This window comes from Streptomyces sp. NPDC019937 (assembly GCF_040631655.1).
GTDB lineage: Bacteria > Actinomycetota > Actinomycetes > Streptomycetales > Streptomycetaceae > Streptomyces.
The window spans coordinates 1-55971 of sequence record NZ_JBEYAL010000005.1 but is presented as its reverse complement, the minus strand read 5'-3'; the positions used below and the strand labels follow the sequence as shown (position 1 = coordinate 55971).

The 55971-nt window shown below is 71.7% G+C and carries 53 protein-coding genes, 1 tRNA gene and 3 pseudogenes (1 of these 57 only partly in view); 32 read left to right on the top strand and 25 right to left on the bottom strand.

The features are described from left to right. Positions 1-1144 carry the 3' portion of an alkaline phosphatase D family protein gene (locus tag ABZ562_RS06025; protein ID WP_361474684.1) on the top strand. 536 nt of this gene lie to the left of the window's left edge, so the window shows 1144 of its 1680 coding nt (coding positions 537-1680); the start codon falls outside the window, past its left edge; its stop codon occupies positions 1142-1144. Here ABZ562_RS06025 and ABZ562_RS06020 read toward each other — a convergent pair. Both ABZ562_RS06020 and ABZ562_RS06015 read right to left on the bottom strand, forming a co-directional pair. Beyond that, on the bottom strand, positions 1137-1571 hold the full coding sequence (locus ABZ562_RS06020) for a septal ring lytic transglycosylase RlpA family protein (protein ID WP_361474682.1): 435 nt from the start codon (positions 1569-1571) through the stop codon (positions 1137-1139). The genes ABZ562_RS06025 and ABZ562_RS06020 overlap by 8 nt on opposite strands. 57 nt (positions 1572-1628) lie before the next feature. After that, on the bottom strand, positions 1629-2435 hold the full coding sequence (locus ABZ562_RS06015) for a thaumatin family protein (RefSeq protein ID WP_361474680.1): 807 nt from the start codon (positions 2433-2435) through the stop codon (positions 1629-1631). A 287-nt stretch (positions 2436-2722) separates the two neighbouring features. Here ABZ562_RS06015 and ABZ562_RS06010 point away from each other — a divergent pair, with 287 nt between their 5' ends. The 4 genes from ABZ562_RS06010 (at position 2723) to ABZ562_RS05995 (ending at position 7158) form a co-directional block, all read left to right on the top strand. After that, positions 2723-4705: an FAD/NAD(P)-binding protein gene (locus ABZ562_RS06010; RefSeq protein WP_361474966.1), complete on the top strand. Its 1983-nt coding sequence runs from the start codon at positions 2723-2725 to the stop codon at positions 4703-4705. A gap of 142 nt (positions 4706-4847) precedes the next feature. Continuing rightward, entirely contained in the window at positions 4848-5327 is a 480-nt protein-coding gene (locus ABZ562_RS06005; protein WP_361474678.1) for a DoxX family protein, read from the top strand. 242 nt (positions 5328-5569) lie between these two features. Then, on the top strand, positions 5570-6247 hold the full coding sequence (locus tag ABZ562_RS06000; protein WP_055550642.1) for a VTT domain-containing protein: 678 nt from the start codon (positions 5570-5572) through the stop codon (positions 6245-6247). Positions 6248-6429: 182 nt separating this feature from the next. Then, positions 6430-7158 carry a lytic transglycosylase domain-containing protein gene (locus tag ABZ562_RS05995; protein ID WP_361474675.1) on the top strand — a complete coding sequence of 243 codons (729 nt, stop codon included), beginning with the start codon at positions 6430-6432 and terminating at the stop codon, positions 7156-7158. Here ABZ562_RS05995 and ABZ562_RS05990 read toward each other — a convergent pair. Beyond that, positions 7089-7871 carry an alpha/beta hydrolase gene (locus tag ABZ562_RS05990; protein ID WP_361474673.1) on the bottom strand — a complete coding sequence of 261 codons (783 nt, stop codon included), beginning with the start codon at positions 7869-7871 and terminating at the stop codon, positions 7089-7091. The two genes, ABZ562_RS05995 and ABZ562_RS05990, sit on opposite strands and share 70 nt — an antisense overlap. 231 nt (positions 7872-8102) lie before the next feature. Between ABZ562_RS05990 and ABZ562_RS05985 the strand changes: the two genes are divergently transcribed. The 3 genes and pseudogenes from ABZ562_RS05985 (at position 8103) to ABZ562_RS05975 (ending at position 11139) form a co-directional block, all read left to right on the top strand. Then, the gene (locus ABZ562_RS05985; protein WP_361474671.1) at positions 8103-9125 is read left to right on the top strand and encodes an MASE1 domain-containing protein; all 1023 of its coding nucleotides are present in this window, start codon (positions 8103-8105) and stop codon (positions 9123-9125) included. Positions 9126-9199: 74 nt separating this feature from the next. After that, positions 9200-9811, top strand: a complete 612-nt coding sequence (locus ABZ562_RS05980) for a histidine phosphatase family protein (RefSeq protein WP_361474668.1) — start codon at positions 9200-9202, stop codon at positions 9809-9811. Positions 9812-10149: 338 nt separating this feature from the next. Then, positions 10150-11139: pseudogene (locus ABZ562_RS05975) on the top strand (methyltransferase domain-containing protein). Here the strand turns inward: ABZ562_RS05975 and ABZ562_RS05970 are convergent. Further along, the gene (locus tag ABZ562_RS05970) at positions 11125-12048 is read right to left on the bottom strand and encodes a phosphotransferase (protein WP_361474666.1); all 924 of its coding nucleotides are present in this window, start codon (positions 12046-12048) and stop codon (positions 11125-11127) included. The pseudogene ABZ562_RS05975 and the gene ABZ562_RS05970 overlap by 15 nt on opposite strands. A gap of 108 nt (positions 12049-12156) precedes the next feature. On the opposite strand from ABZ562_RS05970, the gene ABZ562_RS05965 reads away from it, so the two are divergent. The 4 genes from ABZ562_RS05965 to ABZ562_RS05950 all read left to right on the top strand — a co-directional run bounded on the left by ABZ562_RS05965 (position 12157) and on the right by ABZ562_RS05950 (position 15245). Next, positions 12157-12819 carry a restriction endonuclease gene (locus ABZ562_RS05965; protein WP_361474663.1) on the top strand — a complete coding sequence of 221 codons (663 nt, stop codon included), beginning with the start codon at positions 12157-12159 and terminating at the stop codon, positions 12817-12819. 74 nt (positions 12820-12893) lie between these two features. After that, positions 12894-13727, top strand: a complete 834-nt coding sequence (locus tag ABZ562_RS05960) for a hypothetical protein (protein WP_361474660.1) — start codon at positions 12894-12896, stop codon at positions 13725-13727. Between the two features lie 129 nt (positions 13728-13856). Then, complete coding sequence (locus tag ABZ562_RS05955) at positions 13857-14663, top strand: nucleotidyltransferase domain-containing protein (protein ID WP_361474657.1); 807 nt, start codon at positions 13857-13859, stop codon at positions 14661-14663. A gap of 108 nt (positions 14664-14771) precedes the next feature. Continuing rightward, complete coding sequence (locus ABZ562_RS05950) at positions 14772-15245, top strand: hypothetical protein (protein ID WP_361474654.1); 474 nt, start codon at positions 14772-14774, stop codon at positions 15243-15245. A gap of 5 nt (positions 15246-15250) precedes the next feature. On the opposite strand, the gene ABZ562_RS05945 is transcribed toward ABZ562_RS05950, so the two are convergent. From ABZ562_RS05945 to ABZ562_RS05935, 3 genes are all read right to left on the bottom strand, one after another. Then, on the bottom strand, positions 15251-15616 hold the full coding sequence (locus ABZ562_RS05945; protein ID WP_361474651.1) for an MmcQ/YjbR family DNA-binding protein: 366 nt from the start codon (positions 15614-15616) through the stop codon (positions 15251-15253). Between the two features lie 112 nt (positions 15617-15728). Next, positions 15729-16274, bottom strand: a complete 546-nt coding sequence (locus ABZ562_RS05940) for a hypothetical protein (protein WP_361474648.1) — start codon at positions 16272-16274, stop codon at positions 15729-15731. After that, complete coding sequence (locus tag ABZ562_RS05935; RefSeq protein WP_361474645.1) at positions 16271-17368, bottom strand: XRE family transcriptional regulator; 1098 nt, start codon at positions 17366-17368, stop codon at positions 16271-16273. Before ABZ562_RS05935 ends, ABZ562_RS05940 begins: the two co-directional genes overlap by 4 nt. Positions 17369-17733: 365 nt before the next feature. Between ABZ562_RS05935 and ABZ562_RS05930 the strand changes: the two are divergent. Continuing rightward, positions 17734-17965 (top strand): annotated as a pseudogene (locus ABZ562_RS05930) (MBL fold metallo-hydrolase); the annotation flags it as partial. A gap of 1 nt (position 17966) precedes the next feature. Here the strand turns inward: ABZ562_RS05930 and ABZ562_RS05925 are convergent. Continuing rightward, positions 17967-18041, bottom strand: a tRNA-Val gene (locus ABZ562_RS05925). A gap of 168 nt (positions 18042-18209) precedes the next feature. On the opposite strand from ABZ562_RS05925, the gene ABZ562_RS05920 reads away from it, so the two are divergent. From ABZ562_RS05920 to ABZ562_RS05910, 3 genes and pseudogenes are all read left to right on the top strand, one after another. After that, a complete protein-coding gene (locus tag ABZ562_RS05920) occupies positions 18210-19460 on the top strand; it encodes a hypothetical protein (RefSeq protein ID WP_361474643.1) in 1251 nt (416 codons plus the stop codon). 67 nt (positions 19461-19527) lie between these two features. Then, entirely contained in the window at positions 19528-19749 is a 222-nt protein-coding gene (locus ABZ562_RS05915) for a zinc ribbon domain-containing protein (protein WP_079038385.1), read from the top strand. A gap of 87 nt (positions 19750-19836) precedes the next feature. After that, positions 19837-20400 (top strand): annotated as a pseudogene (locus tag ABZ562_RS05910) (DUF4383 domain-containing protein); the annotation flags it as partial. A 331-nt stretch (positions 20401-20731) separates the two neighbouring features. Here the strand turns inward: ABZ562_RS05910 and ABZ562_RS05905 are convergent. From ABZ562_RS05905 to ABZ562_RS05895, 3 genes are read right to left on the bottom strand one after another with little or no spacing between them, the layout of a single operon-like run. Beyond that, on the bottom strand, positions 20732-21391 hold the full coding sequence (locus ABZ562_RS05905; protein WP_361474640.1) for an O-methyltransferase: 660 nt from the start codon (positions 21389-21391) through the stop codon (positions 20732-20734). Between the two features lie 42 nt (positions 21392-21433). Then, the gene (locus ABZ562_RS05900; RefSeq protein WP_361474637.1) at positions 21434-22093 is read right to left on the bottom strand and encodes a response regulator transcription factor; all 660 of its coding nucleotides are present in this window, start codon (positions 22091-22093) and stop codon (positions 21434-21436) included. Then, positions 22072-23238: a histidine kinase gene (locus ABZ562_RS05895; RefSeq protein WP_361474634.1), complete on the bottom strand. Its 1167-nt coding sequence runs from the start codon at positions 23236-23238 to the stop codon at positions 22072-22074. The genes ABZ562_RS05900 and ABZ562_RS05895 overlap by 22 nt, the downstream gene beginning before the upstream one ends. A gap of 135 nt (positions 23239-23373) precedes the next feature. On the opposite strand from ABZ562_RS05895, the gene ABZ562_RS05890 reads away from it, so the two are divergent. Then, the gene (locus tag ABZ562_RS05890) at positions 23374-24006 is read left to right on the top strand and encodes a DedA family protein (RefSeq protein WP_361474632.1); all 633 of its coding nucleotides are present in this window, start codon (positions 23374-23376) and stop codon (positions 24004-24006) included. On the opposite strand, the gene ABZ562_RS05885 is transcribed toward ABZ562_RS05890, so the two are convergent. Genes ABZ562_RS05885 through ABZ562_RS05875 form a run of 3 tightly spaced genes read right to left on the bottom strand, consistent with a single transcriptional unit; the run spans position 23975 to position 28702 of the window. Beyond that, positions 23975-24835, bottom strand: coding sequence for an HAD family hydrolase (locus ABZ562_RS05885; protein WP_361474629.1), 861 nt, complete (start codon positions 24833-24835; stop codon positions 23975-23977). The two genes, ABZ562_RS05890 and ABZ562_RS05885, sit on opposite strands and share 32 nt — an antisense overlap. A gap of 31 nt (positions 24836-24866) precedes the next feature. Further along, on the bottom strand, positions 24867-27500 hold the full coding sequence (locus ABZ562_RS05880) for a phosphoribosyltransferase domain-containing protein (protein WP_361474626.1): 2634 nt from the start codon (positions 27498-27500) through the stop codon (positions 24867-24869). Positions 27501-27505: 5 nt separating this feature from the next. Then, complete coding sequence (locus tag ABZ562_RS05875; protein ID WP_361474623.1) at positions 27506-28702, bottom strand: HpcH/HpaI aldolase/citrate lyase family protein; 1197 nt, start codon at positions 28700-28702, stop codon at positions 27506-27508. 222 nt (positions 28703-28924) lie between these two features. Here ABZ562_RS05875 and ABZ562_RS05870 point away from each other — a divergent pair, with 222 nt between their 5' ends. Next, on the top strand, positions 28925-29986 hold the full coding sequence (locus ABZ562_RS05870; RefSeq protein ID WP_361474620.1) for a TerD family protein: 1062 nt from the start codon (positions 28925-28927) through the stop codon (positions 29984-29986). Between the two features lie 21 nt (positions 29987-30007). On the opposite strand, the gene ABZ562_RS05865 is transcribed toward ABZ562_RS05870, so the two are convergent. The 6 genes from ABZ562_RS05865 to ABZ562_RS05840 all read right to left on the bottom strand — a co-directional run bounded on the left by ABZ562_RS05865 (position 30008) and on the right by ABZ562_RS05840 (position 34571). Continuing rightward, positions 30008-30733: a TerD family protein gene (locus tag ABZ562_RS05865; RefSeq protein WP_361474617.1), complete on the bottom strand. Its 726-nt coding sequence runs from the start codon at positions 30731-30733 to the stop codon at positions 30008-30010. Between the two features lie 134 nt (positions 30734-30867). Continuing rightward, positions 30868-32052 carry a DUF475 domain-containing protein gene (locus tag ABZ562_RS05860; protein ID WP_361474614.1) on the bottom strand — a complete coding sequence of 395 codons (1185 nt, stop codon included), beginning with the start codon at positions 32050-32052 and terminating at the stop codon, positions 30868-30870. Between the two features lie 52 nt (positions 32053-32104). Then, positions 32105-32680 (bottom strand): TerD family protein, encoded by a 576-nt coding sequence (locus ABZ562_RS05855; RefSeq protein WP_055550598.1) that lies wholly within the window; start codon positions 32678-32680, stop codon positions 32105-32107. Between the two features lie 161 nt (positions 32681-32841). Next, positions 32842-33417 (bottom strand): TerD family protein, encoded by a 576-nt coding sequence (locus ABZ562_RS05850; protein ID WP_055550596.1) that lies wholly within the window; start codon positions 33415-33417, stop codon positions 32842-32844. Between the two features lie 145 nt (positions 33418-33562). Beyond that, positions 33563-34021 carry a peroxiredoxin gene (locus ABZ562_RS05845; protein WP_055550594.1) on the bottom strand — a complete coding sequence of 153 codons (459 nt, stop codon included), beginning with the start codon at positions 34019-34021 and terminating at the stop codon, positions 33563-33565. Positions 34022-34130: 109 nt separating this feature from the next. Beyond that, positions 34131-34571, bottom strand: coding sequence for a DUF3052 domain-containing protein (locus ABZ562_RS05840; protein WP_009718270.1), 441 nt, complete (start codon positions 34569-34571; stop codon positions 34131-34133). 492 nt (positions 34572-35063) lie between these two features. Here ABZ562_RS05840 and aceE point away from each other — a divergent pair, with 492 nt between their 5' ends. Further along, on the top strand, positions 35064-37793 hold the full coding sequence (aceE, locus tag ABZ562_RS05835) for a pyruvate dehydrogenase (acetyl-transferring), homodimeric type (RefSeq protein WP_361474609.1): 2730 nt from the start codon (positions 35064-35066) through the stop codon (positions 37791-37793). A gap of 284 nt (positions 37794-38077) precedes the next feature. On the opposite strand, the gene ABZ562_RS05830 is transcribed toward aceE, so the two are convergent. Both ABZ562_RS05830 and ABZ562_RS05825 read right to left on the bottom strand, forming a co-directional pair. Beyond that, the gene (locus tag ABZ562_RS05830) at positions 38078-38455 is read right to left on the bottom strand and encodes a peptidase inhibitor family I36 protein (RefSeq protein WP_361474607.1); all 378 of its coding nucleotides are present in this window, start codon (positions 38453-38455) and stop codon (positions 38078-38080) included. A 119-nt stretch (positions 38456-38574) separates the two neighbouring features. Continuing rightward, the gene (locus tag ABZ562_RS05825; protein ID WP_361474604.1) at positions 38575-40176 is read right to left on the bottom strand and encodes an MFS transporter; all 1602 of its coding nucleotides are present in this window, start codon (positions 40174-40176) and stop codon (positions 38575-38577) included. Positions 40177-40293: 117 nt separating this feature from the next. Here ABZ562_RS05825 and ABZ562_RS05820 point away from each other — a divergent pair, with 117 nt between their 5' ends. The 7 genes from ABZ562_RS05820 (at position 40294) to ABZ562_RS05790 (ending at position 47664) form a co-directional block, all read left to right on the top strand. Next, positions 40294-40953, top strand: coding sequence for a TetR family transcriptional regulator (locus ABZ562_RS05820; protein WP_361474601.1), 660 nt, complete (start codon positions 40294-40296; stop codon positions 40951-40953). Between the two features lie 124 nt (positions 40954-41077). Further along, on the top strand, positions 41078-42283 hold the full coding sequence (locus tag ABZ562_RS05815; protein ID WP_361474598.1) for an alpha/beta hydrolase: 1206 nt from the start codon (positions 41078-41080) through the stop codon (positions 42281-42283). 129 nt (positions 42284-42412) lie between these two features. Then, on the top strand, positions 42413-43429 hold the full coding sequence (locus tag ABZ562_RS05810; RefSeq protein ID WP_361474595.1) for a DUF4429 domain-containing protein: 1017 nt from the start codon (positions 42413-42415) through the stop codon (positions 43427-43429). Between the two features lie 130 nt (positions 43430-43559). Next, complete coding sequence (locus tag ABZ562_RS05805; RefSeq protein ID WP_361474592.1) at positions 43560-44936, top strand: sensor histidine kinase; 1377 nt, start codon at positions 43560-43562, stop codon at positions 44934-44936. Continuing rightward, positions 44933-45613 carry a response regulator transcription factor gene (locus ABZ562_RS05800; protein WP_361474589.1) on the top strand — a complete coding sequence of 227 codons (681 nt, stop codon included), beginning with the start codon at positions 44933-44935 and terminating at the stop codon, positions 45611-45613. Before ABZ562_RS05805 ends, ABZ562_RS05800 begins: the two co-directional genes overlap by 4 nt. A gap of 40 nt (positions 45614-45653) precedes the next feature. Then, entirely contained in the window at positions 45654-46313 is a 660-nt protein-coding gene (locus ABZ562_RS05795) for a hypothetical protein (RefSeq protein ID WP_361474586.1), read from the top strand. Positions 46314-46461: 148 nt separating this feature from the next. Then, the gene (locus ABZ562_RS05790) at positions 46462-47664 is read left to right on the top strand and encodes an alpha/beta hydrolase (protein ID WP_361474583.1); all 1203 of its coding nucleotides are present in this window, start codon (positions 46462-46464) and stop codon (positions 47662-47664) included. An 18-nt stretch (positions 47665-47682) separates the two neighbouring features. Here the strand turns inward: ABZ562_RS05790 and ABZ562_RS05785 are convergent, their stop codons facing one another. Then, positions 47683-48171 carry a MerR family transcriptional regulator gene (locus ABZ562_RS05785; RefSeq protein ID WP_361474580.1) on the bottom strand — a complete coding sequence of 163 codons (489 nt, stop codon included), beginning with the start codon at positions 48169-48171 and terminating at the stop codon, positions 47683-47685. A gap of 127 nt (positions 48172-48298) precedes the next feature. Here ABZ562_RS05785 and ABZ562_RS05780 point away from each other — a divergent pair, with 127 nt between their 5' ends. Then, a complete protein-coding gene (locus tag ABZ562_RS05780; protein ID WP_361474578.1) occupies positions 48299-49111 on the top strand; it encodes a serine hydrolase domain-containing protein in 813 nt (270 codons plus the stop codon). Positions 49112-49147: 36 nt separating this feature from the next. Here ABZ562_RS05780 and ABZ562_RS05775 read toward each other — a convergent pair whose 3' ends face one another. Continuing rightward, a complete protein-coding gene (locus tag ABZ562_RS05775; RefSeq protein WP_361474964.1) occupies positions 49148-49813 on the bottom strand; it encodes a pirin family protein in 666 nt (221 codons plus the stop codon). Between the two features lie 111 nt (positions 49814-49924). On the opposite strand from ABZ562_RS05775, the gene ABZ562_RS05770 reads away from it, so the two are divergent. The 5 genes from ABZ562_RS05770 to fabF all read left to right on the top strand — a co-directional run bounded on the left by ABZ562_RS05770 (position 49925) and on the right by fabF (position 54858). Then, positions 49925-51109 carry a helix-turn-helix domain-containing protein gene (locus ABZ562_RS05770; protein ID WP_361474575.1) on the top strand — a complete coding sequence of 395 codons (1185 nt, stop codon included), beginning with the start codon at positions 49925-49927 and terminating at the stop codon, positions 51107-51109. An 89-nt stretch (positions 51110-51198) separates the two neighbouring features. Beyond that, positions 51199-52167 (top strand): ACP S-malonyltransferase, encoded by a 969-nt coding sequence (locus ABZ562_RS05765; RefSeq protein ID WP_361474573.1) that lies wholly within the window; start codon positions 51199-51201, stop codon positions 52165-52167. A 13-nt stretch (positions 52168-52180) separates the two neighbouring features. Next, positions 52181-53191, top strand: coding sequence for a ketoacyl-ACP synthase III (locus tag ABZ562_RS05760; RefSeq protein WP_361474570.1), 1011 nt, complete (start codon positions 52181-52183; stop codon positions 53189-53191). An 82-nt stretch (positions 53192-53273) separates the two neighbouring features. Next, positions 53274-53522 (top strand): acyl carrier protein, encoded by a 249-nt coding sequence (locus ABZ562_RS05755; RefSeq protein WP_009718247.1) that lies wholly within the window; start codon positions 53274-53276, stop codon positions 53520-53522. 70 nt (positions 53523-53592) lie between these two features. Then, on the top strand, positions 53593-54858 hold the full coding sequence (gene fabF, locus ABZ562_RS05750; protein ID WP_361474567.1) for a beta-ketoacyl-ACP synthase II: 1266 nt from the start codon (positions 53593-53595) through the stop codon (positions 54856-54858). Positions 54859-54918: 60 nt separating this feature from the next. Here fabF and ABZ562_RS05745 read toward each other — a convergent pair whose 3' ends face one another. Beyond that, positions 54919-55851, bottom strand: a complete 933-nt coding sequence (locus ABZ562_RS05745) for an NAD(P)-dependent oxidoreductase (RefSeq protein WP_361474564.1) — start codon at positions 55849-55851, stop codon at positions 54919-54921. Between the last annotated feature and the right edge of the window lie 120 nt (positions 55852-55971).

The window sequence follows — 55971 nt, the reverse complement described above, 5'->3', positions numbered from 1 at the left end:
GTCGGAGCCGCCGGGCGACCAGGTCGCGGACTACGAGGAATACACGCGGCTGTACTACGAGTCCTGGCTCGACCCCGAGGTGCGGTGGCTGCTGTCCACCGTGCCCAGCTGCATGATCTTCGACGATCACGACGTGATAGACGACTGGAACACCAGCGAGGCGTGGCTGAACCGGATGCGCGCCACCCCGTGGTGGCGCGAGCGCATCCTGAGCGGCCTGATGTCGTACTGGGTGCACCAGCACCTGGGCAACCTCTCCCCCGCCGAACTCGCCGCCGACGGCCTGTACGCGGCGGTGCGGGACACCGAGGACGGTACGGAGGCGCTGCGGGCCTTCGCCGCCCGGGCCGACGCCGACCCCGCGTACACCCGGTGGAGCTACCGCCGCGACTTCGGCCCGGTGCGGCTGCTGATGGTCGACACGCGCGGCGCGCGGGTGCTGGGCGAGGGCACCCGGGCCATGGTGGAGGACAAGGAGCTGGCCTGGGTGCGGCAGCAGGCCCTGGACGGGGCCGGGACGTACGACCACCTCCTGATCGGCACCTCCCTGCCCTGGCTGCTGCCGCACTTCGTGCACGACGTGGAGGCGTGGAACGCCTCGGTGTGCGGCGGCCGGCGCGGGGCGCGCTGGGCGCGGATCGGCGAGGACCTGCGGCAGCGCGGCGACCTGGAGCACTGGGCCGCCTTCCCCGAGTCCTTCGACGCGCTGACCGATCTGATCGCCGAGGTCGGGGAGGGGCCCGAAGCGCCCGCCACGATCAGCGTCCTGTCGGGCGATGTCCACCACGCGTACATCGCCGAACCGGACTGGTCCCGCTGGCCGCGCCGCCCGGTCAGCGAGGTCCGCCAGCTGACCTGCTCCCCGGTGCACAACAGCATCCACGCCTCGATCCGCCTCGGCTTCCGCTTCGGCTGGAGCCGGGCGGGCCGCGCCCTGGGCCGCGTCTTCACCCACCACGGCCGCGTCCCGGTGCCCCGGCTGAGCTGGCGCAAGACCGGCGGCCCCTGGTTCGGCAACCAGCTGATGACCCTGACGCTCCAGGGCCGCACCGCGCGGCTGCGCCTGGATCAGGCGGCCTCGGACCCCGAGCCCCACCTGACGACCCCCCTGCGGGCCTCCTGGCCGGACGAGAACCTCACCTGACGATCTCCTCCTTGACGACGATGTGACCCGAGTCGGGGTTGAGGACGCCACCGAGCCGCCCGTACGCGCCGTCGGTCAGGTCCAGACACTTGGGCACGGACGGCGTCCAGCCGAAGGTGCCGCGGTCGTTGACGCGCACGACCAGCGATCTGCCGTTCGCGACATTGGTGACCTTCACCTTGGTCCCGAACGGGAGCTGCGGGCTGCGGCTCAGCGAGGTGGCCGCGGTGTCCTTGTTGTTGTCGAAGATCTCACCGCTGGCGGTGTAGGAACCCGGGGGGATGTACCCGTAGTGGGTGGCCCAGCAGTTCTGGCCCGCCGGCGGGGTGTCGCTCGTCGCCGCGGTGGACGACGTGGCCATACCCAGCACGGCGGAGAGCGCGACGGCTCCGGCCGTCCCTCGGGCGATCAGCGTTCCCTTGCGCATGGCACTGCCCCTTTCGCTTGCGGTGGTGGCTCGTGTGGTTCCGTCTCCAGCGCGCGATCAGGAGACCGCGTGGAAGGTGACGGTGAATCCGCTGCACTTCCCGCAGTTCTGCATCACCTGGTTACCGGGCTCCTGGTCCTGCCTGGACCAGGCGTACGCCCGGGGGCAGCGCGAGGAGATCGCGTCGCTGTACGGGGTCCTGGCGTCCCGGTTGGGGTTGGTGCACAGCATCGGCTTGCCGTCGGCCCAGCGCGTGAGGTTGGCGGCGGGGCAGTACGGCAGCAGGTTCTGCGTGCACCCCTGGGTGGCGCACCCTCCGCCCCCGGCGGCGTCGTTGGGGGCGATGGTGACCGGCTGGGAGAACGCGTTGACGTAGCTCACGTTGTACCAGGGCGCCAGCGTGTCCTTGGTGTCGAAATTGAACTCCGCGAGGCTGGTGGGCTGCTCGCCCAGTTCACACCGCTGGGCGTACTTTCCGCAGTCGCCCACCTGGCAGTGGAAGGTGCTGCCCGCGTTTCCGGTGCACCCCATGCGGGCGAAGAACTTTCCGCGCCAGTGCCCGGCGGCCGAGTTCTCCGGAATCGTCACGGTCGCCGACTGCCCGGATTCCAGAATGGGCAGATCGCTCAATTGCTGGGAGCCATCGGCATTGACGGCGCTGCCGATCCACACCTTCCTTCCCGTGCGGTTGACGAAGGTGACCGTGTGATTCGCCGTTTTCGCGGTAGCGGCCTTCGCTGCCGCGACCGGTCCGGTACGGACCGTCTTCGCCGCGGTCGCGACCGCGCCCGATCCCGCGTTCGGTAGCAGCGCGGCGAGTACCACCAGTGCCGCGGCGGCCAGCCCGATCAGAAATCTTCGCATGATTCCTCCGTCGGAATGCGCTCAGCAGGTCAGGTTGGCACCGGGGCGACGCCGAGGATGCCGGTGCCCTCTCAGAGGCTGACGGGCACTCATCACAGCGGCCCCGACAGGTACCTGTCAATGGTCTGGACCAAGGAGTGGCGGAAGCCGGCGGTGGGGCCGTACACCGACGCCACTCCCACCCCACAGGACCCATCCGCACGCGCCCGCGGCCACCGCGTGATACGGAACACATCGGAGGCGGACGTTCTGCCCAGCGGGTGGAAACCCCCGGAGCGAACGGCATGATGGGCGCGATCCTGCGCCACATCTGCCCCGGGAGTAATACCTTGGCCGGAGAGCCCCACGCCATAGCCATCGTCGGGGCCGGTCCCCGCGGTACCAGCGTGCTGGAGCGCCTCTGCGCCTCCGCGCCGGAGCTGACACCGGGGGCCCGGCTGACCGTGCACATCGTGGACCCCTCCCCGCCCGGCGCCGGGCGGGTGTGGCGGACCGCCCAGCCGGGCGAGCTGCTGATGAACACCGTCGCCTCGCAGGTGACCCTGTTCACCGACGAGAGCGTCGAGTGCGACGGGCCGATACGCACCGGGCCGAGCCTGTACGAATGGGCCACCGGCCACGGCCACGCCGCCGCGCCCACACCGGCCCCCTCCCCCGCCCCCTCCCTCGACCCCGACGACTATCCGAGCCGCGCCCTCTACGGCCGCTACCTGGAGTGGGTGTTCGCCGAGGTCGTCCGCACCGCCCCGGACACCGTCACCGTCCGCCCGCACCCGGCCCGCGCCATCGCCCTGGAGGAGGCGCCGGACGGCACCCAGACCCTGACCCTCGACGACGGCACGCGCCTCGGCGGCCTGCGCGCCGTCGTCCTGGCCCAGGGCCATCTGCCCCGCACCCCCGACGAGACGGAGCGGCGGCTCGGCGCCCACGCGGCCCGGTACGGGCTGCGCTACTACCCGCCCGCCAATCCCGCCGATGTCGACTTGTCGCCCATCGCGCCCGGGGAGCCCGTCCTGCTCCGCGGCCTCGGGCTGAACTTCTTCGACCACATGGCACTGCTCACCGAGGGCCGCGGCGGTTCGTACACCACCGGGGCCGACGGTCTGGTCTACCACCCCTCGGGCCGCGAGCCACGGCTGTACGCGGGCTCCCGCCGCGGCATTCCGTACCACGCCCGCGGCGACAACGCGAAGGGGGCGCACGGCCGTCACACCCCGTTGCTGCTGACCCCGGACGTCCTCGAAGGCTTCCGCAGGCGGGCGGACTCCGGCGATCCGCCGGACTTCCTCACGGAGGTGTGGCCGCTGGTGGCCAAGGAGGCCGAAACCGTCTACTACGAGGCCCTGCTGTCCCGCCAAGGCGCGGGCGTCCCGGCACACTTCCGACGTCACTTTCTGGCCACTTCGCCCGGGTCCCCCGAAGAGGCCGCCGTCCTCTTGGAATTCGGCATTCCGGCAACCGGGCGCTGGTGCTGGGAGACGATCTCCCAGCCCCACCGTGAACAAAACTTCACCACGCGTGACGCCTTCCGGCGCTGGCTGCTGACGTACGCGCGCGCGGACGCGGCCCACGCCCGGCTCGGCAATGTGACCGGTCCGGTCAAGGCCGCGCTCGACGTCCTGCGCGACCTCCGGAACGAGGTGCGGCTGATCGTCGACCACGCCGGGCTCTCCGGGGTCTCGCGCCGGGCTCACCTCGACCGCTGGTACACCCCGCTGAACGCGTTCCTGTCGATCGGCCCGCCGCGCCGCCGGATCGAGGAGATGGCCGCGCTGATCGAGGCGGGGGTGCTGGAGATCCTGGGTCCAGGTCTGGACGTCACGGCCAAAGCACCTGATGGGCCGTCAGCTCGCCCCGGCTTCGCCGCCCGCTCGACCCACGTCCCCGGCCCCTCGGTCATCGCCCGGACGCTGATCGAGGCGCGGCTGCCGGAACCGGATCTGCGCCGCACCGCCGACGCGCTGCTGAGCGGACTGCTGCGCTCCGGGCAGTGCCGACCGCACCGGGTGGAGGGCTACGAGACGGGCGGGCTGGACGTCACCCCGGCCCCCTTCCGGATCGTGGACGCGCAGGGGCGGCCGCATCCGCGCCGGTTCGCGGTCGGAGTGCCCACGGAAGGCGTCCACTGGGTGACCGCGGCGGGGGCGCGCCCCGGCGTGAATTCGGTCACCCTGTGCGACACGGACGCGGTGGCGCGCGCCGTACTGCGCCTCGCGGCGACACCCGAGCCGCGCCGGAACATCGCCCCGATGTGCGCTGTGGGGCTCTGAGGAGCGGTCCCGACACGGCCCCGAAGGCCCGTACCGGGCCCCCACATTGGCAGGAACTTGAACTTGCAACAAAAGATGAGGGCAACCTAACCTGGCGCTCCGTTGTTTCTCCGTCCCCAGGAACAAAAGGAGCAATTCCCTCATGTCTCCCGACACCAATCCCCGCTCACTCGACGGCCTGCTGGACACCGGCAGGCCGTACGCCCTCTCCCTCTTCCGGATCGTCGTCGGCCTGCTCTTCTTCTGCCACGGCGCCTCGTCGCTGCTCGGCTGGATGGGCGGCGCGATGGGCACCGGCAAGACCATCGAGGCGGGCACCTGGCCCGGCTGGTACGCCGCGGTGATCCAGCTCGTCGGCGGCGCCCTGGTGATGCTCGGCCTCGGCACCCGCGTCGCCGCGTTCATCTCCTCCGGCTCGATGGCCTACGCGTACTTCCACGAGCACCAGCCGCAGAAGCTGTGGCCCCTCCAGAACGGCGGCGAGCTGGCGGCCATGTTCTGCTGGGCGTTCCTGCTCATCGTCTTCACCGGCCCGGGTCCCTGGGCGCTGGACCGGATCTTCGGCTCGTCCCGCGCGTCCTCCGCGGCGGCCGAACCACAGCGTCAGCCGAGCGCGGTCTGACCGACGGGCACCGCGTCACGATCCGCTCCGTGACGCGCCCGGACAGCACGAACGGTGAACGTGCCGTGAATCGCACCATGCGGGGCCACGTGCCCCGCATGGCGTGATTCGAACAGCATCGTCACCCCTTACCGGTATCCTCGATCGTCACAGGCGTACGCTGTATGGCTGTACAGGTCGCTCCCGCCCGCCCCGCGCGGACATGGACGCGGCGGCGGGGGAACGGGATCGGGAGAAGAACGTTGTTGGAACATTTGGGGTCGCTGACCAACACCCCATGGATCTACGCAGTCATCGCGGTCTCGGTCCTGCTCGACGTCTTCCTGCCCGTCCTGCCGAGCGGTTTCCTCGTCATCACGGCCGCCACCGCCGCCGCGGGCACCACCGTCGACCCGGTCGGCGTGGTGCGCCAGGCCGACGCGGCCGACTTCCCCGAGATGTTCGCGCTGCTGCTGTGCGCCGCGACCGCCTCGGTCCTCGGCGACATGGTCGCCTACCGGCTGGCCTGGCGCGGCAGCGACCGGCTCGACCGGGCCATCGCCCGCTCCCGCCGGCTGACCTCCGCCCAGGAGAAGTTGGGCACCGCGGTGGTGCGCGGCGGCGGAGCACTCGTCGTCATAGCCCGCTTCGCCCCCGCCGGGCGGTCGGTCGTCAGCCTGAGCGCGGGCGCGGCACACCGTCGGGTGACGGAATTCCTGCCCTGGTCGATGGTGGCCGGTCTGGCCTGGGCCGCGTACAGCGTGGCGCTCGGCTACGTCGGCGGTCAGTGGCTCGGCGCCGGCTGGCTGGGCACGGCGGTCTCGGTGCTCGCGCTGTTCGCCGCGGGCGCGGGCGCGGCGTATGTGATGCGGCGTCCGGCCGAGGACGAGGCCGGGCAGCTCGCGGTCGCCGCGGCGGGCCCGGTGCCCCCGGTCCCGTAGGCTCCGCGAAGGCTCCGTAGCGCCGCGCCCCGGGCCGCCGGGCATCGCTGAGTGCCGCCGGGCGTCGTTGTGGCGTCGATTACGGATCACCCGGGGATTGCCGTTACGGTCCTCCCCATGCGACCCACGCGTCCCATGCGTCCCATGCGTCTCATGCGTCACTTCGCCCTCCCGGGCCCGGCATGCTGAGCCGTGCCGCCGGGATGTTCGCGGCATTCGTCGCCGGTCTCGCGCTGGTCGTCGCCGCCATCCTCGTCGTACGGCAGATCATGACGCCCTCCGAGCCCAAGCTGCCCGTCATCCCGGACGCCCGGCGCCCGATCGTGGAGCAGGCGGCGAAGGTGTGCTCCCCGCTGAGCGTGCCGCTGCTGGCCGCGCAGATCGACGCGGAGAGCGGCTGGCGGCCGGACGCGGACTCCGGGCACGCCCAGGGCATCTCGCAGTTCGCGCCGGACACCTGGAAGGAGTGGGGGCGGGACGGCAACGGCGACGGCAAGGCCGACGTCTGGGAGCCCCGGGACGCCATCCCCTCCCAGGCGCACTACATGTGCCATCTGTACGGCGTGGTCGAGCGGATCCCCGGCGACCGGACGCGGCTCGCCCTGGCCGCGTACAACGCGGGGCCGGGCGCGGTGCTCCGGGCGCGCGGCATCCCGACCATCCACGAGACCCGCGGCTATGTGGACCGGATCATGGACACGCTGCTGCCCCAGTACCGGAAGAGCGAGGCGCGCTACCAGCGGAGCGAGGCGAAGCGCGACCGCGCCCGCACCGCCTCGCCGTCCGCCTCCGCCCCGCCCTCCTCCGAGGCTCCCTCGCCGCTGTCCCGGGTCCGCACGGGCTACCCGGCAGCGGCTATGAAGTCCTCCACGGCCCGCACGAGTTCCAGCGGCGTCTCGTCGGCGGGGTAGTGCCCCGCGGACGCCAGCTCGACCAGGTCGGCGTTGGTGTACCAGCGCAGCCAGGTCCGGCGCATCACCTCCGCGGTGAGCGCCGGGTCATGGGCGCCGACCACCACCCGCACCGGCAGCGGGGAACCGTCCACCTCCTCGTGGAAGTCCTCCAGCGCCCAGGAGTCCAGCCACGCCCGGAACGCCTTGGCGTCGCTCTGCTCCAGCGAATGGCGCACCATCAGGTCGAGCCAGGCGTCCGGATGGCGGCCGCCGGTGGTGAGGTCGATGATCGCCCGTCGGCATTCGGGCCGGTCGGCCGCCGACGTGAACAGCTCCCACTGCTCACCCTCCATCGGCACCCCGCTCGCCGGTACGGGAGCCACCCCGACCAGCCGCCGGACGCGGTGCGGGGCCGCCGCCAGCACGCGCTGGACGACGGCGGCGCCCATCGAGTGCCCGAGCAGCGAGAACCGCTCCCACTCCAGATGGTCGGCGAGCGCGAGCAGATCCCGGCCCGCCTCGCTGGTGGTGTACGCGCCGGGGACGTCACGCGCCTCCCCGTAGCCGCGCAGATCGGGCAGGACGTAGGTGAACGCGCGCCGGTCGATGTGCGGCAGCATCGCGGCATAGGCGGCACGGTCCGAGAACCAGCCGTGCACCGCCATGACATGGTGCGGCCCTTCGCCGACGGTCTCATACGGTGGAACGAGGGGTGGAACAAGCGGTCCCATGGCACCTCCGGTCCCAGTCGAATGCGGACACGCGGCGCGCGCCCGCTGGTGGACAACGGTGGCGTCTCGCGCGGAAGTGGGCAAGCCCGGTGCGCATATGCGCTGGGCGTCATCCGGACGGGTCACCCATACGGCCCACCCTGACGGCTCACCCCGGTGGCTCACCCGTACGGCGGGCCGCCCGCGCCGGTCCGCGTGTCCGGTCGTGGCCGCCGGGCCGTCCGTAGTGTCATGGCCGCTGTGGTGGGCGACGAGCGCGGGTCCGACGACGAGGGCGGCAGCGGGACCACGCCTCCGCGCGCCACGCCCCCGCGCACCACGCCCCTGCGCACCGCCGCCGTCATCCTCGCCGTGGCCGCCTTCTACTACGCGGGCGCCAGGCTCGGTCTGCTGCAGGAGCTGGTACGCGGTCAGGTCACCCCGCTGTGGCCGCCGACCGGGATCGCGCTGACCTGCCTGCTCCTGCTGGGCCCGCGCGGCTGGCCCGGGATCACCCTCGGCGCCCTCGCGGTCAACGCCCCCATCGGCCCCGCGCCCCTCGCCGTCCTCGCGATCGTCGCGGGCAACACCCTGGCCCCGCTGTGCGCGTATCTGCTGCTGCGGCGAGCGGGCTTCCGTACGGAACTGAACCGGCTGCGGGACGCGCTGGCCCTGGTCTTCCTCGGCGCCCTGACCGGAATGCTGATCAGCTCCACGCTGGGCACCGCCGCCCTCGTCCTCGCCGGCGGCCTCCCCGCGAGCGCCTTCTGGCCCACCTGGTCGGTGTGGTGGACCGGGGACGCGATGGGCGTCCTGGTGGTCACGCCCCTGCTGCTGGCCGCACGCCGGGCCCGGCTTCCGCGCGGCGTCACCCCGTACCGCTGGCTGGAGGCGGCCGCGCTGCCGCTGGGCACGGCGGCCGTCATGCTGGTGGCCACCCGTACGGCCGCCAGCCTGCTCTTCCTCGTCTTCCCCTTCCTCATCTGGGCGGCCCTGCGCTTCCAGCTCCCCGGCGCCGCGCCCTGCTCGCTCATCGTCACCGTCCTCGCGATCCAGGCCACGGCCGAGGGCGTCGGCCCCTTCGCGGGCCACTCGCTGCTGACCCGGATGGTCACCCTCCAGGCCTTCAACGGCTCCACGACCCTGACCGCGCTCCTCCTCGCGGCGATCATCGCCGAGCGCGACCACACGCGGCGGCAGATCGAGCAGGTGTGCGTCCAACTCGCCGAAACGGTGGTGCGGCTGGGCCCGGGCGAGCGGGAACCGGGCCGGTAGGAGCGGCATCTACGCATCCGTACGCCCGCGTACGACTGCTACCGGTGCCGCGCACCCGGACCGCGAGGGGACCCATGACCACGAAGGCAACCCGCCACCTCTACCTCACCCGGCACGGCGAGGCGACCGAGGACGAGCGCGCGCTGACGGACGACGGCCGCCGCCAGGCCGTCCTGCTCGGCAAGCGGCTCCGGAACATCCCCCTGACCACCATCCACCACGGCCCGCTCCCCCGCGCCGCCCGGACGGCCCACCTGATCGCCGCCCAGCTCGACGGCGTCCCCACGCACGCGTGCGAGCCCGCCGGGGACTACGTCCCGCACACGCCGGAGCGCGACGAACTCCCGCCCGACTCCGCCGACCCGCTCCTCGGCTTCGTCCACCGCATACCGGAGGACGAGCGCGCCGAAGGCCCACGGCTGGCCCACGAGGCCATGGAACGCTTCACGGGCCCCGTGCCCGGCACCGAGGACCGCCACGAACTGGTCGTCACCCACACCTTCCTCATCGGCTGGCTCGTCCGCGCCGCGCTCGACGCACCGCCCTGGCGCTGGATGGGCCTCAACCACGACAACGCGGCCCTGACCGTCCTCCGCTACCGCCCGGGCTTCCCCGTCTCCCTGCACTGCTTCAACGACACCTCCCACCTGCCGGCGTCTCAACCGGACCGTACGGACCGGAGATGAGCCGGACGAAGGCCGGACCCGTGCTGTAGGGCCCGGCCTTCCGCATCCGAGTCACGTGCAGCCCAGCAACGTGAATAAGGACGGGAATCACGGTACGGCCACCCACCGACAGCCGCCGGAGCCTGTGGATAACCACCCCGACGGGTGCCGGTCGCCCTCCCGCTCCAGCACGGCTCCACCGCCGCAGGGCACACTCTTCACGCCGGACGGCGATCAGCCGTCGAAACAGAGGTGAGGATCCGTTGACCGATCGGTGGCAGGAACGCCACACCGCACTCCTCGACACCCTCGCCGCGTCGGGGGCGTTGTCACCGGACTGGCGCGGCGCGTTCGAGGTCGTGCCGCGCCACCGCTTCATCCCCGCGGACATCTGGGAGCAGAAGGCCACCTGCGTACCGGTCACGACGGACGATGCCTGGTGGGACCTGGTCTACCGCGACGTACCGATCGTCACCCAGGTGGACGACGGACGCGGCGACGGCCCCGGGCTGGCGACCTCGTCCAACTCCATGCCCACCATGGTGGCCCGGATGCTCGGTGCGCTCGATGTCGCCGCCGGGCACCGCGTACTGGAGATCGGCACCGGCCGCGGCTGGAACGCGGCGCTGCTCGCCGAGCGACTGGGCAACGAGAACGTCACCACCGTCGAGGTCGACGAGGCGCTGGCGAAGAGGGCCGCCAAGGTCATCGAGGCGGCGGGTTACCGCCCCGACGTCGTATGGGGCGACGGTGTGCGCTGATGGGAATCCGCGGCGCCGTACGACCGGATCATCGCCACCTGCGCGGTGCGCCGCATCCCCCACGCCTGGGTGCGGCAGACCACCGTGGGCGGGATCATCGTCGCGCCGCTGGCCGGGGATTTCTGGTCCGGAGCCCTGGTACGGCTCGAGACGGCCGCGGACGGCACGGCTCGCGGCCGGTTCATCGGAGGCGCCAGGTTCATGCCGATGCGCTCCGAACGCCCCCGCCCGGACGCCCCCGTGGACAGCGACACCGGCCGACGCGGCAGCCCCGGCCCACAGCCGCTCGGTGCGCTGGCCGACCTGGGCTTCGCCCTCTACGCGGGCGCGCGGCTGCCGGGCGTGGTCATGGCCGACGGGACACAGGACGATACGTACCAGGTGTGGCTCCACGATCGGGAGGGATCGGCTGCCGTCGTCAACGCCCAGGAGGCATGGCAGTACGGTCCCCGCGACCTGTGGCGGGAAGTCACGGCCGTGTACGACGACTTCGTGACCGCCGGAAGCCCCGGCGCCGACGCCTTCGAGCTGACGGTGACCTCCGAGGGCCGGCAGATGTGGTCGTACCCTGGCTCACACGGCCGCTGACAGCTCCTCGCGCAGCCCCTCCAGAGCGGTGCGATCGTCTTCCGTGCCGGTGTGCGGGGCGGCGAACCAGCGTGCGTACTCGTCGATCTCGGACAGCCGCCAGTCGAGCGCGAACAGCTCGACCATCGCGGGATCGGCGTGCAGGCGGTCGCCCGCGCCCGCGGCGAGGAGGTCGGCGTAGTCGCGCTCGCGCGGCGCGAGGGCCAGCGACTCCCAGTCGACCAGCCGCAGCCCGTGGGCGCTCATGACCTGGTTGTCGTTGTGCGGCTCGCCGTGGGTCGGCACCCACGCGTCCCGGCGCTCCAGGGCGAGGTCCGCCAGTGCGTGGTACCGGCCCGTCCAGCGCGTGATCGCGTCAGCGTGGCCGACGAGCACGGTCCGGGCCTCCTCCGCCAGCGGGCCGGACCCCCAGGGCCGGGCGGTGCGGGCCCGCAGCTCGTCGGCGAACCCGGGGCCGACGCGCGGAGCCCACCGCCGCAGACCGTCCGGTGGCGCGCTGCCGTGCAGTGCGGCCAGCGCGGCGAGGACCGACCGGACGTGGCCGGGCTCGCGCGCCTCCGCCTCCGTAGGCGTACGCCCCTCCAGCCACGGGGTCACGCTGAGCACCCCGGCCCCGGCGTCGACGGTGAACCGCCCGGACCGGGCGGGCAACGGCGCGCACACCGCCTCCACCCCAGCGGCACCCAGCGCCGCGGCCCCCGCGTAGGCCGCCTCCAGTGACGCCGCGGTATGCCGGGGCGCCAACTGGTCCAACGTGACGAACAGCGCCGTCCCACCACCGGCCACCCGCCAGTGGTGCGCGCCGAAGCCCCAGGGCAGGTGGGCCACCTCGTCGGCCTCGGGCAGCCACTGGGCGGCTACCGCACGTAGGACCGCGTCGTCACTGATGAAAGAGGGACGGGAGAGCACAAGGCCCACCCTAGAAACCGCGCGGCCCACGGTCACCGGAATTTCCACGCGGTCTTGCGAGGCGTCGCACCGCTCTCGAAACTGCTCACACCGGCAGGGGGAGGCGCGATGGCGGCACGACGAGAACAGACGCGGTTACGCCGCAGGGCCTGGCCCGTCATCGCCGCACTCCTGCTCATCCTGGCCCTGACCTGGGACACGGTGTGGCCGTACGTCGTCGTCGTAACCCTCGTAGCCCTGCTCGGCGCCGCCGCCTGGTGGCTCCGTACGACGCACCGCGAGACGGTCGCCGGACATCGCGCCTGGCAGGCCGAGGAGGAGAACAAGGCCCGCGAGCGCTCCATGGCCGAGGTCGACGCCATGACGTGGCAGCGGTTCGAGCGGTACGTCGCGGAGCTGTGCCGCCGCGACGGCTGCACCCAGGTCGTCGTCTCCGGAAAGTCGGGTGACCTGGGCGCCGACGTCATCGGCCGGATGCCGGACGGCCGGCGGCTGGTGATCCAGTGCAAGCACTACGCGGCACACCGCACGGTATCGAGCGGGGACATGCAGAAGTTCCTGGGCACGGCGAAAGCCGAACACGGCGCGGACGTCGCGGTCTTCGTCACCACGGCCCACTTCACCCGGGCGGCCCAGGCCCTCGCCATCAAGCACGACATCGTCGCCCTGCACCGCAACCTGCTCGGCGCCTGGGTCAGGGGGGCCACCCTTGGGTCCCTGCTCCCCCTCAACGGAACGGGCACCGGCCCGCCGCGCGGACGCCGGGCGTAACCGCTCAAATCCGACTGGGAAGGCGCGTAAGTCCACGCCCGTCGGGGCATGCACGATGAGGGGGACGGGGGACGATGAGCAATAACGCACCGACGGGTCACGGTCTGCTGCGCAGATTCCGCGCAGCGCTCGCACTGTGCATCCTCCTCGGCGGGCTGAGCCTCGCCCTGGTGTCCAACGGCCGTGACGGCTTCGGCTGGGCCGTGCTCAATGAGCTGGCCATCTTCGCCGCCGCCGGTGTCGCCGTCCCCTTCTACTACGAACTGTTCCTGCGGGATGCCGAACGGCAGCGATTTCTGGAGGAGATGGGGCAGCAGCTCGATGAGCGGTTGTGCGCTCGGGAAAGCAGCCACGGTCTGACCGTTCATGCCCAAGGCCGCCCCGCCCCGACCGAGAAAGCCGAATTCCTCCACGGGGCGCGTTCCCAGGTCGTCGAAGTCGGCATCGCCCTGCGCAGTCTGGCAAGCCTCTTCGTCTCGCGTCCCGAGCGGGACCTGGTCGAGCCCGTACGTCGGCTCCTGAGCCAAGGCGTGAACCTCACCTACGTCGTGGCGGACCCCGCATCGGCACTCGTCGCCGAGTACGCCCGCAGCATCGGCGAACCCGACCTGCCGCAGCGAGCAGCCGACTCCGCCCGCCAGCTCGTGGAGGTCGCCAGGCGCTTCGACGCCGAAGGCCATCCCGGACGCATCGCCGTGCACATCACCCAGCAACTCCCCACCTGCTACCTGAGCATCGTCGACCCCGACTCCGAGACGGGCCGCTGCCGCACCTCCCCCTATCTGCCGGGGGTCCGGAGAGCCGACTCACCGGTCTTCGACATCGCCCGGAGGACCCAGCGCGAGCTGTTCGAGCGCTACGTGGCCTATACGCGCAGAATCCTGGACGACAGCAGGCCACTCGCCTGAGTCCTTGTCAGCCCTGCCAGCGCGCCCCTAGGTTGGCGATCACACGATGCCGACGGGACGAGGGGCAATGACGGAGAGCTTGTGCAACCCCGCACACCGCGTCGCCCCACCACTTCTCCGGCCCCGGCCATGAACGGACGAGGGCTGAATCGCGACGGAACGATCGCACGTGAAGGCGCGCTGGACCGAGTACCGGCAGCGTTCGCCCCCGTCATCGACGCCGCCCGCGCCCATATCGCCGATACGTTCGGTCCAACGCGCCTGCACAGCGCCTACCTCTACGGCAGCATCCCCCGGGGCACCGCCACGCCCGGCGTCTCGGACCTCGACCTCCAGCTCGCCCTCCACAACGAGCCCACCAAAGCCGACCGCACCGACGCCCGAACGATAGAGGCCACGCTCGACCACGCATTCCCCCAGATCGATGGCGTCGGGATCCTGCTGACGAGCACCCGGGTTCTGCTCAGCGACCTGGAGCGTCACGACGCCGGGTTCTTCATCTCCTGCCTCTGCACCCCGCTGCTCGGGGCCGACCTCGCGGAACACCTACCCCGTTACCGCCCCACAGCCCTCCTCGCGCGCGAAACCAACGGCGACCTCGCCCGCGTGCTCCCTCGCTGGCACGCCGAAGCCGCCGAAGCCACCACGGACGCCGATCGCCGGAGCCTCAGCCGTCTCGTCGGCCGTCGCATCGTCCGCACAGGGTTCACCCTGATCATGCCCCGATGGGGCGGCTGGACCAGCGACCTCGACCGGTCCGCCGAGCTCTTCGGCCGCTACTACCCCGAGCGCGTCGAACAGATGCGCATCGCCGCGTCCACCGGCCGCGCGCCCTCCCCCGAGGCGGCGGTGCTCGGGATGCTCATCAACGACCTGGGGCCCTGGCTCGCAGCCGAATACACAGCCGTGCACGGCGAGAAAGCCCCACGTCCCTGACGACCCACACCGCGATCGGCTGAGTCCTTGTCAGCCCTGTCAGGGGCCCCTAGGTTGGCGATCACACGATGCCGACGGGACGAGGGGCAAAGGGGGAGTCCGCTTCACATGGCTCGCACGCGATGGCATCCGCCGGAGAGCTTCTTCAACGCCGCGAACCGCGCGGTCCGGCCCCTCCTCCGGTCCCGGCTCCACCCACTCGTGAGCAAGCGGCTCATGCTGCTCACGTACGAGGGCGCCAAGTCCGGGCGCACCTACGCGATCCCGGTGGCCTACTACCGATGGCGCCCGGACGAGGTGTGGGCATTCGGCGCGCGGACCGGCTGGATGAGCAACTTCCGCGACCCCCGCACCGTACGCCTGCTGCTGCGCGGCCGGGAGGTACGCGCCGAGGCCACCGCCGTCGAGGACCGGGAGCAGGTGGCGCGCCTGCTGGAGGAACTGGTCCAGCGCAAGGGACCCGGCGCGGTCCGGGACCCGTTCGCCGGACTGCCGCGCGACCGGTACCCCACCCATGAAGAGGCGCTGGCCTCGGCGGACAGGGTGCGCATCGCGCGCTTCCGCCTGTCGGCCAAGCCCTGACAATCTCAGGCCCGGTCGAGGCGGAGGCGCTCGGCCCTCGGCAGCCCCGCGACCACCAGGTCGTACGAGTCCTCGATCAGCTCCCGGACCAGCTGGTCCGGCAGGTCGCCATCCACCGTCACCGTGTTCCAGTGGCGCTTGTTCATATGCCACCCCGGCACGATCAGCCCCGGGTGGTCACCGCGCAGCCGAACCGCGACCTCCGGCTCACACTTCAGATTCACCGTGAGGGGCCGCGTGCCCAGGGTCGACAGCGCGAAGATCTTGCCGCGCACCTTGAAGGTCGAGACCTCCGGGGCACTCGGGAAGGGGAACTCCTCCACGGCCGCGTTGAAGGAGACGCAAAAGGACCGCAGCTGGTCAGGGGTCACTCCGGGTACTCCTTGCGTTCGGCTGGGAGTGCATGATCCCTACACTATCCACGGTCGGCTACATGTGTTTTTCAACGTTATCCGACTCCACGGCGCCGTCCACGGTCGCGATTCAGAGGATTCCTTCTCTGTCGCACCACTCGGCGAAGCCGCCTTGCTTGAAAGGGAGTCGGTACTGGCCGGTGAGAAGGTCATCAGCCAAGGCAGACACCAAAGGTACCGTGAGGAGCCCTGCGCGTATCGCATCGCAAAGCAGACCCAGAGTACGACGCAGTATCACGGGGCGGCCTCGGGAAGCTGCCACGGCTACTCGGTCGTCGACGACCGCCACGGCACCCGGTAACGTTTCGGCGAGTGCCAGCACTCCGCACTCACCGATGTTGCGCCCGTTCGGACCGACCAGTTGTCGCTCGTAGTAAACAAACGCCGATAACTGAGCGGGACTTTCGAGGGGTACGGTCTCGATCCAAGCTGCGTCGAGCACTGACTGCAAGTGAGGGTGCTGGTCGACTCCATGGCGCAATTCTTGTGCGACCACATCAGGAATCAGCACGTGGTGGTCCTTCAGAATGCTCTTGAGAACCCCAAGCCATTGAGCCTGCGCGAAATGACTCAGCGGACCGGTGTCCAGGACGTAGGAGGTCTCAGCCTCGGTCACGAGGTCACTTCCCAGATTTCCGCCTCCGACGCGGGCGGCAGGGTCGGCAGCGAGTCCGGCCCGAAAGTGCCACGGAGCAGCCCCAGAGCCCGGTCCGCCGTGATGGCCTCACGGCGAAAGAGCTTCAATACCGCCTGCTCATACGGTCGCGGCAGCGCCACCGGAGCCATCTCATCCCGGACGACAAGGTTCTTCTCCACGATGTCGGCCTGCTTGGTGTGGACCCGACGGATGTCGTTCGCGCGACTCCCGTCCACCAGGCCGAGTTCCTGAAGCCTGCGTGCCAGGGTCGCCATGTCCACTCCGTAGTGACTGGCTGCACGGACCGCGGCGTCACGCCATGTCTCATCCGGGGCGGCCAGCCACTCGGCCCAGCGTCCCCGCAGGTCCTCGCCGGGGAGAAGCAGGGCGCGCGCGAAGCGGTCCAGCCTGGCTTCAATCCCCTCCGCCTCCGCCGCCGCGACCCGCCAGTCCAAGGAAAATTCATCGGCGACGAGGTAATGGCCCAATTCATGGGCGGCGGCAAGCCGGCGGCGACCCACCCGCCAGTGCCCGTTGACAAGCGCTACGCCGCCGCGCCTCAGCAGGACCGTCCCCGCATCCGCGCCTTCGCCGAGATCCACGGCAAATACCAACAGTCCTACGTTGGCGGCCAGTCTGGAGACTTCCTGTGCCGGTTGCTCCGGGCGCAGGCCGAGGAGGCGTCGCGCACGGACCGCCAGATCCTCCGCGTCTTTCATCGTGACCGGGTGCGGCAGCGGCTCCGGCTGCCCCGCGACCAGTTCAGGACAGCCAGAAGCGACGAACTCGGCGTCGCGGACCAGGGAGTCGAGCTCAGTGTCGATGACTTGCACCGCCACCCCTGGTTGGGCCCTGCGGTAGGAGACGAGGGCAGGTGGAACTTCGTCCACAAACCACTCCACACGGCGCCCCAGCTCGCGCGCGATCATCACAAGCTCCATGGCGGTTACACGGCGGCTCCCAGACTCGATTTTCGCCAGTGCCGTGCGATCCATGCCGATGGTGGCGGCCAGCTGAGCCTGGGTAGCTCCGCGTTCCGTCCTGGCCTCAGCGATCCGTGCCCCGATCTCCATGTGTGCGAATTTAGCACATCCAGCCCCGCGGCATCACCCTGTGGATTCGCGCAACCACGGACCGCTACCACGCGAGCTGAGCTGCGCGTGGGGGACTGGGCCCAGAGGGGTTCCGACCTGCGCTGCCCGGAATGTGACGGTACATGCCTACGCTGGTCTGCCCGCGGTCCCCCGGTACGGGACCGGGTACCGCGCATCCGTATGGCCACGCGGCCACACGGAGCAGGCCCGACCCAGCCGGGCGGGGGACGTCATGACCGGGCAGCCGCACGTGGACGCCGCGGACGGGCACTGACAGGCCCGCACGGGCGAGGCCATCGAAACCCCATGGGGCTGTGCCGCGGAAAGGCGAAGGAGTACTGAACGGCGCCTTGCGACGGGTCGAGCTGACGCACTGACATGAGGACCGCACCGGCTCGGCAGCCGAACTGGCCAACCGGCGCGAAGCGGAGGTGGTCGGTGGACCGAGAGGCCGAGGACGACGATGTGCTGGCGTTCGGCGGCGGGGCGATGGTCGTCGCGGTGCCCGGACACACGGGCAGGTCGATCGCGCCCCACCCGCCCGGGCCGAGGGTGCTGTTCACCGGCGACGCGGTGCTGGTGGGCGCAGACGGATTCGAACCGCCGACATCTGCCTTGTAAGGGCAGCGCTCTACCGCTGAGCTATGCGCCCTGGGGGAGCTGTCAGCCTACCTTGTTCGCGGGGCAGCGCCGCAATCCGCCTGCGGCGCCGGTCGTGGCGGGAAGAAGGCCGGCGACGCGAACCGTACCGACCTCTGTGTTCGTCCCTGGTGGGTGGGAGAATGACATCCGGGCCCGGGCGATCCATTGGGAGAGGGAAGTGGCGGCGACACCTGCGCGGCGGTGGTTCGGGGGACGCGGGGAGAGCCAGCGGGCGGAGGCGCAGGCCGCGAAGGATGCCGCGGCGGCCGCGTTCTACGAGCTGGACACCGCGCAGCGGGATCTGCGGATCTCGATAGAGACGATCACGGCGGTGGACGACTCCCCCGCCGCCCGCCGGGCCGCCGCCGACTTCGCGGCGCTCGGGCAGCGGATCGACCAGGTCAGCCATGACTACATCAGCGCGGTGGACGCGCACGACCTGGACCATGACGGTCTGGACGCGGCGGCCGCCGGGCGGGCGCGGGCGGAGCTGACCCGGGCCCGGGACGAGCTGCGGCGGACCAAGGCGGATCTGGACCGGTTCGGGCAGGGGCTGGGGCCGCTGCTGCAGCAGGCCGAGACGCAGCTCGCGCGGCTGGCGCCGGCGGTGGAGCGGGCGCGGCAGGCACTGCTGGCGGCCACGAACGCGCTGGACGAGGTGCGCGGCTCCGGGCTGCGGGCGGACGATCTGGCGGCGCGGCTGGCGGCGCTGGCGCCCGAGCTGACCAAGCTCAACCAGGGCGCCGGGCGGCACGGCGTGCAGGAGACCATCCGGCGCGCGGACGATGTGCTGCGCCGGGCGGAGGCCGTTCGCGGGGAGGCGGAGCGGCTGCCGGAGCGGGCGGCCGAGATAGACCGGCGGCTGGTGTCGCTGCGGACCCGCGCCCAGGCGATCACCACCCGGGCCGCCGGGGTGGAGCCGGTCCTCAGTGAGCTGCGCCGCCGCTACAGCGCGGCCTGCTGGCAGGACCTGCAGTCGGTGCCCGGGCAGGCGGCGCGGGACGTGGCGCAGGCCGAGGCGAAGCTCGGGGAGGCGCGGGCGGCGCGTGAGGAGCAGCGCTGGCCGGACGCCACGGCCCTGCTCAGTACGGTACGGGCGCTGCTGAACACCACGGACGAGGCGGTGTCTGCGGCCGGGGACCGGTTGCGGCGGCTGGATGAGGTGTCGTTCAACCAGGACAAGGAGATCGAGCGCACCCGTTTCGCGATCCGCGACGCGCAGCGGCTGGCGATGGCCGGGCGCAGCACCCCCGATCCGCGCCACGCCCGCCCGCTGGACGACGCGGTCGGGCGGCTGGAGCGGGCGATCGCGGGGCTGGAGGGGCGGCATCCCGACTGGTGGCACTTCCTCATGGAGACGGAGGCGGTCCGGCAGACCGCCGCCCGGGTCGTGCGGGAGATCCGTGACGACCTCGGGGGCGGGCACTGAGTCCGGTCGCGGCGTACGGGCCGGGAATCGGGGGCCGCGGGGCGTTGGGGATGGTTATGCTCCTGACATGCCTCGCTACGAATACCGCTGCCGCGCCTGTGGGACCACCTTCGAGCTCAACCGGCCCATGGCCGAGTCCTCGGCGCCCGCCTCGTGCCCGGACGGGCATGACGACACGGTGAAGCTGCTGTCGACCGTCGCCGTGATGGGCGGTTCGGCCTCCTCCTCGGCGCCGGCGGCGCCCGCCGGTGGTGGGGGCGGGTGTTGCGGGGGCGGGTGCTGCGGATAATCCTGGGAGGTACGTCATGGGGGTGCGTAAAACGGCACGTACCCCCACGTACCCACCGGGTACGGCCTCGCCGGTTAGGAGGCCGACATGGCTACCGGCCGTCCCTCCCCCATCGGTCCGCACCCCGCGGGTTCCGCGCGGCATTTCCCGGAGCGGATCGGCGGGCGCACCAAGCTGGATGAGCATCTGCCGGTCGACCACAGCCTGAGCAGGGTCTACCGCCTCGGTGCGGGGCTGATGGGGCTGGTCCTGCTCGCCTTCGGCATCCTCGGTCTGACCGACCACATCGGGTTCTTCGACACCGGCGGCGCGACCGCCGCCGGGCTGAACACCAACGGCGCGCTGAGCGTGCTGTCCATCGCCATCGGGGCGCTGCTGTTCATCGGCATGGTCATCGGCGGCAACTTCGCCTCGACGCTCAACATGGTGCTCGGGCTGCTCTTCCTGCTGAGCGGATTCGTCAATCTCGCGGTGCTGGAGACCAGCTTCAACTTCCTGGCCTTCCGGCTGCAGAACGTGCTGTTCAGCTTTGTGGTGGGCCTGATGCTGATGTGGTTCGGGATGTACGGGCGGGTCAGCAGCAAGCTGTCTCACGACAACCCGTACTGGATCTCCCGCCACCCCCAGCAGGCCGAGCGCGAGGCACGGGCACGCGAGGTGATGGCCGCCCGGCGGCGGGCCGCGGAGGCGGGCGCGGGGCAGTCCGTGGCCCCCGGCGAGCCCGCACGGCCCGGGGGCCCGCCGAGCCCTACGCCGCCGCCGGACCGGCCGGAGCGGCCGGGCCAGCGGAGCGTGGTCGATCATGTGGGCGGCGAGAAGGCCATTGACCGGGCAGCCGGCGGGGAGGAAAAGCCGCCCGGGAAGTGGGGGAAGCTGGACCGGGCGCCGGAGGACGCGGCCCCGTCCGGGCCACGCCGCCCCCACCGGCACTGGCCCCGCCGCCACCGCGCCGAGCGGTAGGCAGACCGCGGCAAGCAACCGGTCAGCGGCGGCGGGCCAGGGTCAGGCCGTCGGCGATCGTGAGCATGACCGACTCCATGCGGTCATCGGCCGCCACATGGTCGTTGAAGGACCTGATCGCGGCGCCGCCCCCGGTGGCCCCCGGGTCGACGACGGCCCCGCCGTAGAAGACGTTGTCCGCGACGATCAGCCCGCCCGGGTTCAGCCGCGGCACCAGCTCCTCCCAGTACGGGATGTAGTTGCCCTTGTCCGCGTCCAGGTAGGCGAGGTCGATGTGCGGCTCGGCGGGCATCGCGCGCAGGCTGTCCAGGGCGGGCGCGATCCGCAGGTCGATACGGTCGGCGACGCCCGCCGCGGCCCACGCCCGGCGCCCGTACGCGGTCCACTCGTCCGATACGTCGAGGGCCACCAGCGTGCCGTCGGCGGGCAGGGCCCGCGCCATGGACAGCGCGGAGAAGCCGGTGAAGGTTCCGACCTCGACGATGTGGCGGGCGCCGGTCAGCCGGACCAGGAACGCCAGCAGCGGGCCCTGCTCCTCGGCGGACTGCATCCCGGCGTACTGCGGCAGCTGGGCGTGCGTCACGTCGACCAGTTCGCGCTGCACGGGGTCGAGCGGCGGATTGTGGGCCAGCATGTAGCCGTACAGCTCGCTGGTGATCGGGGTGCTCTTGGTCTCAGCCATGGTTCAGTCTCTCTCCATCCGAGGCCGGGCCGCTCCCTCCCTCTAGCTTCCCAGGTAGCGGAGCACCGCCAGGACGCGGCGCGAGTATCCCGAGCTGCCGGGCAGTTCGAGCTTGTCGAAGATCGCGTTGATGTGCTTCTCGACGGCGCTGCGCGAAACGTGCAGCCGTTCGGCGATCGTGGCGTTGGCGTGGCCCTGGGCCATCGCGTCGAGGACGTCGCGCTCGCGCGGGGTGAGCCGGGCGAGCGGGTCGGTGTGGGTGCTGCGGGACAGCAGCCGGCGGACGACCTCGGGGTCGAACGCGGCGCGCCCCGCGGCGACCCGCTCGAGGGCGTCGAGGAACTCGTCGACCTGGACGACCCGGTCCTTGAGGAGATAGCCGACGCCCTCTCCCGGGCCGCTCAGCAGCTCGGTCGCGTACCGCTTCTCGACGTACTGCGACAGGACCAGCACGCCGATCGCCGGATGCCGCCGCCGTATCTCCAGGGCGGCCCGCAGCCCCTCGTCGGTGTGGGTGGGCGGCATGCGGACGTCCACGACGACGGCGTCCACGTCCGGGATCCGGTCCACGGCCGCGATCAGCGCGGTGCCGTCGCCGACCGCGGTCACCACCTCGTGGCCCTCGTCGGCGAGCAGCCGCACCAGGCCCTCGCGCAGCAGGGTCGAGTCGTCGGCGAGGATTACGCGCAAGGGGGCAGGCATGGCAGCTCCGCGGTGATGGTGGTGGGGCCGCCGGGCGGGCTGGCCACCCGGAGCCGCCCGTCGAGCGCGGCGGCCCGGCGCGCCAGGCCGAGCAGACCGCCGCCCGCCGGGTCGGCGCCTCCGGTGCCGTCGTCGGTGATCCGTACGCGGAGGGCGCCGGCAGGATCATGCGTCAGCGCGACGTCGATACGGGACGCGCCCGAGTGCTTGACCGCGTTCGTCACGGCCTCGGAGACGACGAAGTACGCGACCGTACGGACCGTCGTGCCCGGCTCCGCCACCAGGCCGTACGCCAGCCGGACCGGGATCGCGGACCGTTCGGCCACTCCCTCCAGCGCGACCCGCAGCCCGGCCTCGTCCAGCGCGGCCGGGTAGACGCGCCACGCCACCTCGCGCAGGTCGCTGAGGGCCTGGCGGCTCTCCTCGTGGGCCTGGACGAGCAGGGCGTGCGCCCGCTGCGCGTCCTGGCTGCGGCGGGCCCGGCCCAGCAGCATGCCGAGCGCGACGAGCCGCTGCTGCACCCCGTCGTGCAGGTCGCGTTCGATGCGCCGCCGCTCCTCGTCCACGGCGTCCACGACCCCGGCGCGGCTGGCGGCCAGCTCCTCGATCCGGTGGTGCAGGGCGTCCTGAGGGCTGGGGCCGAGCAGCTGCCGCGCGAGCAGCCCCTCCCAGGACGCGACCGCCACGACGCCCTGGGCGGCGAGGATGAACAGGACCACGCCGCCGATCCCGGTCGTGACCAGGTCGAACCAGTGGTCGCCGCCGAGCACCGGCACGCCCCACAGCAGCAGCGAGCCGAATCCGGCGCCGATCGCGGCCAGCGCCGGGACCACGCCGCCGAGCAGGCCCAGTGCCCAGCGCGTGGCGAGGTAGCGCAGCGCCTGTTCACCGCCGTAGTCGGGGGTGATCTCGGTGTCGAGGAAGCGGGCCAGCTTGCGGCGTTCCGCCTCGGTGAGCCACCGGGCGGTCGCCGTCAGCGGGCGCAGGGCGCGGGTGCGGGCGCGGGGCCGGGGGGTGACGCACAGCAGGATCAGCCCCGCGGCCACGGTGAACAGCAGCTCGGCCACGGCGGTGCCCGCGCCGATCAGCAGCCCGCCCACCAGCCGCAGACCCCGCCGTAACCACGTCGACCGCGCCTTCCCCATGGACCGCAACGCTAGCCGCCGCCACCCGCCCGCACACTGAGGATTTCCGCAGGGTATGGGTGCGGTGCGGGCCCGTACGACCGGGTGGGCCGCCTCATGGTCCGGCGGGGCGCCGTTTTCTTAGCGTTCCGTGGCATGACCGATCGCATCACCGACTGGGCCACCGGCCTCATGGACGCCCTCGGGGCGCCGGGCGCGGGCGCCGCCATCGCACTGGAGAACCTGTTCCCGCCGCTGCCCAGCGAGGTGATCCTGCCGCTAGCCGGGTTCGCGGCGGGTCAGGGGCGGATGAACCTGTACGCCGCGCTGCTGTGGACCACGGCCGGTTCGGTCGTCGGCGCGCTCGCCCTGTACGGGGTGGGCGCGCTGCTCGGCCGGGACCGGACCCGGGCGATCGCCGCGCGGCTGCCGCTGGTCAAGGCGGCCGATGTCGACCGGACCGAGCGGTGGTTCCAGCGGCACGGCACCAAGGCGGTCTTCTTCGGCCGCATGATCCCGATCTTCCGCAGCATGATCTCGGTACCGGCCGGCATCGAGCGGATGCCGGTCCCGGTCTTCCTCGCCCTCACCACCCTCGGCAGTCTGATCTGGAACACGGTCTTCGTGCTGGCCGGTTACGCGCTCGGCGACAACTGGCACCGGGTGACGGACTACGCCTCGGCGTACTCCAAGGCCGTGCTGGGCGCCGCCGCGCTCGCGGCGCTCGGCTTCGCCGCCACCCGGTTCGTCAGGCTGATCAGCCCCGGCCGCGGGAAACGGCGCGGATGACCTCGCGGCGGGCCTTCGCCCAGTGGAGGGAGGCGTGTTCGGACAGGGCGCGGGCGATCGCCTCGCCCGCCGCGACGCCCTGCTCCTCGACCGCCGTGACGTGCGGTGCCGTCCAGCCCTCGATGGCCAGTTCGCCGTGGCCGGGGCGCCAGGCGTGGTCGGCGGCCTCCAGCAGGTCGGCGTCGAGGAGCGAGTCGCCCGCGGTGAGCACCTCGTCCGCGCCGGTGCGGCGCTTGATCTCGGCGACGGCCGCGCTCTTGGTGAGCGGCTTGGGCACGGCGTAGAGCTTGCGGCCCTGGAGCGAGACGGTCCAGCCGCGCGGCTCCGCCCACACCGCCAGCTCCTTGACGTACTCGTCGGGCAGCAGCTTCCGCTCGACGACGAGATACGCGAACAGGTCCTCCGCGACCCGCTCCTTGAGCAGCCAGGACGGGTCGGCGGTGGCGGTGAGGTGGGCGCGGACCTCCTCCAGGGGGGCGCAGCCGTCGGCGAGGGCGCCGCGCACACCGGCGTGCCACTCGGGGTCGGACTCGCCGTCGACCAGCAGATGGCCGCCGTTCGCGCAGATGGCGAAGCGGGGGGCCGGGCCGGGCAGCCGTACGCGCCGGTACTGCTCGCGGGTGCGGGTGGTCGTCGGTACGAAGACGGACGTACGGGCCAGCTCGGCGAGCAGCCCGGCCGCGGTCTCCGTCAGGTACGACAGCGGCTTGCCCTCGTACACCTCGACGCACAGCAGCCGGGGCGCCTCGGCGTCGGGCACGGTGAGGCCGAGCGCCGCCGCCGAGTAGATCAGCGTACGGTCGAGATCACTTGCCACCAGAACGGTCATCGGGCCGCCTCCACCGCATATGCCGACATGTTCATCTCGCCGCCACCGCCTTGCCGTCCGCGCCCGTGGCGCCTCGTGTGTAGCGCGGGTGGATCAGCCCGACGCAGGTGTACGGCAGGCCGTCGGTCTCCTCGACCGGCACCCCGCGCTGCTCGGCGAGCAGCCGTACGTGGTCCAGGTCCGCGCCCGCGCCCCGCTTGGCGAGGATCTTCCACGGGACGCGGCGCAGCAGCACGCGCGTCGTCTCGCCGACGCCCGGCTTGACGAGGTTGACGTCGTGGATGCCGTACTCCTCGCTGATCCGCTCGACGGCCCGCCACCCCTCCCAGGTCGGGGTGCGGTCGGCGGCGGCCAGCTCCTTCGCGTCGGCCGCCACGCCGTCGGCGACCTCCTCGAAGCGGGCCGTGATGGCGTCGATGAAGTCACCGGAGAGGTCCACGCCGGCCAGCTCGCGGTAGAACTTCGCGCCGTGGAAGTCGTCCGGCCCGACGAGGTCGGCACGCAGCACGGTGCGCGATATCAGCCCGGAGACGGTGGAGTTGAGGCATGCGGAGGGGACGAGGAAATCGTCGCGGGTGCCGTAGGTCTCCACGCAGCGGCCCGGGTCGGCGAGGACCGCGATCCGCGGGTCGAAGTCCGGGTACGGGGCGAGGGCGTCCGACAGCTCGCGGGTGATCGCGCCCTTGCCCGTCCAGCCGTCGACGAACACCACATCGGCCGGGTCGTGGTGGTCGGCCAGCCAGCGCAGCGCGGCGGTGTCGATGCCGCGGCCGCGCACGATGGAGACCGCGTAGTGCGGCAGGTCCAGACCGTGGGCGTGGCGCGCCCAGCGGCGCATCAGCACGCCGATGGGGGTACCGGCCCGGGCGAGCGAGACGAGGACGGGGCGCGGCGAGCGCTCGGCGAGCACGGTCTCGGTGACGGTGCCGACCGCGCGGGCGATCCGGCCCGCGGAGGCCGCGAGCGCGGCCCGGAACAGCTCCTGGTACGCCTCGCTGGGCTGGTACTCGACGGGCAGCGACTCGGCGTAGTGCGCACCGCCGCTCTGGATCGCCTCCTCCCGCTCCTCGGTGGGGGCTTCGAGGGTGACGTGGGAGAAGTCCTGGAGCAGCCAGCCGACGTCGTCGGGGGCGTACGACGAGAACGCGGGACCGCGCAGGGGCTCGGGCGGCGGTTGGGGCATGGAGGCCTGCCGTTCGGGGGCGGGGACGGGAGTGGGGGCTGTGGGGGGCGGTACGTGGGAGGGGACGACGGCCAGCAGCAGCCGGTCGGTGTGCGCGGCCAGCCGCGCGAGCAGCCCGTCGGGGGCGTGCAGCGCGGGGGTGTCGGCGGCCGAGTCGACGACGGCGACGACCGCGTCGAAGCGGCGCGCGGGGTCGGCGCCGGGCGCCACGTTGTACGCGTAGCGCGGCCCGGGACCGTCGGCGGGGGCGTCATGGGCGGGGAAGGTGAGCGCGGTACGGATCGCGTAACCGGGGTCGTCCACGGCCAGCACGGGCGACCGCGTGGTGGTCGAGAACCGCACCTCGGCGTCGTCGAGCACGTCGTCCAGCGCCCCGGCGAGCCGCAGCGGGGCGTACATCAGCTCCTCGAACCCGAGGACGAGCACGCGGCGAGGCGCGGCGCCGTGCGCCCGGTCCGGCGCCCCGGGGTCCTCGGCGGTGTCCGGCGCCCCGCCCGGTGCGGGCGCCGAAGCGTCGGCGGACGGCACGGGGGAGCCCGGCCCGGCCGGGGCGCCCGGCGCGTCGGTCAGCGCCTCCGCGAGGCGCGCCGCCATGGCCGGGAGCGCGGCCTCCAGGCGGGCGCGGTGGGCGGGGGTGAAGCCGTGCCGCCCGCCGTCCGGCAGGCCCGCGGGCCAGCCCAGCCCGACCCGGAGGGTCTGCGGGCCGTCCGCGCCCCGGCCCCCGGCCGCCGCCGGGGCCGCCCCCGCTTCCGGCGGGGCCGGGGCGTGGGCGGCCACCAGGGCGCGGCCGCGCGGGAGGACGTCGGGCGGGAGGTGGACCGTGCCCGTCGCCGCGGAGACGAGGTCCACGCGGGCGCCCAGGTCGGACGCGAAGGCGTCCAGGCGGGCGCGGTCCTCGGCGGGGCGCATGTCGACCAGGGCGACCACCACGTAGCGGTCGCGGGGGAAGCGGCGGTGGAGGGCGGCGATGGTGTTGAGGACGGTACGGCCGGTCGAGAACTCGTCGTCCACCAGGACCAGCGGGCCGTCGGCGGCCAGCAGCCGGGGGTCTTCCGGGAGCAGCAGATGCGACGTGGCGTGGCTGTGCTCCTCCTCGAAGCCGCCCACCGTGGGCACGCCCGCGACCGGGCGGCGGGTCGAGTGCAGATACGGCGCCAGGGCGAGCCCGTCCGCGACGCTGTGGCCGAGGCCGGTGGCCGTCTCGGCGTAGCCGAGGACGACGGCGCGGGACGCCGCCTCGTCACCCAGCAGGGCGCGCACCTGCTCGCCGAGCGCTACGCCCGCGCCGTGGACGGCGGCGGGCCGCTGGGGGACGTGCTTGCCGAGCACGTTCGACACGAGCAGATGCGCCCGCTTGGGGTTGCGCCGCAGGGCGAGCCCGAGCAGTGCGGGCAGCCGCCCGTCGCCGTCGAGCCGTACGCCGAGCCGGTCCGCGACCCACTGTCCCGACCACACCACGCTGTCTGCCTCGTTTCCACTCATAGGGGTCACGCCGTTCGTACGGTCCGCAGGCCCGCGGCCAGCAGCTCCACGAAGCTCACGTCCTCCCGGGCGACGCCGAAGACCTCGGCGCGCCGCAAGGTCCGCTCGGCCCAGGCCCGGTGGGGTTTCACCTCGTTCATCTTGTTGGTGTACGCGGAGCGCAGCACACCGCCCCCGCAGCGCTCGGGTTCGAGGATGTCCACCGCGTCGCTGAACTCCTCGTGGCTGACGACGGACAGGGCGTGCACGGGGGCGACATGGGTGGGGTGGATGCAGGTCTTGCCCTGCAGCCCGTTGGCCCGGTCCAGTTCGATCTCGCGGAGCAGCCCGTCCATGTCGTGCTCGATGAGCGCGGCGCGCAGCGATTCGGCGCGCCCGGAGAAGGGGCTGAGCCGCAACTGGGGTTTGAACATGCGCTCGTGCTGCTTGAAGTACTCCCACACCGGGCCGGTGACGGTGAATCCGGTGCCGTCGGCCCGGCCCAGCATGTTCACCACGTCGCCGATGACGGACGCGACGAGCTGGACGTCGTAGGCGGTCATGTCGGGCGCCCGGCGCAGCCCGTACGCGGAGCACAGGTCGGTCACCCCGAGCCGCAGCGCCAGCACCCGCTCCCGGTATTTGTCGACGATCCGGCCGATCCCGGCGAGGGTTTCGGTGCGGGTTTCGCGGTGCATCAGCTCCGGCGACTCCAGAACCGGCATCGCATACAGTCGCCGGCCCCCCAACACCTCGGCCACCTCACGATTTTCGGCCGATATCAGCGCCTCCAGGAACGGAACTCCGCGCTCCTCGGTGAACTTGGGCAGTACGAATCCGGACAGCAGCCGCACGGCCGGTCCGAGCCGCCGGACGAGATCGACGATCTGCTCGGGGGTGCGGACGCGGATGAAGAGCAGCGGCAGTTCGGTGTCCAGACCGCGCCCGGCGAGATCGGTGAACTGGCGCACGAGGTTCTCCTCGGCGCCCGGCACCTCGGCGTCGTGGATCGAGTCCTCCAGGCACAGCACCATGGAGACAACCCCTCGACCTGCCTGTTTGACGATGTCGTCGGCGAGGGCGGACCGGGTGGCGGGGCTGTAGAGGGTGGCGCCGAGCGCGACGGCGAGGGTCCGGGCCGGTGAGTCGACCGTGAATTCGACGGGCTGCTGATGGAAGAGGCGCGTCCGCGTCTCGTCCGGCAGATGTCCAAAATGCCGCATGTTTCTCCCCGCACTGCCGGTTCCCCACCCGGGCCACACGACCCTCGGGTGGCCGATTATCGTACGTCCGAGCCCAGGTCAAAAGTTCCCCAAGGCCGTGAAAATCACGTAACTCCTATGCGTCGCCCCGGTATCCGGCATGCCCGTCCTGCCACACCCCACCAGCACGTCCCCGTACCCCTGCGTTGTCCCCGCACCCGGCGGGAGGGCAGGATTACGGCCATGACGCACGCGATGCTGAAGGGATCGAACATCCCGCTCGAGGCCACGGCCATACGCGCGGTGCTGCGCTGGACCCCCGGCACGGACGTGCCGGACATCGACGCCTCGGCGCTGCTGCTGGGCGGGGACGACCGCGTGCGCTCGGACGAGGACTTCGTCTTCTACAACCAGCCGCGGCACCCCTCGGGCCTGGTCCGGCACCTGCCCAAGAAGCAGGCGCCCGAGGGGCTGACGGACACCATCGAGGCCGATCTGACCGGGCTGGAGCCGGGGGTGCACCGGGTGGTGCTGGCGGCGTCGGCGGACGGCGGCACCTTCGGGCAGGTACGGGATCTGAGCCTGCTGCTGTACGACGCGTCGCCGTCGGCCGCCGAGGAGCCGCTGGCGATCTTCGCGGTGCTGCCGGAGACCGGTAAGGAGGCCGCGCTGATCTGCGGCGAGCTGTACCGCCGGGGGGACAGCTGGAAGTTCCGCGCGCTGGGGCAGGGCTATGAGTCCGGGCTGGTCGGGCTGGCCACGGAGTACGGCATCTCGGTGGACGACGGCGAGGGGGCCGACGCGGACCCGGACCGGAGCGCCGGGCAGAGCACCGGCCAGGGCGGCGCGGAGGAGCCGGAGGCCCTCGCCACGGCCGAGCCGGGCAGCCCGCAGGGCCCGTCCCCGAGCCAGGCCGAGACGACCGCTCTGCCGCCGCCCCGGCCCCTGCCGCAGCCCGACCCCTGGGACCCGCAGGCGACCCAGCCGCTCGCCGCCGGACAGGGCGCCACCCCGACCGGCGCGACGGGCGACGGCGACTACTACCTGCCGCCGCAGCCGCCCGTACCGCCTCAGGTGCCACCGCACGTCCCGGCACCGGCCTATCCGCCGCCCGCCCAGCCCCCGGCGCAGCCCGCGTACGGATACCCGCAGCAGCCGTCGTACGGCTATCCGCAGCCGCCCGCGTACGGCTATCCGCAGCAGGTGCAGCGGACCGATCCGCCGCCCCCGCCGCCGCTCCCGATGCCGTTCCCGGACCCCAACTTCACCCTGCCGCCGCAGGGGCCGCAGTTCCAGAAGCGCTAGCGACCACGGCCGGGGCCGCTCCTACACCTTCGACTTGTAGCCGCGGCCCCACTGGAGGCCCCACCCGTACAGCCGGTCCAGCTCCGCCTGGAAGCCGTACACGTACTTCACCTCGCGGCGGACGATGATCTCGCCCTTGACGTTCTCCAGCATCACCACGGCGCAGGAGCGGGCCTGCGGGGCCCGCTCGTCGAGCGCGATCTCCACCCGCGGCCCGTTGCTGGGGTACAGCGTGACCATGCCGTGCGTACGGTCGAAGGCGGGGGTGCCGTCGTAGATGTAGACGAAGACGAGCAGACGCTTGATGTCGTCCTTGTGGTCCAGATTGATGTAGATCGTCTCGCCCATGCCGGAGCCGAACCGGTCATCCCCGCTGAGCTTGACGTACGGCGCCTCGTTGAGGTTGCCGAAGAAGTCGCCGAGCGGCTGGACCACGCCCTTCGCGCCGCTCTTCAGCTCGTACATGACGGCCAGGTCCAGGTCGACGTTGACCATGGCGGGCCCCTGCGCCTGCACCACCTGCGGCTTGAACATCTGCAGCGGGTGGCGCAGCAGGCTGGGCCCCTTGCTGTTGAAGTCCGAGGTGCGCATCTGCCAGGACAGGTTGATCCGCAGGTTGCCGCTGGCGGCGCCCTGTTTGGTCAGCGAGATGGTCTGGTGGCGCTTGGTCAGCTCGACCGCGCCACTCGCGTCGCCGCTGTCGAACTCGCGCCACGCGGACCGCCCCCAGTTGCTCCAGAACGCCATCGTGCGCACCCCACCCTTCGTGGCTCCCACTGCCTCAAAGCCGCTCAACTACGGCGGGGCGGCCGGGAGGTCCGAAGACCTCGGCCGCCCCGCTCAGAGCGTTCCTCAAACGCCGGTGTGTCACACTCCGGCGGTCAGACTCCGGACGTGACTTCCGTCTTTTCCTCGGATCCGGCCCCGCCGCCCTGTGCTTCCCGGCGGTTGCGGATGACCGAGGACCAGTACGAGGCGCCGATGAGGACGACGCCCACCACGCCGGTGATGACCTCGTTGATCTCGTACTTGATGGTGACCAGCAGGATGCCGGCGAGCGCGCCGATGGCGTAGTGCGCGCCGTGCTCCAGGTAGACGTAGTCGTCCAGGGTGCCCTGGCGGACCAGGTAGACCGTCAGCGAACGGATGTACATCGCGCCGATGCCCAGACCCAGCGCCATCTCGAAGATGTCGTTGGTGATCGCGAAGGCGCCGATCACGCCGTCGAAGGAGAACGAGGCGTCGATGACCTCCAGGTAGAGGAACATGAAGAACGCGGCCTTGCCGGCCAGGCCGACCACCGTGGCGCCGCTGCTGCCGCGCGGGGCGCCGCCGTTCAGCTGGGCGGTCTCGGCGGGCTTCTTCTCGTCTGCCCCGTCCTCGCCGTCCGCGCCGTCCTCATCGTCGTCGTCCTCTTCGAGCTTGTCCTCGAAGAATCCGGAGACCCCGTTGACGATCAAGTACGTCATCAGACCGGCGACCCCGGACAGCAGCACGGTCGCGCTCTTGTCACCGCCGCCGTGCGCCACGTCGGTGGCGAGGGTGGTGGCGGTGATCAGCAGCACGGCCAGGGCGATGACGACCGAGAAGGTGTCCAGCTTGCCGAGCTTGGACAGCGGCTTCTCCAGCCAGCCCAGCCAGCGGATGTCGCGCTCCTCGAAGATGAAGTCGAGGAAGATCATCAGCAGGAACATCCCACCGAAGGCGGCGATCGCCGGATGGGCGCCCGTCACCAGGTGTTCGTACTTGTCCTTGTCGTTGATCGCGAGGTTCACGGCCTCGATCGGACCCAGCTTCGCCGTGATGGCGACGATGACCACCGGGAAGACCAGACGCATGCCGAAGACGGCGATGAGAATGCCGACGGTCAGGAAGATCTTCTGCCAGAAGGCATTCATCTTCCGCAGGATGCCCGCGTTGATGACCGCGTTGTCGAATGAGAGCGAGATCTCCAGGATCGAGAGGATCCCGACGATCGCGAGCCCCTTCCACCCCCAGAGGACGCCGGCCAAGGCCAGACCGATCACCGTGACGGCGAACGACCAACCAAAGGTTTTGAGGAGCACTGGCAACCCAATCCTTCTGCGTACGGTCTCCCCCGCGCCTTGTTACGCGGCTTTACGAAACGTTGACTCCGAAGTCTAGAGCGATACCCCGAAGGCCTGACGCGTACCCCTGCCCTACCGCACGGAACTTCCACTCGCCGTTGTACCGGTAGACCTCGCCGAAGATCATCGCGGTCTCGCCGGAGGCGTCCTCGGAGAGGTCGTAGCGGGCCAGCTCATTGCCGTCCGCCTGGTTCACCACGCGGATGAACGCGTTGCTGACCTGCCCGAACGTCTGGCGCCTGGCGTCGGCGTCATGGATCGAGACCGGGAAGACGATCTTGTCGACCCGCTCCGGGACCTTGGTCAGGTCGATCAGCAGCGACTCGTCGTCGCCGTCGCCCTCACCGGTGAGGTTGTCGCCGGTGTGCTCCACGGAGCCCTCGGGGCTCTTGAGGTTGTTGTAGAAGACGAAGTACTCGTCGCCGAGCACCCGCCCGGACTCGCACAGCAGCGCGCTGGCGTCGAGGTCGAACGGTGCTCCGGTGGTGGAGCGCGCGTCCCAGCCCAGGCCGACGAGCACCTGGGTGAGATTCGGCGCGGCCTTGGAAAGGGAGACATTGCCTCCCTTGGCGAGCGTGACGCCCATGATCCTGGTCCCTCCCCGGGGTAGTGCGTGGTGCGACGCACATCCGGCGCCGCACTCCCGTCTGTCGTCCACAGGGGTGCGGCGCCGGACGCGGCGGCCTCGGCGTGCCCGGCCGGCTCAGGGGGTGGTTCCCCCCGGCCCGGCCGGGCTGCCGGGCCGGTTCAGACGTTGACGCCGAAGTCCTGCGCGATGCCACGCAGGCCCGAGGCATAGCCCTGGCCGATGGCACGGAACTTCCACTCCGCCCCGTTCCGGTACAGCTCGCCGAAGACCATGGCGGTCTCGGTGGAGGCGTCCTCGGAGAGGTCGTAGCGGGCCAGCTCGTTGCCGTCGGCCTGGTTCACCACGCGGATGAACGCGTTGCGCACCTGGCCGAAGCTCTGCTGGCGGGTCTCGGCGTCGTAGATCGACACCGGGAAGACGATCTTGGCGACATCGGCCGGAACACCGGCCAGGTTCACCTTGATCTGCTCGTCATCGCCCTCGCCCTCACCGGTGATGTTGTCACCGGTGTGCTCGACGGAGCCGTCGGGGCTCTTGAGGTTGTTGAAGAACACGAAGTTCTGGTCGTTGGCGACCTTGCCCTCGGTGTTGGTGAGCAGGGCACTGGCGTCGAGGTCGAAGTCAGTGCCCGTGGTGGTACGGGCGTCCCAGCCCAGACCGACGACGACCGCGGTCAGGTTAGGGGCTTCCTTGGTCAGCGAGACGTTGCCGCCCTTGCTGAGGCTGACTCCCACGAGTCCTCCCAATAAGGTTCGTCAGGAGCACTGCGTGCCCCTATATCTCCATGAGGTTTCCCACCAGGATCAACGCGTCGATCCTAGTGAGCGGTTCCCGCCCGATACAGGCTTCCGACCGCCCGGTATCGGCTTCACGTGCCCGTTACAGGCTTTCGAGGGCCTTGGCGTAGTCGTTCAGGTCCCGGGCGTCGGGCAGGCCGTTGACGACCGTCCAGCGGACCACGCCCTCCTTGTCGATCACGAACGTGCCGCGCACCGCGCAGCCCTTCTCCTCGTCGAAGACGCCGTAGGCGCGGCTGGCCTCGCCGTGCGGCCAGAAGTCCGACAGCAGCGGGTACTCCAGGCCCTCCTTCTCGGCGAAGACCCGCAGGCTGAAGGGCGAGTCGTTGGAGACGGCGAGCAGCTGCACATCGTCGTTGACGAACGTCGGCAGCTCATCGCGGAGCGCGCACAGCTCGCCGGTGCACACGCCGGTGAAGGCGAACGGGTAGAAGAGCAGCACGACGTTCTTCTCGCCGCGGAAGTCGGAGAGCCGGACCGACTCGCCGTGCTGATTCTTCAGCTCGAAGTCCGGGGCCTTCGTACCGACCTCTATGGCCATGGGAGCCATCCCTTCACATCAAAGAATCGACTGATCACGCCCACCCTACGCGCCGAGCCCCCCACCGAAAGGGAACGGCGGGGGGCTCGGTTGTGTAGGTCCTTCGGCCTCAGCGCTTGCCCGAACGGGCGGCCTTCGGAGTGACCAGGCGGCTGCCGGTCCAGTCCTTGCCCGCGTTGAAGCTCTTCGTCTGGGACAGGCCCGCGGTGGTCGCGGCCTCGTTGATGTCGCTCGGCTCGACGTAGCCGTCACGGCCGGTCTTGGGCGTCAGCAGCCAGACCGGTGCGCCGTCGTCGATCATCTGGATGGCGTCCACCAGCGCGTCCGTCAGATCGCCGTCGTCCTCCCGGAACCACAGCACAACGGCGTCGGCCACATCGTCGTACTCCTCGTCGACGAGCTCCTGGCCGGTGATCTCCTCGATGGCCTCGCGGAGCTCCTGGTCGACATCGTCGTCGTAGCCGATCTCCTGGACCACCTGTTCGGGCTGAAAACCCAGCCTCGCGGCAGGGTTGGTCCGCTCCTCCGCGTGGTCCGCGGTCGCGCTCACGGATTGCCTCCTGTCATCTTTCGTTCACTCTTCGGATCTGGGGACCCCGCGCGCGTACGCGAGGCTTGGGGCGTAGTCCACACGGGCCGGGCGGATCGCGCAAGTACCCGGCCAGCGATCCCGCCCAAACGTTGACGTGTCGCCGCAACTCCCATCATGGAAGAACGGCACGGAACGGCGCACCGCTGCCCGGATTACCCCGTTATGCCCAGCTTACGTGTGTGTATCGATACCCTACGCCGCCCGGAGCCGAACGGCCGTACGCAGGTGCCCCCGGACGTGGGCGTAAGGTTGCGATTTGGCCGTCGCGACGCCGACCGCACGCCGACCGGTACCGTCCGGCCCGGCGAGCGCCCGTCCCACCAGGTCTTGGTTACCCCTCGGTAGAGGTGACGTATCCCGTAACCGAGGTACACGATGGAGACCGGCGCGACAGCAGCAGAGCACGAATCCATGTGCGTGCACAGCACGACCGAAAAGCGAAGGAATAGCGTGGCTTCCGGATCCGATCGCAACCCGATCATCATTGGCGGCCTTCCCAGCCAGGTCCCGGATTTCGATCCCGAGGAAACCCAGGAATGGCTCGACTCGCTCGACGCAGCCGTCGATGAGCGAGGCCGGGAACGTGCCCGCTACCTGATGCTTCGCCTGATCGAGCGCGCCCGCGAGAAGCGGGTGGCCGTGCCCGAGATGCGCAGCACCGACTACGTCAACACCATCGCCACCAAGGACGAGCCGTTCTTCCCCGGCAACGAGGAGATCGAGCGCAAGATCCTGAACGCGACCCGCTGGAACGCGGCGGTGATGGTCTCCCGTGCCCAGCGCCCGGGCATCGGCGTCGGCGGCCACATCGCCACCTTCGCCTCGTCCGCCTCGCTGTACGACGTGGGCTTCAACCACTTCTTCCGCGGCAAGGACAAGGACAGCGGCGACCAGATCTTCTTCCAGGGGCACGCCTCCCCCGGCATCTACGCCCGCGCCTTCCTGCTCGACCGGCTGTCCGAGGACCACCTGGACGGATTCCGTCAGGAGAAGTCCAAGGCCGGTCACGCGCTGTCCAGCTACCCGCACCCGCGGTCGATGCCGGACTTCTGGGAGTTCCCGACCGTCTCGATGGGCCTCGGCCCGCTCGGCGCGATCTTCCAGGCGCGGATGAACCGCTACATGGAGGCGCGCGGCATCGCCGACACCTCCGCCTCCCACGTCTGGGCGTTCCTCGGCGACGGCGAGATGGACGAGCCCGAGTCGCTGGGCCAGCTCTCCCTGGCCGCCCGCGAGGGCCTGGACAACCTGACCTTCGTCGTCAACTGCAACCTGCAGCGGCTCGACGGCCCGGTGCGCGGCAACGGCAAGATCATCCAGGAGCTGGAGTCGCAGTTCCGCGGCGCCGGGTGGAACGTGATCAAGCTGGTGTGGGACCGCAGCTGGGACCCGCTGCTCGCCCAGGACCGCGACGGCCTGCTGGTCAACAAGCTGAACACCACGCCGGACGGCCAGTTCCAGACGTACGCCACCGAGACCGGCGCGTACATCCGCGACCACTTCTTCGGTGACGACCAGCGGCTGCGCAAGATGGTCGAGGGCATGACCGACGACCAGATCCTGCACCTGGGCCGCGGCGGTCACGACCACAAGAAGATCTACGCGGCCTACGCGGCGGCCAAGGCCCACAAGGGCCAGCCCACCGTGATCCTCGCCCAGACCGTCAAGGGCTGGACGCTCGGCCCGAACTTCGAGGGCCGCAACGCGACCCACCAGATGAAGAAGCTGACGGTCGACGACCTCAAGGGCTTCCGCGACCGGCTGCACCTGCCGATCCCGGACAAGGAGCTGGAGTCCGGCGTGCCGCCGTACTACCACCCGGGTCCGGACTCCGAGGAGCTGCAGTACATGCACGACCGCCGCAAGGCGCTGGGCGGCTACACGCCGACCCGCGTGGTGCGCGCGAAGCCGCTGCAGCTCCCCGGCGACAAGGCCTACGCGGCGGTCAAGAAGGGCTCCGGCCAGCAGCAGATCGCCACCACCATGGCCTTCGTGCGGCTGCTGAAGGACCTCATGCGGGACAAGGAGATCGGCAAGCGGTTCGTGCCGATCGCGCCCGACGAGTACCGCACCTTCGGCATGGACTCGCTCTTCCCGTCGGCCAAGATCTACAACCCGCTGGGCCAGCAGTACGAGTCCGTCGACCGCGAGCTGCTGCTCGCCTACAAGGAGTCGCCGACCGGGCAGATGCTGCACGACGGCATCTCCGAGGCGGGCTGCACGGCCTCGCTGATCGCGGCCGGTTCGGCGTACGCCACGCACGGCGAGCCGCTGATCCCGGTCTACGTCTTCTACTCGATGTTCGGCTTCCAGCGCACGGGCGACCAGTTCTGGCAGATGGCCGACCAGCTCGCGCGCGGTTTCGTACTGGGCGCGACCGCCGGCCGTACGACCCTGACCGGTGAGGGCCTTCAGCACGCGGACGGCCACTCCCAGCTGCTGGCCTCGACCAACCCGGCCGTCGTCGCGTACGACCCGGCGTTCGGCTTCGAGATCGCCCACATCGTGCAGGACGGTCTGCGCCGGATGTACGGCGAGAACAGTGAGGACGTCTTCTACTACCTCACCGTCTACAACGAGCCGATCAAGCACCCGGCCGAGCCCGAGAACGTCGACCGCGAGGGCATCCTCAAGGGCCTGTACCGCTTCAAGCAGGGCGAGTCCGGCACCCACCCGGCCCAGATCCTCGCCTCCGGCGTCGCGGTCCCGTGGGCCGTGGAGGCCCAGCGGATGCTGGCCGAGGACTGGGACGTCCGCGCCGACGTCTGGTCGGCCACCTCCTGGAACGAGCTGCGCCGCGACGCGGTGGAGGCCGAGGAGCACAACCTGCTCCACCCGGAGGAGGAGCAGCGCGTCCCCTTCGTCACCCGCAAGCTCAGCGATGCGCAGGGTCCGAAGGTCGCCGTGTCCGACTGGATGCGCGCCGTCCCGGACCAGATCGCCCGCTGGGTGCCGGGCACGTACCAGTCGCTCGGCGCCGACGGCTTCGGCTTCGCCGACACGCGCGGCGCGGCGCGGCGCTTCTTCCACATCGACGCCGAGTCGATCGTGGTGGGCGTGCTGACGGAGCTGGCGAAGGACGGCAAGATCGACCGCTCGGTCCTGAAGCAGGCCATCGACCGCTACCAGCTCCTGGACGTCGCCGCGGCCGACCCGGGCCCCGCGGGCGGCGACGCGTAGCCGTCTGCGAGGGCTGATAGCCGACGAAAGCGCCGGGTGGGCTGGAAGACCAGCCCACCCGGCGCTTCGCGTACCGGCTGCGCGGAGGTGGGCCGGGATCCCCTCACCCCGCCCCCCGCGCACTGCTGACCGACGCCGAGGAGCGCCGGGCGGTGCGGGAGCGGAGCGACACCGCCCTGCCCCGCGCGGGGTCCGGGGCGAAGCCCCGCCGCGCGGCGGGGCCGCATATCGGACGCTGCGGGAAGGGGCGGGGTGGGGGAAAGCCCCGGCCCCGCCCCCGCGCATCACCGCTCCCAGATCTTGAAGGCCCGGACCTGATAGGCCGTTTCCGGGGCCCAGGAGCCGGTCGGGTAGGTGCGGAATTCGCCCGTCTCGGCGCACTCCGCGCTCTGGTACGCCGTCACCGGCCGCCCCGTGCGGTTGGCCAGGGACGCGGCCGAGGCGCCCCGCGGCAGGGGCACGCAGCTCTCGATGTCGGTGTCGGCCAGTTCATGGACCTGGCGCGCCCCGGTGAAGGCCGTCTTGTGCCAGAGGCACAGCTGCCCGGTGGCGCAGCTCCCGAGCCGGGGCCCGGGCGCCGCGTCAGCGGAAGCCGAGGCGGAGACAGGGGTCAGGGCGCAGGCCAGGGCGAGGGTCGCCGTGGCCAGGATGGTCGTGCGCATGTGGATCACTCCCCGTGAAGGTGTGCAAATACGAACGGGAGCCAGCCTGTCGGCCGGCTCCCGTACCCACCACGGGGTCGATCACGGTCCACCCGGATAGGGGGCTTGACCCTGAGGGGTCAGATGTGCACGCCCCCGCCACCCGCTTCCGCGTTGTCCCCGCGCTTGGTGAGCACCGCGACCAGCGCCGCGGCCACCGAGACGACGGAGGCGACGGTGAAGGCGAGCCCCATCCCCGACACGAACGTGTCATGCGCGACGCTCGTGATCTTCCCGAGGATCTCCGGCGGGGTGCCCTTGGGCGCGGGCGTGATGCCGACCGCGACCGCGTCGGACGCCTTGGACGCCTGCTCCGGCTTCATGGGCGGCAGTCCCGCCTCGGCCCACTTGTCCGGCAGGGTGTCGTCCACCTTGCCCGCCATGATCGCGCCGAGAACGGCCGTACCGAGGCTGCCGCCGACCTGCATCGCGGCCTGCTGGAGACCGCCCGCGACACCGGCGTGCTCGAGCGGCGCGTTGCCGACGATGACCTCCGTGGCGCCGACCATCACGGGGCCGAGGCCGAAGCCGAGGAGGGCGAACCACACGGACATCTCGAGTGTTCCGGTGCCGACCTCGAGCCGGGAGAGCCCGAACATGGCGACGGCGGTGAGCGCCATGGCCCCCACCAGCGGCACCCGCGGCCCGAGCTTGGTGATCAGCGCTCCGGCGATCGGCGAGGAGACGATCATCGTGGCGGTCAGCGGCAGCAGGTGCAGACCGCTGTTGACCGGCGTCATGCCGTGCACGTTCTGCAGGTAGAAGGTGACGAAGAACAGCCCGCCCATGAAGCCGAAGGCCATGAGCACCATCAGCACGGTCCCGGCGCTCAGCGGCACCGAGCGGAAGATGGACAGCGGCAGCAGCGGCTCGCGGGTCTTGTTCTCCCAGAACACGAAGACGACGAAGAGGACGGCCGCCAGGCCGAGGAACCCGAGCGTCTTGGAGCTCCCCCACTGCCAGTCGGTGGCCTTGATGAGCGCCCAGATCAGGCAGAACATGGCGCCGGACAGCAGCACGATGCCGGGGAGGTCGAAGGACCGCGGGGCGTTCTCGGCCCGGTGGTCCACGAGGAGGACCAGGCCGAGGACGAGGGCGAGGATGCCCACGGGCAGGTTGATGAAGAAGACGGACTGCCAGTTGACGTGCTCGACGAGCAGCCCGCCGACGATGGGTCCGGCGGCGGTGGAGGCGCCGATCACCGCGCCCCAGATGCCGATCGCCATGTTGAGTTTCTCGGCGGGGAAGGTGGCGCGCAGCAGACCGAGCGCCGCGGGCATCAGCAGCGCTCCGCACAGGCCCTGCAGCACGCGGAAGCCCACGACGAGCGCCACATCGCTGGAGAAGCCGATGGCGGCGGAGGCGGCCGCGAAGCCGACGACGCCGATGAGGAAGGTCTGCCGGTGGCCGAAGCGGTCGCCCAGCTTGCCCGCGGTGATCAGCGCGACCGCGAGGGCCAGCAGATAGCCGTTGGTGATCCACTGGACGTCGGCGAGCGAGGCGCCGAGGTCCTTCTGGATGGCCGGGTTGGCGATGGCGACGATCGTGCCGTCGAGGGCGACCATCGTCACACCGATCGCGACGGTGAAGAGCGTCAGCCAGGGGTGACCCCGCAGCCCCTTCGGGGGATCCGATATGGGAGGTTCCGGCGCCGTATCGGCGACGGTGGTCTCAGACGTCATGCTCGGAGGCTAATGTCAGCGTCTGACAATTGACAAACTGATTCATCAGCTGGTCTCTGTCGTATGGGCCACAGGTATGGTGGCCTGCCCAAACGCGACAGAAAGCGAGCACGAGAGGTGACAGCGGACGAGGCGGTGGCACCGCCACCGACCGGACTGCGCGAACGCAAGAAGCAGCGGACCCGCAGCGCGCTGGTGCGCTCGGCGCTGGATCTGTTCACCTGTCAGGGGTACGACCACACGACGGTGGACGAGATCGCGGAGTCGGTGGACGTCTCGCAGCGCACCTTCTTCCGCTACTTCGCCAACAAGGAGCAAGTGGCCTTCGCCACCCAGGACTCGGCGGAGTCGCACTTCTTCGCGGCGCTGTGCGCACGCCCCGCCCACGAGGCCCCGCTGGCCGCCCTGCGGGGCGCGGTCCTCGACGCGTGGAGCACCATCGGCGACTCCATCGAGCAGCTGGTTCCGGCCGAACTCCACATGCGGATGTACCGGGTGATCGAGTCGACGCCCGCGCTGCTCGCCGTCCACCTGCGCCGTACCGCCGAGTTGGAGGAGCGGATCGCCTCGGAGATCGCCCGGCGCGAGGGCCTCGACGTCCGCGTGGATCCACGGCCGCGGCTGCTGACCGCGATGTTCGGCGGCGTGATCCAGATCGCGGGGAAGCTGTGGGGGGAGGGCGACGACGACTCCACGGACACCCTGCGGGACATCACCGCGTTTCACCTGGATCATGTGGGTCCGGCCCTCGCCGAGAACTGGCGCACCGACTGGTAAATCCGACAAATTTCCCTAAAGCCATCACATCCGACATAAGTTTCCGTCAAAACCGCCCTCTCAAACGTGATGTAAGTCACGGCATTTGGCACCTGTGGGCGCGCTTCTCCTAGGGTGTCCCGCGGTGACTTCCTTCTCGGAGCTCGGTTCTCCCTCCCCCGGTTCCACCGCCTGGCGCGCTCTGCTCGCCCTGGCGGTGGTGTTCGTCCTGCTCGCCACCACCGGCTGGACGGCCATACGGAGCCACAGAGAAGGCACGGACCCGCTCTCCGTGTCGGTCAGCGCCTGGCGCCACGGCTCCCTCGACGGTCACCGGCTGCCCGACCCGTACGCCTCGCCGCGCTTCCTGGGCCGCTGGCTGGACTCGCTCACCAAGGCCCAGCGCGACCGCCTCGTCCACCGCTATCCGCTGGTCGTCGGCAACCTCAACGGCGCTCCGGCGCGGCTGCGCTATCGGGCCAACCGGATCGCGCTGACCCAGGCCAGGGACATCGAGCGACGGCGGATGCACGACAACGAGCTGACCCCGCTCGGGCGCCATGACGCCGGCCGGCGGATGCACCGGTACGAGGACCTGCTGAGCGGGAAGCGGCAGATCCTCTCGTTCGACCCCGCGGGCGCCGGGCGGGCCGCCGAGGTCTTCGGTGACCTCACCCACGCCCGCCGCGTCTCGGTCGTGGTGCCCGGCGTGGACACCAACATCCTGACCTTCCAGAAGTCCGACCGTCCGTACACCGCCACCGTCGGCATGGCCCGCGCGCTCTACCACAACGAGCGCGCCGAGGCCCCGGGCACCCACACCGCCGTGATCGCCTGGGCCGACTACACCTCCCCGGCCGGGATCGGCATGGACGCGGCCACCGGCAAGCTCGCCGCCCAGGGCGCACTGCGGCTGCGCGCGCTGGTGGGCGCGCTGCCCGCACCGGCCCGCGTGTCGCTGATGTGCCACAGCTACGGCTCGGTGGTGTGCGGGGTCGCCGCCCGCGATCTGCCGTCCAGGGTCACCGACATCGCGGTGGCGGGCAGCCCCGGCATGCGCGCCGACCGCGCCTCGGAGCTGGGCGCCGGGCGCCGGGTATGGGCGATGCGGGACTCCGGCGACTGGATCCAGGACATCCCGCACCTGGAGGTCGGCGGCCTCGGCCACGGCGCCGACCCGCTCTCCTCCGGCTTCGGGGCCCGCGTCCTGTCGGCCGCCGGGGCCCAGGGACACGCCGGGTACTTCACCCCCGGCACCACCAGCCTGGACAACTTCGCCCGGGTCGGGGTCGGCCGGGTCACGACGGTGAGCTGTGGGGACGGTGCCGCGTGCACCGCGGGACTGAGCTGACCCGCCGATGAGCGCGCGACCAGCGGGCGGCGGGCATCCCACATCCACGCACGGGCCTCGGGGAGGACGTTTGACGCGCGTAGCGCCCAAGGGGGGACGGGCGGGCCACCGCCGCATACGATGAGCCGCATGGGTGATGTGCTGGCCGGTTTTCAGACCGTCTGGGAGTTCGACACCGACTCCGTGCTCATCCGCTTCGAACGGGGGATCCGCACGCCGAAGCTGCTTCAGGCGCTCGGCGAACGGCACATCCCCTACGAAGCGCTGTCCGCGGTCGATCTCGCTCCCGGTAAACGCGGAACGGTGGTATTGCGCGCGGTGCCCAGACCCGGCGCCGATCCGCTGATGGACGTCGCCGACGGGCAGCTCAAGGAGGGGTACGACCCGTACCGCCTGGTGCTGCCCGCCGAGCGCGCGTCCCTCGCCGAGTACTACGCCGAGGAGCTGCGGGGCGCGCTCGGGCCCGGCGCGGACACCGCCGCCGAGTCCCATCTGGTGGCGGCGCCCCCGCCGCCGCTGTCCTTCAAGGCGTACGACGGCAAGGCGTCCTTCGACGGCAAGGCGGTGTCCTTCCGCTGGTTCTGGACCGGCGCGTCCTCGGCGAAGTGGAAGGCCGGGGACCAGCGGTTCCGGATCGACGAGCTGGCCGGGGTGGAGTGGCGCTCGCCCGAGAACCGGGGCTCGGGCGGCGCGGCAGCGAAGGCGTCGGGCACGGCGCCGGCGGAGGATCCGGAGGCACCGGGACCGGACGCGAAGGCCCCGGCGGGCAAAGGACCGGCCGGGAAGGGCTCGGCCCCCAAGGGCGGTCGCCACGGCCATCTGCGGCTGGTGCCGCGCGGCGCCGAGGACCAGCCCGCGGGCCGCCCCGACCACGATCCGGCCGCCGTGGTGTTCGGGATGGGATACGGGCTCGTCCACGAGTCCCTGCCGTTCGCCGCCGCCGTACTGGAGGCCGTACGGGCGTCCGCCCCCGCGCCGAGCGCCGAGTGCTCCCCCGCGCCCGCCCGCACCCCGGCCGCCCCGGCGCGCCGCGACCCGGCCGACATCGCCGACCGCATCCGCCACCTCGGCGAGCTGCACACGGCGGGGCTGCTGACGGACGAGGAGTTCAGCGCGAAGAAGGCCGAGCTGCTGGCGGAGCTGTAGCTCCGTGGAGCGGTGGGGGCGCCGTGAAGGGGGATCCGGGTCCGGACGAGCCCCCTACCCAGGTATGAGCCACAAATGGGCTCCCCGGTATGACGTTCGCCCAGCGCGCCGACTCTACGCTGAGGCGACCATGTCCTCACCCTCGTCCGCCTCCCCGGCCACGGCATCCGTCGGTACCGCGTCCGCCTCGTCCACCGCGCACGAGAGCCTGCCCGCGGCCGCCCGGCGGCAGGCGGGCGGCCTCGCCCGGGCCCTGGTGACCCCCAGCTATCCGGCGACCCCGCTGCTCGCGGGGTCCTCCCGGCGCTGGCGGCGGAGAGCGCCGTACGCCCTCGCGATGCTCCTCACCGCGATCCTGGTCCCGGTCGCCGCCCAGCTCCTGTCCGAGGACTACGAGGTGAGCGGCGGGCTCGCCACCCTGCTCGGGCTGGCCCAGGCCACACCGCTGCTGCTGGCGGTCACCCGCCCCCTCCAGGCGTGGTGGCTCGTCTTCCTCGCCGATGTGACGACCGCGCTGGTGGTGCTGGGCACCTCCGACCTCCACCACCGCGTCTGGCCCTGGCAGCCGCCCGCCATCGTCGGCTATCTCTTCCTCCTCCTCGCCCTCGCGCTGCGCGAACCGCGCCGCACCCTGGTGGCGGTGTGGCTGGTCACCGGCGGCGCCGGGCTCTTCCTCGGCATGGTGTCCGAGACCAAGAGCGACGGCAGCAACGTACTGCTGTTCGTGCTCAGCGGCGTGGTGCTGCTGGTCGGCGGCGCGCTGCGGGAGCGCGGCGACGTCCAGCGGCGGCTGGCCGAGCAGGAGACCATCAGCGAGGCCGAGCGCGCCCACCGCACGCTGCTGGAGGAGCGCGCCCGCATAGCCCGCGAACTGCACGACGTCGTCGCCCACCACATGTCGGTGATCACGGTCCAGGCGGACAGCGCCCCGTACCGGATCGGTGGGCTGCCGCCCGAGGCGGAGCGGGAGTTCGGCACCATCGCCGCCACCGCCCGCGAATCCCTCGCCGAGATGCGGCGGCTGCTGGGCGTGCTGCGCAGCGAGGAGACGCGCGGCGAGCGCACCCCGCAGCCGGGCCTGCGTCAGGTGCCGCAGCTGGTCGAGGCGACGGTACGGGCCGGGATACCCACCGAGCTGTCCATCGGCGACGACGTGGCGGGCCTCGGCGCCCTGCCGCAGGCCGTGGACCTGTCCGCGTACCGGATCGTGCAGGAGGCGCTGGCCAACGTCGTGCGGCACGCCCCGGGCGCCGCCACCCGCGTCTCGGTCTCGACGGCCGAGGACGGCTCCGGGCTCACCCTCCTCATCGTCAACGGCCCCCCGGCCGAGGCCCCCGCCAAGCCGCTGGAGACCAGCGGCACCGGCCACGGTCTGGTGGGGATGGTCGAGCGCGTCCGCCTCGTGGACGGCATGCTCGACACCGGCCCGCTGCCGGACGGCGGCTTCCGGGTGGCGGCCCGGCTCCCCCTCGTAGACCCGGACAGACCGGAAGAAACGGACTTATGACCATCCGAGTGATCATCGTCGACGACCAGGCCATGGTCCGGGCGGGCTTCGCCGCGCTGCTCGCCGCGCAGAGCGACATCGACGTGGTCGGCGAGGCCCCGGACGGGCGCCAGGGGGTGGACGTCAGCCGCAACACCCACCCCGACGTCGTCCTCATGGACGTCCGCATGCCCGAGATGGACGGCCTGGAGGCCGCCCGCCGCCTCCTCGAACCACCCCGCGGCGTCACCCACCGCCCGAAGGTGCTCATGCTCACCACCTTCGACGTGGACGACTACGTCTACGAGGCCCTGCGCGCCGGCGCCAGCGGTTTCCTCCTCAAGGACGCCCCACCGGCCGACCTGATCTCGGCGGTCCGCGTCGTCGCCGCGGGCGAAGCCCTCCTCGCCCCCTCCGTCACCCGCCGCCTGATCGCCGAATTCGCCCGGCAGCGCCCGGCGCCCCGCCGCAACAGCTCCGAGCTGCGGCGCAGCGGCCTCACCCCGCGCGAGACGGAGGTCCTGGAGCTGATCGCGCGGGGCCTGTCCAACCAGGAGATAGCGGAGTCACTGATCCTCGCCGAACAGACCGTCAAAACCCACATAGGCCGGGTCCTGGCCAAACTCGGCCTCCGCGACCGCGCCCAAGCGGTGATCTTCGCGTACGAGTCGGGCCTGGTCACCCCGGGCAGCGGCTGACGCCGCCCTGCCGCCCTCCCCGGCGGGGAGGGGGGAGGATGTGCCGCGCGGCAAGGTGATCGAGGACGGGGAGCCGATCGTGGGAATGTCCAGCTTCTGGGCGGTGGGTGCGCTCGCCGCGGAGGACATCGCGGAGCTGGCACGGCGGGCGGCGCCGGCGATCGCGGCCGCCGCGGCGCGCCCGTCCGCCATCGCGGCCTGGGGGCGCTGGGAGCGGGACGCCGCGCGGGGTGGCGGGGCGGTGCAGGTGTGGCGGCCCGACGGCTACAACACCGAGGAGGCCCTGCGTCTGTACGACATGGTCAACGACTCCGCCTTCGACGCCATGGACTCGGACCACGAACTGCACGTGATGGAGTGGTGGGACCGCTTCGACCCCGACATCGAGCCGTACATCGCGGCCGTGCGCAAGGACAACCCGGTCGCGGCCCTCTTCCACGGCCTCGGCCCGGCCCGGGCGGCGGCGTTGCCGGGCTGGGCGGGTGATGTGGTGCTCACGTCCGACGAGGTACGGCGCCTGCTGCCCGCCGTCGAGGGGGCGCTCGCCGTGACGGGGGCGGAGCGCGCCCGGGTGCTGGCCCGGATCGACGACTGGCCGGGCGACAAGGAGCCCGAGGACATCCTCGACGGGCCGCTGCGGGCGTGGCGGAACGCGGCCGGGGCCGGGGCGGGGCTGCTGGCGGCGCGCGTCTGGTTCTGACACCCCCTGGGGGCGCGGGCGCGCGAGCCCCCGCGGGCACCCCCTACCCCGGTATGACACCCGACTTGGCACCGGGGGTTGACGCCCCGGCACCCGTCCGCTCCCTACGTTTCCCTCCGCCACCGACCGGAAGAGGGAACCCGCCGCCATGTCCCAGACGCTACGCACCAGGCACTACGCCCGGCGCCTGATCACCGCGGCGCTCACCATCACCGTCATGGCGGGGACGGCCGGCTGGACCGTGGCGCACGAGGAGCAGGCCATCACGGGGCCGCCGCCGGGGACCGGGCGGTGGCTGGCCGATCACTCGCTGGGCGGGCGCGAACTGCCGGACCCGGAGAGCGCGTCGCCCGCCCGCATCGCCCGGTTCTTCGACGGGCTCGGCCCCGCGCAGCGGCAGGCGCTGGTCATCCGGCACCCCGACGTCGTGGGCAACCTCGACGGGGTGCCGCCCGCGCTGCGGTACGCGGCCAACGCGCGGGCCCTCCGGGCGGCGCGGGACGCGGAGCGGAAGGCGGATCCGGACAGCGCGCTGGCCGAGCGGTACGACGCGCTGCTCGCCCCCGGGCGGCAGATCCTGGCCTTCGATCCGCGCGGGCGCGGGCAGGTGGCCGAGGTGTTCGGGGACCTGGCGACGGCGCGGCGTACGGCGGTCGTCGTACCGGGGTCGGACATCGATCTGGCCACCTTCGACCGTACGCACGACCGGTACGGCACCCCCGCCGGGATGGCGACGTCGCTGCGGGCGCAGCTGGCCCGGGACGCGCCCGGGACCCGTACCGCCGTGGTGGCGTGGGTGGGGTACACCACCCCGGTCGGGCTCGGGCCGGACGCGGCGACCAGCCGACTGGCGAGGGCCGGGGCACCGCGGCTGGACCGCTTCCTGGCGGGGCTGGCGGTAACCACGGCGGCGACCGCCGACGCACCGCCCACCGTGTTCTGCCACAGCTACGGCTCGGTCGTGTGCGGGGCGGCGGCGGACGCGATGGACCGTACCCGGGTGTCCGATCTGGTGGCGTTCGGCAGCCCCGGCATGGGCGTGGACGACGCCGACGAGCTGGGCACCGAGGCGCGGGTGTGGGCGGCGCGGGACGGCTCGGACTGGATACGACGGGTCACCGGCTACGACTTCATGGGGCTCGGCCACGGCGAGGACCCCACGGCCTCCGCCTTCGGCGCCCGCGTCGTCTCCGCCGACCACGCCCACGGCCACACCGGCTACTTCGCCCCGGGCACGGATTCGCTGCGCAACTTCGCGCGGATCGTCCTCGGGGACTTCGGCGCGGTCCGCTGCGGCCACCCCGCGCGGGCCGCCTCCGAGGACCAGGACTGCCGCCATGACCTCGTATGAGAGCAAGGCCGAGGAAGGCTATTGAGGGGCCCGCCAGTTGCTCTCCGCCGGCCCCGGGCGGCCCTCGGCATAGATATTGATCTTGAAGTCGAGGATGTCGATCGTGCTCTCCAGCTCGGCGATCCGTTCCAGGACCTTCGCCCGGTGCGCGGTCAGCAGTGCCTCCCGTTCGGCGAAGGTGTGCTCGCCCGCCCGTACCAACTCGGCGTAGTGGACCATGTCCGCCACCGGCATGCCGGTCAGCCGCAGCTTGCCGACGAGGTCGAGCCAGTCGAGGTCGCGGTTGGTGAAGCGGCGCTGGCCGGTGTGGGTGCGGTCCACGTGGGGCATCAGCCCGATCCGCTCGTACCAGCGCAGGGTGTGCGCCGTGAGCCCGGTGTGCTCGGCGACCTCGCTGATCGTGTACCGGTCCTGCCCGGTCGGCCGGGGGTGCGGGCGGCGCCCCACGCACGCGCGCGGCCTCGCCTGCGCCGGAGCCCGTTCCAGGTCCTGCTCGATCACGGTCATGCCGATACACCCTCTCGCCGTCGCCGATGCGCGAAGCCCATCGACCATCTCAACGCTATGGGCTTCGAGTGCACTCCAAGCAAGCGGAGATTTGGCGGAATCTTGGTCGGCGATAGGCTCGGGCCCCATGGAGAGCCTGCGGATGATCGAGAACTGGCCGGTCCCGACGGCGGCGGCCGCCGTCGTACGCGCGGACGGCACCGTGGCCGGATCGTACGGTCCGGTCGGCCACAGATTCCCGCTGGCCTCGGTGACCAAGCCGCTCGCCGCGTACGCGGCGCTGGTCGCGGTCGAGGAGGGCGCGGTCGAGCTGGACGAGGCGGCCGGGCCCGAGGGCGCCACGGTGCGCCATCTGCTCGCCCACACCTCCGGGCTCGCCTTCGACGAGCACCGGACCGTGGCCGCGCCCGGCAACCGGCGGCTGTACTCCAACGCCGGGTTCGAGGTGCTCGGCGATCACATCGCCAAGGCGACGGACATCCCCTTCGGCGAATATCTGCGCCAGGCCGTCCTGGAGCCGCTGGGCATGACCGCGACCGAGCTGGCCGGCTCGCCCGCCAAGGACGGCGTCTCGACCGTCGAGGACCTGGTGCGCTTCGCCGCCGAGCTGCAGGCGCCCCGGCTGCTGGCGGCCGAGACGGTGGCGGAGGCGACGTCCGTCGTGCACCCGGGGCTGACCGGGGTGCTGCCGGGCTACGGGCACCAGAAGCCGAACGACTGGGGGCTCGGCTTCGAGATACGCGACGGCAAGTCGCCGCACTGGACGGGGGCTTCGTCCTCGCCTCGCACCTTCGGCCATTTCGGCCAGGCCGGGACGTTCCTGTGGGTCGACCCGGAGGCGCGGGCGGCGTGCGTCGTCCTGACGGACCGGGCGTTCGGGCCGTGGGCGATCGAGGTCTGGCCCGCGCTCACCGACGCGGTGCTGTCCGAGCTGTCCTGAGCCCCGGGAAGGGGCGGGGCCGGCGAAGAGCCCGCGCTACCCGTACACCGGCTCCGCCCGCATCTCCCACACCAGCAGCTCCGCCGCCCCCACCCCGCACGCCTCCAGGTCCCGCGCGTCCGTGACCCGGGCCGCGTCGCCCGCCGCGAGGGTTTCGCCGCCCACGCGCGCCTCGCCCCGCACCACATGCGCGTACACCCACGGCGCGTCCGGCAGCGCGGTGCGCTCGCCGTCGCCGAGGCGGCGGACGTGCAGCACCGCTTCGGCGCGGGACAGGGCGTACGGGGTGCCGTCGGCGATGCCGCGGACGACCTCGTACGCGGGCTCGGCGCCGACCGCGCCGGAGGCCAGCCACATCTGGACGAAGGTGAGCGGCGCCGCGGACTCGTTGCGCTCGGAGTGGCGTACGCCGCTTCCCGCGCTGAGGCGCTGGACGTCGCCGGGACGGACCACGGTCCGGTGGCCGGTGGAGTCCTCGTGGGTGAGTTCGCCGTCCACGACCCAGGTCACGATCTCCAGGTCGCGGTGGGGGTGTTCGGCGAAGCCCGCACCGGGGGCGAGGTGTTCCTCGTTGCAGGCGACGAGGAGCCCGAACCGCACGTTGTCCGGGTCGTAGTGTCCAGAGAAGGAAAAGGCGTGGCGCGTCTCGACGCCCGCTCCGTCCCCGCCCGGATACCGTGCTGCGGACCGCTGTACCCACATCATCCGGTCCACGGTAGTGCGCCCCGGACCGGCCCGCTCCTGCCCCCGTCCCTACCCCCGCGTAGCCTCCCGCCCCCAGCGTTCGCCCTCCGATAAGGCAGTCTTGTCCTCGTGCCTGAACCAGCCGCGAATACCCCGCATCCGCACAGTGCCACCCTGCGCCGCCTGGAGAAGTCGTCCGGGAAGCTGGCCGCCGCCGCCATCACGCGCATGGACGAGCAGCTGCCGTGGTACCGGGCGATGCCACCGGAGAACCGCTCGTGGATCGGGCTGGTGGCGCAGGCGGGCATCGCGGCCTTCACGGAGTGGTTCCGGCATCCGGAGGCGCCGCAGGCGATCAGCACCGACGTGTTCGGTACGGCGCCGCGCGAGCTGACCCGGGCGATCACGCTGCGGCAGACGGTGGAGATGGTCCGTACGACCATCGAGGTCATGGAGTCGGCGATCGACGAGGTGGCGGCTCCCGGCGACGAGGCGGTGCTGCGCGAGGCGCTGCTGGTGTACGCGCGGGAGATCGCCTTCGCAACCGCCCAGGTGTACGCGCAGGCGGCCGAGGCACGGGGCGCCTGGGACGCCCGGCTGGAGTCGCTGGTGGTGAACGCGGTGCTGTCCGGGGAGGCCGACGAGGGCGCGCTGTCCCGGGCGGCGGCGCTCGGCTGGAACTCGCCCGAGCATGTGTGCGTGGTGCTGGGCACGGCGCCCGACGGGGACAGCGAGCTGACCGTGGAGGCGATCCGGCGGGCCTCCCGCCACGCCAAGCTGCAGGTGCTCACCGGGGTGCTCGGCAGCCGGCTGGTGGTGGTGGCGGGCGGCTCGGACAACCCGCTGCAGTCGGCGAAGGCCCTGATCGGGCCGTTCGCCTCGGGGCCGGTGGTGGCCGGTCCGGTGGTGTCGGACCTGCTGGCGGCGACCCGCTCGGCGGCGGCCGCCGCTGCCGGTCTGAAGGCGTGTACGGCCTGGCCGGACGCCCCGCGCCCGGTGCTGGCGGACGATCTGCTTCCGGAACGCGCGATGGCCGGGGACCCGGCCGCCCGTGCCCAGCTGGTGGAGGAGATCTACAGACCGCTGGAGGAAGCGGGCTCGGCGCTGCTGGAGACGCTGAGTGTGTACCTGGAGCAGGCGAGCAGTCTGGAAGGCGCCGCCCGGATGCTTTTTGTTCATCCCAACACCGTGCGCTACCGGCTGCGACGTGTGACCGACGTCACCGGCTGGTCACCATCCGACGTCCGGTCGGCCTTCACGCTACGGATAGCCCTGATCCTCGGGCGTCTTGCCGACGGGGACATATTTCCCTAGCTGTTTGTTGGACCCCGACAATTCCCTTGACCGTTCTTCGTCCTTGTCCTCACGGGCGGGCGGGACCCCCCACAAGAGAGAGTGTGAGAGTGCTCGTACTCGTCGCTCCCGGCCAGGGCGCCCAAAAGCCCGGCTTCCTGACTCCCTGGCTCGACCTCCCCGGCGTCACCGAACGCCTGCGGTGGTGGTCGGCCGTGTCCGGCCTGGACCTGGTCCACTACGGGACCGAGGCCGACGAGGAGGAGATCCGCGACACCGCGGTGGCCCAGCCGCTGCTGGTGGCCGCCGGACTCGTCTCCGCCCAGGCGCTGTTCGCCGACGGCCCGCACCGCGTCCGGGACGTGGTCGGCGCCGCCGCGGGTCACAGCGTGGGCGAGATCACCGCGGCCGCCGCCACCGGGGTGCTCGGTCACGAGGCCGCCATGGTCCTGGTGCGCCACCGCGGTCTGGCGATGGCCGAGGCCGCGGGCCGCGCCGAGACCGGCATGGCCGCCATACTGGGTGGTGAGCAGGAGACCGTCGTCGCGCACCTCGACAAGCTCGGGCTGACCCCGGCCAACGTCAACGGCGCCGGGCAGATCGTCGCCGCGGGCACCGCCGCCCAGCTGGCGGCGCTGGCCGAGGACAAGCCGGAGGGCGTGCGCCGCGTCGTTCCCCTGAAGGTGGCCGGCGCGTTCCACACCGACCACATGGCCCCGGCGGTGGCCACGCTGGAGAGCCTGGTCGCGGGCGTACCGATCGCCGATCCGGGTACCGCGTACGTCTCCAACCGGGACGGCGAGGTCGTGGCGTCCGGCGCCGAGGTGATCCAGCGCATGGTCGCCCAGGTGTCCAACCCGGTCCGCTGGGACCTGTGCATGGAGACGTTCCAGAAGCTGGGCGTCACCGCGATGATCGAGGTGGCGCCGGGCGGGACGCTCACCGGCATCGCCAAGCGGGCCCTGCCGGGCGTGGCGACCCTGGCACTCAAGACTCCGGACGACCTCGACGCGGCACGCTCGCTGATCGCCGAGCACGCCGCACCCGCCGCCGACACCCCGGCCGCAAAAGCCGAATAGGAGTTCCGAGAGCATGACCGCGAAGATCAGGCCCAGCAAGGGCGCCCCGTACGCGCGCATTCTCGGCGTCGGCGGCTACCGCCCCACCCGGGTGGTGCCGAACGAGGAGATCCTGAAGCACATCGACTCCTCGGACGAGTGGATCCGTTCCCGCTCGGGCATCGCCACCCGCCACTGGGCCGGTCCGGACGAGACGGTCGCCCAGATGTCCGTCGAGGCGGGCGGGAAGGCCATCGCCGACGCGGGGCTGACGCCCGAGCAGATCGGCAGCGTGATCGTCTCGACGGTCTCGCACCTGAAGCAGACCCCGGCGGTCGCCACCGAGATCGCCCATCTGCTGGGCACCGGCAAGCCCGCCGCGTTCGACATCTCCGCGGGCTGCGCGGGCTTCGGCTACGGGCTGACCCTCGCCAAGGGCATGGTCACCGATGGCACTGCGGACTACGTGCTGGTCATCGGCGTGGAGCGGCTTTCGGACCTGACCGACCTGGAGGACCGGGCGACGGCCTTCCTGTTCGGCGACGGCGCGGGCGCCGTGGTCGTCGGCCCGTCCAAGGAGCCCGCGATCGGCCCGACCGTCTGGGGCTCGGAGGGCGACAAGTCCGACACCATCGCCCAGACGCTGCCCTGGGACGTCTACCGCGACCACTCCGCCGAGGAGGTGCGCTTCCCGGCGCTGCGCCAGGAGGGCCAGGCGGTCTTCCGCTGGGCGGTGTACGAGATGGCGAAGGTCGCCCAGCAGGCCCTGGACGAGGCGGGGGTCAGCGCGGAGGACCTGGACGCGTTCATCCCCCACCAGGCCAACATGCGGATCATCGACTCGATGATCAAAACCCTCAAGCTGCCGGAGCACGTCACGGTCGCCCGTGACGTGGAGACCACCGGCAACACCTCCGCCGCCTCCATTCCGCTCGCGATGGAGCGGCTGTTGGCGACGGGGCAGGCGAAGAGCGGCGACACCGCGCTCGTCATCGGCTTCGGGGCGGGTCTCGTCTACGCAGCGACGGTCGTTACCCTCCCATAGGCTCTCTAGCCCAGATCCACGCAGCCCCGGACGAGTCGGGCGCTGCTCACCCACCGCAACACACCGAAGAAGGAGCGCCGCAATGGCCGCCACGCAGGAGCAGATCCTCGAAGGTCTCGCCGAGATCGTCAACGAGATCGCCGGTATCCCGGCCGAGGACGTCGCGCTGGACAAGTCCTTCACCGACGACCTGGACGTCGACTCGCTGTCCATGGTCGAGGTCGTCGTCGCCGCCGAAGAGCGCTTCGACGTGAAGATCCCGGACGACGACGTCAAGAACCTGAAGACCGTCGGCGACGCCGTCGACTACATCCTGAAGCACCAGGGCTGAGCGAAGCGTCTGTCGCCACCCGTGCGGTGGCGGAGGTCCAGCACCTGCTACGTAGGAGTGAAGAATTCCTGTGAACTCGACCAATCACACCGTGGTCGTCACCGGTGTTGGTGCCACGACGCCGCTGGGTGGCGACGCCTCATCGACCTGGGAAGCACTGCTCGCCGGTCGCTCCGGCATCAGCCTCATTGAGCAGGAGTGGGCAGCCGACCTGCCCGTCCGGATCGCCGCGAGCATCGTGGTGGACCCCGGCACCGTCCTGCCCCGCCCGCAGGCGCGCAAGCTCGACCGGTCGGCGCAGTTCGCGCTGATCGCGGCCCGTGAGGCATGGGCCGACGCGGGCTTCACCGGCAAGGCCGGCGAGGACCCGGCGGTCGACCCGGACCGGCTGGGCGCGGTGGTCGCCTCCGGCATCGGCGGCGTGACGACCCTGCTCGACCAGTACGACGTGCTGCGCGAGAAGGGCGTCCGCAAGGTCTCCCCGCACACCGTGCCGATGCTGATGCCCAACGGCCCGGCGGCCAACGTCGGCCTGGAGGTCGGCGCCCGGGCCGGTGTGCACACCCCGGTCAGCGCGTGCGCGTCCGGCGCCGAGGCCATCGGCTACGCCATCGAGATGATCCGCAGCGGCCGCGCCGACGTGGTCGTCGCGGGCGGCACCGAGGCGTCCATCCACCCGCTGCCCATCGTCGCCTTCGGCAACATGATGGCGATGTCCAAGAACAACGACGACCCGCAGGGCGCCTCGCGTCCCTTCGACGTCAACCGCAACGGCTTCGTGATGGGCGAGGGCTCGGGCGTCATCGTCCTGGAGTCCGCGGAGCACGCCGCCGCGCGCGGCGCCCGGGTGTACGCGGAAGCCGTCGGCCAGGGCATCTCGGCCGACTCCCACCACATCACCCAGCCGGAGCCGTCCGGCAACGGCATCGCGCACGCGCTGCAGAACCTGCTGCAGAGCAGCGACCTGAAGCCCGCCGAGATCGCGCACATCAACGCGCACGCGACCTCGACGCCGCAGGGTGACGTGGCCGAGCTGAAGGCGCTGCGCAAGGTCTTCGGCGACGACGTGGACCACATGGCGATCTCCGCCACCAAGTCCATGACGGGACATCTGCTGGGCGGCACCGGCGGTGTGGAGACCGTGGCCAGCGTGCTCGCGCTGTACCACCGGACCGCCCCGCCGACGATCAACATCGACGAGCTGGACCCGGAGGCGGACGCGGACATCGTGCGCGACCAGCCGCGGTCGCTGCCGGGCGAGGGCCCGATCGTGGCCCTGAACGACTCGTTCGGCTTCGGCGGCCACAACGTGGTGCTGGCCTTCCGGACCGTCTGAGGCGGCGTTACGGGTGAAGGGCGTGCTTCCGGCTCCGGCCGGAAGCACGCCCTTCGCGTATCAGCCCTTGTCGCGGTCGGTGCCGTCCGGGCTGTCGGTGCCGTCCGGGCCGTCGAAGCTGGCGAAGTACGAGGCGATCATGTCCTCGTCGCCGTGACCCTGTTCGACGGCCCGCCGGAACCGCTCGGCGCCCGCGGCCGCCAGGTCCATCCGTACCCCGGACCGCTCCCCCGCCTCGACGATCAGCCGGGCGTCCTTCTCCGCGGTCCTGGCCGCGAAGCTGGGTGCGAGGTCGCCGCTGCGCAACAGGCCCGCCTTGGCGTGCAGATAGCCGTTGTCCAGCGGTCCGCCCGCGATGGCGTCGAAGAAGCCCTGCGGCTCCACGCCGAGCCCCTCGGCGAGGGCGAGCGCTTCGGCGGTGCCGTGGGTGATGGCGAGGATCCAGCTGTTGATGACGAGCTTGAGCCGGGTGGCCGCGCCCTCCTCCCCGGTCTCGCCGACCCAGACCGTACGGCTGCCGATCGCGTCGAAGACCGGCGCCGCGGCGGTGCGGGCGGCGGGCGGACCGGCGGCGAGGACCACGAGCTGCCCGCTCTCGGCGGGCTGCTTGGTGCCCAGGACGGGCGAGTCGAGGAGGATCAGGTCCCGCTCGCGGGCGAACGCGGCGAGCGTGTCGAGCCCGTCGAGGCCCGCGGTGGTGGCCTGGGCCCACACCGTGCCGGGGCGCAGCGCCGGGGCGGCCTGGCGCATCGTCTCCAGGGCGGCCGGGCCGTCGTGCAGGATCGTCAGGACGACATCGGCGCCGTCCACGGCCTGCGCGGGGGTGTCGGTGACGCGTACGCCGTCGGACGCGAGCGGTTCGGCCTTGGCGCGGGTGCGGTTCCACGCGCGGACGTCGAGCCCGGCGCGGGCGAGGTTGCGCGCCATACCGGAGCCCATGATGCCGGTGCCGAGGACCGCGACGGAGGTTGCTGGCGGGAGTTGTTCGGTCATCCCGTCACGTTAGGGGGTGCCTTGCCGATCAGGCCGGATCAGCGAGCGGCGTCTGGTGCGGTAGCTCGCAACCCGCGTGAGGAGAGCGCAGCGGCGCTGCGTGCGACGAGCGCGGGGCCG

Coding starts and splice junctions, on each gene's coding strand:
- ABZ562_RS05900 (WP_361474637.1), bottom strand. CDS start 22,093: ATGCCTGCCCCCTTGCGCGTAATCCTCGCCGACGACTCGACCCTGCTG.
- ABZ562_RS05870 (WP_361474620.1), top strand. CDS start 28,925: ATGACGCACGCGATGCTGAAGGGATCGAACATCCCGCTCGAGGCCACG.
- ABZ562_RS05965 (WP_361474663.1), top strand. CDS start 12,157: ATGGCGGCACGACGAGAACAGACGCGGTTACGCCGCAGGGCCTGGCCC.
- ABZ562_RS05960 (WP_361474660.1), top strand. CDS start 12,894: ATGAGCAATAACGCACCGACGGGTCACGGTCTGCTGCGCAGATTCCGC.
- ABZ562_RS05895 (WP_361474634.1), bottom strand. CDS start 23,238: ATGGGGAAGGCGCGGTCGACGTGGTTACGGCGGGGTCTGCGGCTGGTG.
- ABZ562_RS05825 (WP_361474604.1), bottom strand. CDS start 40,176: ATGACGTCTGAGACCACCGTCGCCGATACGGCGCCGGAACCTCCCATA.
- ABZ562_RS05775 (WP_361474964.1), bottom strand. CDS start 49,813: ATGTGGGTACAGCGGTCCGCAGCACGGTATCCGGGCGGGGACGGAGCG.
- ABZ562_RS05915 (WP_079038385.1), top strand. CDS start 19,528: ATGCCTCGCTACGAATACCGCTGCCGCGCCTGTGGGACCACCTTCGAG.
- ABZ562_RS05875 (WP_361474623.1), bottom strand. CDS start 28,702: ATGCGGCATTTTGGACATCTGCCGGACGAGACGCGGACGCGCCTCTTC.
- ABZ562_RS05780 (WP_361474578.1), top strand. CDS start 48,299: ATGGAGAGCCTGCGGATGATCGAGAACTGGCCGGTCCCGACGGCGGCG.
- ABZ562_RS05955 (WP_361474657.1), top strand. CDS start 13,857: ATGAACGGACGAGGGCTGAATCGCGACGGAACGATCGCACGTGAAGGC.
- ABZ562_RS05790 (WP_361474583.1), top strand. CDS start 46,462: ATGTCCCAGACGCTACGCACCAGGCACTACGCCCGGCGCCTGATCACC.
- ABZ562_RS06005 (WP_361474678.1), top strand. CDS start 4,848: ATGTCTCCCGACACCAATCCCCGCTCACTCGACGGCCTGCTGGACACC.
- ABZ562_RS05855 (WP_055550598.1), bottom strand. CDS start 32,680: ATGGGCGTCACGCTCGCCAAGGGAGGCAATGTCTCCCTTTCCAAGGCC.
- ABZ562_RS05830 (WP_361474607.1), bottom strand. CDS start 38,455: ATGCGCACGACCATCCTGGCCACGGCGACCCTCGCCCTGGCCTGCGCC.
- ABZ562_RS05950 (WP_361474654.1), top strand. CDS start 14,772: ATGGCTCGCACGCGATGGCATCCGCCGGAGAGCTTCTTCAACGCCGCG.
- ABZ562_RS05985 (WP_361474671.1), top strand. CDS start 8,103: ATGGCCGCTGTGGTGGGCGACGAGCGCGGGTCCGACGACGAGGGCGGC.
- ABZ562_RS05805 (WP_361474592.1), top strand. CDS start 43,560: ATGTCCTCACCCTCGTCCGCCTCCCCGGCCACGGCATCCGTCGGTACC.
- ABZ562_RS05905 (WP_361474640.1), bottom strand. CDS start 21,391: ATGGCTGAGACCAAGAGCACCCCGATCACCAGCGAGCTGTACGGCTAC.
- ABZ562_RS05935 (WP_361474645.1), bottom strand. CDS start 17,368: ATGGAGATCGGGGCACGGATCGCTGAGGCCAGGACGGAACGCGGAGCT.
- ABZ562_RS06015 (WP_361474680.1), bottom strand. CDS start 2,435: ATGCGAAGATTTCTGATCGGGCTGGCCGCCGCGGCACTGGTGGTACTC.
- ABZ562_RS05990 (WP_361474673.1), bottom strand. CDS start 7,871: ATGGGACCGCTTGTTCCACCCCTCGTTCCACCGTATGAGACCGTCGGC.
- ABZ562_RS05745 (WP_361474564.1), bottom strand. CDS start 55,851: ATGACCGAACAACTCCCGCCAGCAACCTCCGTCGCGGTCCTCGGCACC.
- ABZ562_RS05810 (WP_361474595.1), top strand. CDS start 42,413: ATGGGTGATGTGCTGGCCGGTTTTCAGACCGTCTGGGAGTTCGACACC.
- ABZ562_RS06010 (WP_361474966.1), top strand. CDS start 2,723: ATGGGCGCGATCCTGCGCCACATCTGCCCCGGGAGTAATACCTTGGCC.
- ABZ562_RS05755 (WP_009718247.1), top strand. CDS start 53,274: ATGGCCGCCACGCAGGAGCAGATCCTCGAAGGTCTCGCCGAGATCGTC.
- ABZ562_RS05885 (WP_361474629.1), bottom strand. CDS start 24,835: ATGACCGTTCTGGTGGCAAGTGATCTCGACCGTACGCTGATCTACTCG.
- ABZ562_RS05760 (WP_361474570.1), top strand. CDS start 52,181: ATGACCGCGAAGATCAGGCCCAGCAAGGGCGCCCCGTACGCGCGCATT.
- ABZ562_RS05865 (WP_361474617.1), bottom strand. CDS start 30,733: ATGGCGTTCTGGAGCAACTGGGGGCGGTCCGCGTGGCGCGAGTTCGAC.
- ABZ562_RS05995 (WP_361474675.1), top strand. CDS start 6,430: ATGCTGAGCCGTGCCGCCGGGATGTTCGCGGCATTCGTCGCCGGTCTC.
- ABZ562_RS05845 (WP_055550594.1), bottom strand. CDS start 34,021: ATGGCCATAGAGGTCGGTACGAAGGCCCCGGACTTCGAGCTGAAGAAT.
- ABZ562_RS05785 (WP_361474580.1), bottom strand. CDS start 48,171: ATGACCGTGATCGAGCAGGACCTGGAACGGGCTCCGGCGCAGGCGAGG.
- ABZ562_RS05880 (WP_361474626.1), bottom strand. CDS start 27,500: ATGAGTGGAAACGAGGCAGACAGCGTGGTGTGGTCGGGACAGTGGGTC.
- ABZ562_RS05980 (WP_361474668.1), top strand. CDS start 9,200: ATGACCACGAAGGCAACCCGCCACCTCTACCTCACCCGGCACGGCGAG.
- ABZ562_RS05890 (WP_361474632.1), top strand. CDS start 23,374: ATGACCGATCGCATCACCGACTGGGCCACCGGCCTCATGGACGCCCTC.
- ABZ562_RS05800 (WP_361474589.1), top strand. CDS start 44,933: ATGACCATCCGAGTGATCATCGTCGACGACCAGGCCATGGTCCGGGCG.
- ABZ562_RS06020 (WP_361474682.1), bottom strand. CDS start 1,571: ATGCGCAAGGGAACGCTGATCGCCCGAGGGACGGCCGGAGCCGTCGCG.